Consider the following 50,240-nt stretch of genomic DNA (forward strand, 5'->3'; position numbering starts at 1 on the left):
CTCGCAGCGCGCGGCCCGGTCCGGCCCACCCGCCGTCGTGAGGACGCGAGCGCCCAGGGCGCGGCTCAGCTGGATGGCCGCGGAGCCCACCCCGCCGGAGCCGCCGTGGATGAGGACGGTCTGGCCGGCGGACAGGCCACCGACGTCGACGAGGTTGGACCATGCGGTGCACACGGCCTCGGGCAGGGCGGCGGCGTCGACGAGGTCGAGGCCGGCGGGTACGGGCAGCAGCTGCCCGGCGGGCACGGCCACCCGCTCGGCGTACCCGCCGCCCGCGAGCAGCGCGCACACGCGGTCGCCCACCTGCCAGCCGGTGACGCCCTCGCCGAGCTCCCGGACGGTCCCGGACACCTCGAGGCCGATGATGTCGCTGGCCCCCGGCGGCGGCGGGTAGTGACCCGCGCGCTGGAGGACGTCCGCGCGGTTGAGCCCGGCTGCCACCACGTCGAGGACCACCTCGCCGTGACCCGGTGAGGGGTCGGGCACCTCGGTGAGCTCGAGACGGGAGTCGGCGGAGACGGTGATGGCACGCATCCCTCATGCCTACCGCAAGACGTACGCCGCCGCTGCGTAGACTAGGCGCGCCGCGGCGCCGAGAGGCCGGCGGTGAGGAGGGCTGACAGAGCGGCCGAATGTGACGGTCTTGAAAACCGTTGTGCGGTAACCCCGCACCAAGGGTTCGAATCCCTTGCCCTCCGCCCGGTCGGGGCAGCTGTGTCGCCCTTCCCGATCGAGGGTCGCACCTTCCCGCACCCTGCCCGGAGCGGAAAGGGCGACCCGAGTGCGGTCCGGGCTAGAGCACCTCGCCGGTGCTCGCGTCGACGCGGACCTCGGTGGACGCGCCGTCGGTCGTCAGCAGCTCGACGTCCCACACGACGGTCCCGAGGTGCTCGTTGAGGTCGACCTCCTCGACGGCCGCGCCCACCTCGGTGGCGGCGGTCGTCGCTGCCTCCGAGGCCGAGATGGAGGCCGCCTCGAGGCGCTGGCGGTCCTCGTCCTCGAGCGGCTCGCGCTCACCCTCGTGGACGACCGCGTTCCCGTCGATGGACACGTGCACCTCGACGTCCTCGTCCCCGACGGCGACGGACACCTCCCACAGCTCCTCGCCGTCGTCGTCGCTGCGGTCGACGGCGAAGGCGAGCCCGCCGAGCTCCTCGGCGGCGGTGCTCAGGGCGTTGGCGGCGCCGTCCTCACCGGGGACCGGCTCGGGTGACTCCTCCTCGCCGGGGGAGAACTCGGGGTTGTCGGGCTCGCGGTCGGTGACGATGCCCTCGCCCGCCGTGCCGCTGTCCGTGGGCGGGTCGTCCTCGCTCGTGCAGCCGACGATGAAGCCGGTCGTCAGGGCCAGGACCGCGGTCACGTGCAGGGGGCGCCTCATACCCTCCAGCGTCCCAGCGCGGCCGCGGAGCCGCATGTGGGAAGAGGTCAGCGACGGTCGTCGCTCAGCCGGGAGCGCAGCGCGAGGTACAGGACGAGGGCGACGACCAGCACGACGACGAGCCGCACGAGGAACCACACCGCGCTGAACAGGACACCGACCAGCCACCACGCCAGCACGACGGCGGCGATGATGAGCAGGATCGTCAGGAGACTGTTGCGACGCATGCAGACAGTCTCCCACGCGGTCAGGTGGGCCCTGGGGCGGACGGCCCGGGGCGGTGCCGGCGTCCCCCGGCATGATGGTCCGGTGCAGGACGTTCCCGGACACTCCCTCGAGCGCAGGTCGGCAGCCGTCCTCCGGCTCGGCTCGATGCTGCTCGCCGCCGGCGCCGGCTCCTACCGCGTCAAGGACTCGATGCGGCGGGCGGCGGCCACCCTCGGGCTGCACCAGCACCGTGCGCAGGTGACGCTCACCGAGATCACCACCACCGCCCGCGACGGCGACCAGGTGCGCACCGAGGTCGTCGAGCAGCGCGAGGTGGGCGTCAACGCCGACCGGATCGACGCGCTCGCCGGGGTCGTCGAGCGACTGCGTCCGGGCAGGCCCGTGACCGAGCTCGAGGAGGCGCTGGAGCGGGTTGGGCGCACACCCCCGCGCTACGGCGCCGTCCTCAACGCACTCGCCGTCGCGCTCGCCTGCGCGGCCTTCGCCTTCCTCAACAACGGCGGACCGATCGTCTGCGCCGCGGTGCTCGTCGCCGCGGGGCTGGGGCAGGCGGTGCGCCGGCGCCTGCAGCACGCGCACCTCAACAAGTTCGCGATCACCGCGTTGTCGGCGGCACTGTCGAGCAGCGTGTACTTCGGGATCGTCCTCGGCCTCGAGCGGCTCGATGTCGCCGACGCCTCCCACGAGGCAGGCCTCATCTCCGCCGTGCTCTATCTCGTGCCCGGCTTCCCGCTCGTCACCGGCGTGCTCGACCTCGTCCGCATGGACCTGTCCGCCGGTGTCGCGCGGCTCGCGTACGTCACCGTCACGCTCCTGTCGGCCGGGATGAGCGTGTGGGCGGTGTCGTGGGTGGCCGCGCTCGAGCTCGACGGCGGAACGACGACGGCGCTCGCCGGGCCCGCCCTCCTCGCCCTGCGGGTCGTGGCCAGCGCCGTCGCCGCGGCCGGCTTCGCCATGCTCTTCAACTCGACCCCGCGGGCCGCGGGCGTCGCGGCGGTGATCGGCGGGATCGCCAACCCCGCGCGGATCTCCCTCGTCGAGGCGGGCGTCGCGCCGCAGGCCGCCTCGCTCGCCGCGGCCTGCCTCATCGGCCTCCTCGCGGCGCTCGCGGCCTCCCACGGGCGGGCCTCGCGGGTGACGCTCTCGGTGCCCGCCGTCGTCATCATGGTGCCCGGCGTGATGATCTACCGGTCCCTCGTCCACCTCAACGAGGGCGAGGTGGCGCAGGCGCTGGGCAACGGCGTCGAGGCGACGTTCGTCGTCATGGGACTGGGTGTGGGCCTCGCCGTGGCTCGCATGCTCACCGACCGGAACTGGGCCTTCGACCGGTGACGACGACGCGCTTTGGTCGTGCGCGCGTCTCCGGGTATCTTGGTGGGCGCATGACCCTTGGAGACGTCGCATAGTCAGGTCTAGTGCGCGGCCCTGCTAAGGCCGTGACGGGGCAACCCGTCCGTGGGTTCAAATCCCACCGTCTCCGCTCTTTCCCTGAGGCGCGACACCCGAGCGGTGTCGCGCCTCAGGACGTTCTCAGAGCATGGCGGTCAGGACCCCGCCGTCCGCGCGCACAGCCGCGCCGTTCGTCGCCGAGGAGAGCGGGCTCGCCAGGTAGGCCGCGAGACGGGCGATCTCCGCGGGCTCGATGAAGCGCTGCAGAAGGGAAGTCTGGTTCCCCGCGGCGATGGCTTCCTTGAGCGCGTGAGGCGGCACCTGCTGGGCCTCCGAAAGCTGAGCGACGGCATCCGCGACACCGTCGGAGTAGGTCGGGCCACCGAGGATCGTGTTGACCGTCACCGCCGTGCCTCGGGTGAGCTTGGCCAGGCCGTTGCCCAGCGCGAGCATGGCCGCCTTCGTCGCGCCGTAGTGCACCATGTCGGCAGGAACGTTGACACCTGACTCGCTGCCGATGAAGAGGATCCGGCCCCAGCCCTTGGCGAGCATCTCGGGCAGCAGGTGCCGCGAGAGCCGGACCCCGCTCATGACGTTGACGTCGAAGTAGCGCTGCCAGTCCGCGTCGGTGACCTGCGCGAAGGGCGCGACCTCGAAGAGGCCGACGTTGTTGACGAGGATGTCGACCTCGGTGAGAGCGGTCAGCAGGCCTTGGACGTGCTCCTGGTCCGCGAAGTCCGCGGCGATACCCGAGACGGACCCGTCCGGCACCGCCACCTGCAGCGCGGCCACCGCCGCCTGGACGCGATCGTCGTCGCGCCCGTTGATGACGACGGAGGCACCCTCCTCGAGGAGCGCCTCCGCGATCGCGTAACCGATCCCCTGTGTTGATCCGCTCACGAAGGCGGTCTTTCCGGACAGTTCGAGATCCATGTGGTTCCTCAGGTTCGCAGTGGGCTGCGCGGCGCCGTTCACTTGCGCAGGCAAGTGAACCGTAGGGACGAGCACTTGCCCGGTCAAGTCACCACCGCGCAGGCCGGGACTGCTGGCTCACGTACTCTGCTGTCATGTCGGAGCCCAGCACGCGCGCCCCGCTCAGCGGTGAGGACCTCGAGACGTGGGCGTCTCTCGCCACTGTTCTGGAGTGGCTGCCGACCGCGCTCGACGCCCAGCTGCAGAGCGCCGCCGGGCTGACGCACTTCGAGTACGGCGTGATGTACGCGCTCGCCCACGCCCCCGGCCGCACACTGCGGATGAGCGTCCTGGCGGGTTACGCCAACAGCACGCTGTCTCGCCTGTCGCGGGCAGCGTCGCGGCTGGAGTCCAAGGACTGGCTCAAGCGCACCACCGACCCCACCGATGGGCGCTACACCCTTGCGACCCTCACCGATCTCGGGGCGCAGAAGGTCGAGCAGGCCACCCCGGGGCACGTCGACACGGTGCGTCGACTGGTGCTCGAGCCGCTGACGCAGGCGCAGCGACGGAACCTGCGTGAGGTCAACCGGCGGATCCTGCGCTCGATCCGCGACGAGGGCGGCTGGCGCCCGCCGACGGGCGTCAGCGGCTGATGCCCGCATCCGGTGAGGTGCCCACGGGAGCGTAGGAAAGGGCCCACTGAAGGAGCGCGCCGCACACCGATCTGTTCATCCTTTGGTCAGACCGGGTCCATCAGCCGGTCGTCTCGCCGCGCGAGCATGCCACTCGGCAGGCATACGCCTGCCCTGCTCACGACCGAAAGGACGTCATGCTCCGTCGTCATGACCGGCCCTCCCGTGCCGGCCGCGCACTCATCGCGGCTGCTGCCGCCGGGGCGGTGACGCTGGGGGCGACGCTCCCGGCAGCCGCCTCCCTTCCCATGCGCTACGACATCGAGCCGGGCTCGCCCGTGCTCATCAGCGAGGTTGCCAACGGTGGCGCGGGCGCCACCACGCAGGCCAACCGCGACTCGGCGAAGAACTTCATCGAGCTCACGAACTACGGCTCGACCCCGATGGACATCTCCGGGTGGAAGGTCTTCCGCTGCGGCCAGACCGGGGGCGGCTACGGACCGCAGGCCGTCGTCGCCGACGGCACCGTGCTCCAGCCGGGGGACCAGTACACGACGGCGCGGGAGGGCTCCGGCTACGACGCCGACTCCTTCTACGGCACGAGCCTGCACGAGTTCGGCTTCGGCGCCTTCATCGAGGACGCGAGCGGCCAGCGGGTGGACGCCATCGGCTTCTACCACGAGGACATCGCCACCGACTGCGCCGACGTCGAGGGCCGGTGGCTGCAGCGCGGCCTCCAGCACCGCCTCGACGAGTCCCACCAGCGCGTGGGCAACACCGGCGACATCGAGCAGGACTGGGTCATCGCGCCCCGCACCGTCGACGCCCCCAACGTCACGGAGCACGACGTCGCCACCGTGGACAACGGGCTGCGCTTCTCGGAGCTCAACAGCAGCGGCTCCGAGAGCACCGCCGACCAGTACGTCGAGATCACGAACTACGGCGACGCCGCCGTCGACATGAGCGGGTACCAGCTGTTCCGCTGCGGCGAGAACGGCACCCAGTACCTCCAGGTCGGCGCGCTGCCCGACGGTTCGGTCCTCGAGCCCGGCGACAGCTTCCTCGCCGCGCGCAACGGCGGCGCCTACGCGGCCGACGCCGACGTCACCTACGGCACCTCGATGCACTGGCGCGACTTCGGCGCCATGCTCCTCACCGGCGACGACGAGATCGTCGACCGCGTCGGTGTCTACGACAACCGCAACAGCCCCTGCACCGCGGGCTCACCGATCGAGGAGAAGCTCAACCACTTCGACGGCACCACCTACCAGCGCGTCGCCGACACCGGGGACAACCTCACCGACTTCATCGTCACCGCCACCCGCACCCCCGGCGTCTTCGACCCCACCACCGACTACTCACCCGCCCCCGCCTTCGGAGGCCTCCGGGACGTGCGGCTGAGCGAGATCGCGCCCGCCGGACCGGCCGGCGGGGACGACGAGTTCTTCGAGCTCGGCAACTACGGCAGCGAGCCCGTCGACCTCTCCGGCTGGAGCGCCTACCGCTGCTACGGCACCGGCCAGCCCGGCATCGGCAGCAACGTCCAGATCGCCGACCTCGGCGTCACCCTGCAGCCGGGGGAGACCTACCTGGGTGTCCCGGCCGGTGCGCCGACTGCCCTCCGTGAGCGCGCCGACGGTGTCTACGACACCGGCCTCAACGCGGCCGAGGGCTACGGCATGTACCTCACCGATGCCGACGGCACCCTCGTCGACGCCATCGCCTCCTACGACGTCAACGTCAACCGGTACACCCCCTGCCGCCTCGGCGAGGAGACCCGGAACTGGACGAAGAACGACCTCGGCGAGAGCTACACCCGCGCCCAGTTCCTCAGCGACAACGAGCTCGACTTCGTCGTCTCCGCCGAGCGCACCCCCGGCGAGCTGCGCGACGCCGAGTACGTCGACCCCACCGAGCCGCTCCCGGGCGAGCTCGACCCGGTGAGCGTGGAGACCAACCACGTCCCCGGCACCCCCGCCGTCACCACCGACGACGGCGGCACCACCGTGACGACGGCGGACGCCGACGGTACGTCCCTCGAGCTGAGCGCCCGCGTGGCCGATCTGCGCGACTCCGCCGGCGTCGTCGTCCGCCAGGGCGTCAGCCCCGACGCCGTCCCCGCCACCCTCGCGGTCGACGGCGAGGACGTCGTCGAGGAGGCCGGTGAGGTCACCGGCACCGGCGGCTTCCCCTTCCAGCGCTTCGAGGTCCCCGCCGACGGGCCGGCCGAGGTCGTGTGGAGCGGCACCGCCACCCCGCGCAACGAGCTCCAGCTCCTGCTCTGGGCCGACGGTGCGTGGCAGGTCCTCGAGACGGCCGTCCCGTCCGCCGACGGTGACATCACCCTCGTCGGCGAGGTGCCGGCGTCGGCGGTCGACGACGGCGTCGCGCACGTCATGGTCATCGACGGCCCGCGCACCAGCGGCGGCCTGCTCGACGAGGTCGGCGTGCAGGACGGCGCCTTCGCCGACCCGGGCAGCTACGACGTCGCGATCAACCACATGACCGACACCCAGTTCCTCGCCGAGGGCTTCCGCGACGTCTTCCGTCAGATGGTCACCTGGGTGGTGGCCAACGCCGACGCCCGCAACATCGGCTACAACACCCTCACCGGCGACATCATCGAGAACTGGATGAACGGCAACCACGCCGAGGAGCGCGCCGACCGCGAGTTCCAGGCGGCGCAGGACATCATGAGCCTGCTCAACGACGCCGAGATCCCCAACGGCGTCCTGCCCGGCAACCACGACAACATGTGGGGCCACAACAACGACAAGTACAACGACTACTTCCCGGTGAGCATGTACGAGGGCCGGCCCTGGTACGGGGAGGCGTGGGCGGAGGGCGACAACTCCGCGCACACCGACTACTTCTCCGCCGTCGGCACGGACTTCCTCGTCGTCAGCCTGCCCTACCGCCCGTCGGACGAGCAGCTGGCCTGGGCGAGCGGGCAGGCCGCCGCGCACCCGAACCACAGCGTGGTCCTCGCCGCGCACTCCTACCTGCACACGAGCGGTGAGCGCGACGACGTCGACCTCCGCTACACGGCCACCGGCACCGACGTGTGGGAGACCGTCGTCGCGCCCAACGACAACGTGTTCCTGGTCCTGGGCGGTCACTACCACGGCGTCTCCACGATGTACGGGGACCCGGTGACCGGTGAGCAGACCGACGCGACGGAGGTGGCGCCCGACGTGGTCGCCGTCAGCAACGTCGGCGCGTCCGGGCGGACCGTCGTCGAGATGCTCGCCGACTACCAGGGCTACCGCTCGACCCTCGAGGAGGACCCGACCGTCACCCGGGACGACATGCTCGACCGCGACACCGGCTTCCAGCGGCTGCTCCAGCTCGACCTCGACGCCGGGCTCATGGCCGTCAACGCCTACTCCCCGACCCTCGACACCTTCGAGGCGTGGCGCTACGACGAGCCCGCGTTCCGCGGCCAGAACGCGCGCTACGACGCGACGGACGAGGAGTTCGTCGTCGCGGTCGACCTCGTGCGCACGACGACGCTGAGCCCGACCACCTTCGCGGTCACCGCTCCGTCCACGGAGGCTGCCGCCACCTCTGCAGCACCCGGCGAGGCCGTGGCGGTCCCGCTCGCGGCGAGCGACGTCGACCAGCTGTGGTTCGCCCGCGTGACCGACGACGACGGCAACGTCGTCACCTCCGTCCCGGCTGTGCTGCCGGCCGTGGCCGAGGAGCCGGAGCCCGAGCCCGAGCCGGAGCCGGAGCCGGAGCCGGCGGACCGGCGGACCGCGGAGTTCCACCTGTCCAACACGTGGCGGGGTTCGACCGACGTGCACTTTATGTTCGGCAGGTGGGCCGACGAGGTCTTCATCGGTGACTGGGACGCGGACGGCCGCGACACGGTCGCCGTCCGCCGCGGGAACGAGTTCCACGTGACCAACGCCGCCACCGGCGGCGCTCCGGACGAGGTGTTCCGCTACGGCCGCGAGGGCGACACGGTCCTCGTCGGTGACTGGAACGGTGACGGCACCGACACCTTCGCGGTGCGCCGCGGGGCGGAGTACCACGTGAAGAACACCCTGAACCCCGGGGACGCCGACGTCGTCCTCCGCTACGGCCGGGCCGACGACGAGGTGCTCGTCGGCAGCTGGAACGGCGCCGGTGGAGACACCTTCGCCGTGCGACGCGGGCAGGTCTATCACGTGCGCAACTCCCTGACCGGTGGCCCGGCCGACGTGGTCTTCCCCTACGGCAAGGCGGACGACGTCGTGCTGGCCGGCGACTGGGACGGCGACGGCAGGGACAGCTTCGCCGTGCAGCGGGGACGCACGTACCACGTGAACAACTCACTGCGCGGCGGGGACGCGGACACGGTCGTCACCTTCGGTCGCGAGGGCGACGAGGTCTACGTGGGTGACTGGGACGGCAACGGCAGCGACACCATCGGCGTCCGCCGGCCCCGCGGTGGGGCCCCGGCCCCGGCTGGCGGCTCCGCCAAGAACGTCATGGCCCTCACCAAGGTGAGCTGACCCCCACCCACCGCCTCCTCAGAAGCGCCGACAGCTGGGTTCCTCCGGTGAGGGATCCAGCTGTCGGCGCGGGAGGGGGCGCGTGGTGGAAGTCACGGCCCGCGGAGGGGGTCTGGGATTTTCTCCGGCGGCGTCGGGCGGCTATGCTCATTCTCGGTCCTCCGGGGCCATGCGCCCGTAGCTCAATGGATAGAGCATCTGACTACGGATCAGAAGGTTGGGGGTTCGAGTCCCTCCGGGCGCACTTCGTTTGAGACAGCGAACAGAACGGCCCCAGCACGGCGAGAGCCTGCTGGGGCCGTTCTCGTTCTCGGTTCAGCGGCGGATGCCGAGGGTGTCCTTGCCGTCCCCGTTCCAGTCGCCGACGAGCGTGGTGTCCTCGGCGCGGCCGTACTGGAGGACGACGTCCGCGTCCCCGCCCCGGATCGCGTTCTTCACGTAGTAGGTGCGCTCCCGGCGCACGGTGAGGGTGTCGCGGGTGTCGCCGTCCCAGTCGCCGACGTACACGTCGTCCTCGGCGCGGCCGTAGGTGACGACGTGGTCGGCGTCGCCGCCGCGGATCGCGTTCTTCACGTGGTACGTCGCGTCGCGGCGCACGGTGAGGGTGTCGCGGCCGTCGCCGTCCCAGTCGCCGACGAGGATGGTGTCCTCATCCCGGCCGTAGTGGATGACGCGGTCCGCGTCACCGCCCTGGACGGAGTTCTTCACGTGGTAGGTCTTGCCGCGGCGCACGGTGAAGGTGTCCACGCCGTCGCCGTCCCAGTCGCCCACGTGGACGACGTCCCCGGTGCGGCCGTAGTCGATCACCCGGGTGGGGGCGCCGGCGCTCGTGCTGTCACGGATGTAGAACGTCTTGCCCACGCGGTAGGCGATCGAGTCGCGGCCGTCCCCGTCCCAGTCGCCGACGTAGCTGCGGCCCCCGGTGTTGCCGTACTGGAAGACGTGCCTCGCCCTGCCCGAGAAGTCGTCGGCCAGGTGGTAGACGTTGCCCGTCCCCCCGATCCCGCCGTCGACGATGTCCCGGGTGCTCCCACCGTCCTCGACCGGGATCGTGCGTACCGTCGGCGTGCTCGGCCGGCTCGCCGCGCCCAGGTGCTGGGTGATCTCCCGGTCGACGATGCCGGCGAACTGGCCCCAGCGGTAGTGGTCCTCCCGGGCCACCCATGTCGCGTCGGTGATGAAGCCGTTGCGCGTGTACCAGTTGTAGCCGCCGCGGGCGCCCCACGGCTTGGTGGAGTAGCCGTCCGTGTCGGCGGTCCCGGTGTCGAAGGACACGACGGTCGAGGCCTGGTAGCCGGGCGAGAAGCGAGGGGTGCCCACCGGTGCTCCGCCGTAGGAGATGGCGACGGCGAGGTCGACGGAGTGGGCCTCGCCGTGGGCGGGCAGGAAGAAGCGGGTGGTCCACTGCGCGCCGGAGGAGTAGCCGCCGATGACGACGCGCTCGAGGTCGATGTCGTACTGCGACTTCACCCGGGCGACGAGGTCGGAGGACCAGCGCGCCTTGCCCGGGGCGTGCGCGACGTCGTACCAGCAGTTGTCGGAGTCGTCGCAGTCCGGGCCCGGAGCCTCCGGAGTCAGGAGGACCATGTTGTGCTTGCGCGCCACGGCGACCAGGCCCCTGATCCCGTCCGCGTCGAGGAGGAAGTCGCTGTTGGGCTCGTCCAGCCCCAGCCCCCCGGACCCGTCGGTGTAGACGAGCAGCCCCACGGGACGTGACCAGTCCAGGCCCGCGGCGAAGAGGTGGTAGCTCGACGAGTAGCCGCTCGAGGTGAAGGGCACGTCGAGCCGGTTGGTCCGCGGCCCGCCGGAGCCTCCGGTGGAGTCGGCCGACGCGGGCGCCGCGGCACCGGCCCCGACCAGCCCGAGGGCGGCAAGGACGACGACGGCGGTTCGGACGAGACGACGGTACACAGGCACTCCCCAGGTGGTGGAACGGCGACCCTGCTGAGCCGCCCCGTTCTCCGGAGTGATCGGCTCCCGCGCGCGCTCGCTGAGCGTCCTGACCGAAGTGTCACCCGTCCCACGAGCCGCTGCACCTGGCCATCTGGCGGAACCTGCGACCACATGTTTGTGAATTGCATTGCGGCTTTTGCTTGACAATCGACGTAAGTGGTTCGTACGGTCCAAGGCATGCCTGTTACGGGGGTCACAGCTGACCGCAGGCGCGAGGCGGCCAGTGTTGGCAGCTATCGCGCGGGAATCATCGGTGCCGGGTTCATGGGGAGCGTGCACGCGCGCGCCGTCCGGGTGAACGGCGGAGAGGTCGTCGGGGTGGTGGCGAGCAGCGCGGACCGGTCCGCGCAGGCGGCAGACGAGCTCCTTGCCACGCGCCTCTTCAGTGATGTCGAGGAGCTGCTCAGCTCCGACGACGTCGACGTCGTCCACATCTGCACGCCCAACTACCTGCACCACGAGCTGACCATGCGGGCGCTCGCCGCCGGCAAGCACGTCGTGTGCGAGAAGCCGCTCGCGACCACGCCGGAGGACGCTGCCCGGATGCACGAGGCGGCCGAGGCCGCCGGCCGCGTCGGTGCCGTGCCCTTCGTCTACCGCTTCCACCCGATGGTCCGTGAGGCGCGCGAGATGGTCCGACGCGGTGGGCTCGGCCGCATCGTCCTCGCCCACGGCTCCTACCTCCAGGACTGGCTCTCCGGCCCGCAGGACGACAACTGGCGCGTCGACGCCCGCCTCGGCGGCGCCACCCGCGCCTTCGGGGACATCGGCTCCCACTGGTGCGACCTCCTCGAGTTCGTCACCGGGGACCGCATCACGGCCGTCAGCGCGCGCAGCGCCACCGTGAACACCGAACGGGGCGCGAGCCGGTCCGCCGTCGACACCGAGGACCTCGTCGCGCTCCAGCTCGAGACGGCGGGAGGGGTGGTCGGCACCGCCACCATCTCCCAGGTCTCACCCGGCCGGAAGAACCGGCTCTTCCTCGAGGTCTCCGGCGCCACCTCGACCATCGCCTTCGACCAGGAGGAGTCGGAGAAGCTGTGGCTCGGTGCCCGTGACGGTTCCCGCCTGCTCGTCCGCGACCCCGATACTCTCTCCGCCCCGGCCGCGCGGTACGCGCGTGTCCCCGCCGGCCACCCGCAGGGGTACCAGGAGTGTTTCGCCAGCTTCGTCGCCGACACCGCGCGCGCCGTCGCCGGCCAGCCGGTCGACGGGCTGCCCACCTTCGCGGACGGGCTGCGCGCCACCCGCCTGGCCGACGCCGTCGTCCGCTCCGCCGCCTCCCGCACGTGGGTGGAGGTCCCGCAGTGACCGCGAGCGCACCGCTGCTCCGGATGAGCGGCATCACCAAGTCCTTCTTCGGCGTCCAGGTGCTCACCGGCATCGACCTCGAGGTCCGGGCGGGGGAGGTCCACGCGCTCGTCGGGGAGAACGGCGCGGGCAAGTCGACGCTCATGAAGATCCTCGCCGGGGTCCAGCCCGCCGACAGCGGGACCATCGAGCTCGACGGCGCACCCGTCACCTTCGCCCACCCGCTCGAGGCGCAGGCCGCCGGCGTCACGACCGTCTTCCAGGAGTTCAACCTCCTGCCGGAGCGCACCGTGGCCGAGAACGTCTACCTCGGCCGCGAGCCCCGCCGGCGGGGCCTGGTCGACCGCGCCCAGATGGTGCGGGACACCGCCGCCCTGCTCGCCGACCTCGGCGTCGAGGCCATCGCGCCGGACGTCAAGGTCCGCGCGCTGTCCGTGGCCGAGCAGCAGGTCGTCGAGATCGTCAAGGCGATGTCCTTCGACGCCCGGATCATCTCGATGGACGAGCCCACCGCCGCTCTCGCCGACCACGAGGTCGAGCTGCTCTACCGCCTCGTCCGCCGGCTCCAGGACCGCGGCGTCGCCGTCCTGTACGTCTCGCACCGGCTCAAGGAGATCTTCGACCTGTGCGACCGGATCACCGTCCTCAAGGACGGCAGCCTGGTGGACACGGTCGACACCGCGCGCATCACCTCCGACGAGCTCGTCCGGAAGATGGTCGGGCGCTCGATCAGCGCGCTGTTCCCCCAGCCACGGGAGGGCACCCGCACGGGTGACGTCCGCCTGGCCGTGCGCGGCGTCGGCAACCACATGGTCCGCGACATCAGCTTCGAGGTCCGCGCCGGGGAGATCGTCGCCCTCGCCGGGCTCCAGGGCAGCGGGCGCACCGAGATCGCCCACGGCCTGTTCGGCGTCGAGCGTTTCCGCACCGGTGAGGTGTACGTCGACGGCAGGCGGGTGGACCCCCGCTCACCGCGCGAGGCCGTGCGCTCGGGCCTGGCCCTCGTCACCGAGGACCGCAAGGTCGAGGGGCTGGCCCTCAACCAGTCCGTCGCCGCCAACGCCCGGCTCGTGCTCGACGCCGTCGTGCCTCGCCAGGCCGCGCGTCGCGCCCGCCGCGTCCCCGAGATCCTCTCCTCCCTCGAGCTCGCCGCCCGCAGCGGCAGCCACGAGGTCCGCTTCCTGTCCGGCGGCAACCAGCAGAAGGTCGTCCTGGCCAAGTGGCTCGTCACCGACCCCGGCGTCATCGTCATGGACGAGCCCACCCGCGGCATCGACGTCGGCGCCAAGCGGGCCGTCTACGAGCTCATGCGCGACCTCGCCGCCGAGGGCGTGGCCATCGTCCTCATCTCCTCCGAGCTGCCGGAGGTCATCGGCATGGCCGACCGGATCATCGTGCTCCACGACGGTGAGATCAGCGGTGAGCTGCCCGGCGGCAGCGACGAGGAGGCCGTCATGGCCCTGGCCACCCGCCACGACGCGTTGGAGGAGAGCGCATGATGACCGCCACCCCCGAGGTCGGTGCCGGGCCTGGCGGCCGCGCCCGCACCGCTCCCGGCCGGCGCTCGCCGCTGCGCTCGGTCCCGCTCATCTACGTCGCCCTGCTGATCCTCCTCGTCGTCGCCGGCGTGCTCCTCGCCGTGCGCGGGGACAACCTCTTCAGCGGCGGCTCGATCATCGACATCCTCACCCGTTCCAGCCTCCTCGGCTTCATCGCGATCGGGCAGACCCTCGTCATCCTGTGCCGCTCCCTCGACCTGTCGGTCGGGTACGTGGCCGCCCTGAGCAGCCTCGTCGCCGCCGTCGTCATGGACGGGGACGAGTCGCGCGTGCTGCTCGGCGTCGCCGCGGCACTGGGCGTCTCGGCCGCCGTCGGCCTGTTCAACGGCATCGTCACGACGAAGCTCGGCGTGCACGCCTTCATCACGACGCTCGGCTCCGGGCTCATCATCAAGGGCTTCCTCGACACCCGGTACCCCGGCCCGTCGGGCTCGGTCCCGGCGTCCTTCCAGGGGTTCGGCTACACGCGCATCGGGGTGCTGCCGCTCTCGGCGGTCATCATGCTCGTCATCGCGGGCGTCGGGGTGCTCATGCTCCACCGCACCCGGCTGGGCCACAGCATGTTCGCCGTCGGCGGCAACATCGACGTCGCGCGCCTCTCCGGCATCCGCACCGACCGCACCCTCATCGTCGCGCACGTCATGTGCTCGACGATGGCGGGCCTCGCCGGCCTCCTGCTGGCGGCCCGCTTCAGCACGGGTGTCGGCGCCCAGATCTACGGCGCGGGCTACGACCTCGACTCGATCGCGGCGGTCGTCCTCGGCGGCACGCTGCTCCTCGGCGGGCGCGGCGGCATCGGCGGCACGATCGCCGCCGTCCTCATCCTCGGCATCCTCGACAGCCTGTTCAACTCCCTGCAGATCAACCCGTTCTTCCGCGACGTGCTCCGCGGGACGATCATCATCGCGGCCGTCGCCCTGTACGCCCGCCGGCAGATCGACCCGAAGAAGGCCAGAGCCCGCTTCAGGGACGCGACCACCCGACGCGGGAGACCGGCACCGGCGACCGAAGGGGGCCGCTCATGACCACCCGTACCGGGGCGGTCCGCCCCGCGCGGCCCTCCGTCCTCACCCAGCTGCGGCACAACGGCAGCGGACCGGTGCTCGTCGTGCTGGCCGTGCTGGTCGCCGTCATGCTCGTGCTCAACCCCGGGTTCTACGAGCCGCCGTCGCTCATGGCCTTCCTGCGCAACGCCGCCCCGCTCGTCGTCCTCGCCATCGGGCAGTACTTCGTCATCGTGTCCGGGGAGTTCGACCTCTCCGTCGGCAGCCTCGTCGGCGCGCAGGTGGTCATCGCCGCCAAGCTCATCAACGGCGAGGAGGACCGCACCTGGCCGGTCATCGCGCTCATGATCGGCTTCGGGCTGGTCGTCGGCCTCGTCAACGGCCTCGTCACCACACTGCTGCGGGTCCCGTCCTTCATCACCACGCTCGGCACGATGCTCGTCCTGTACGGCGCGATCCGCCTGTGGACCGGTGGCGCACCCACCGGCGCGCTGTCGGAGAGCTTCCGCCAGTGGGGCCGCATGGGCATCGACATGCCCGTCCTGCGCCAGCTGCCCTACGCGCTCCTCATCATGGTGGCGCTCGCCGTCGTCGGGATCCTCATCATGCGCTCGTCCTACGGGCGGGTGCTCGTCGCGACGGGCGACAATGACACCGCCGCCACCTTCGCCGGCGGCCGCGTGTGGCTCGTCCGCACGGGCGCCTTCGTCCTCTCGGCGCTCTTCGCCACGGTGGCGGGCATCCTCGTCGGCGGGTTCGCCGGCGTCACCGCCCAGGTGGGCCAGGGCATGGAGTTCACGGCGATCACCGCCGTCGTCCTCGGTGGCGTGCTCCTCGGCGGAGGGCGGGGGTGGATCGTCGGCGCGATCGCCGGTGCGCTCACCTACCAGCTGCTCGAGCGGCTCCTCGTCCAGCTCGACATGCCCTCGACGCTCAACCCCACGATCCAGGGCGTCATCATCATCGCCGCCGTCGCCTTCGCGGCAAACCAGTCCCGCATGCGCCGGGGCGGTCGATCCACCGCCCCGCAGACCCCGGCGGAGCCCCAGCCCGTGGGAGCCGCATGAGCTGAGCCGCACGTCCGTCCGCCCGCCCGACCCACGACCTCACGACACCGACATCGCTACCAAGGAGGGTACTGATGAAGCGCACCGCGCTCCGCCTCACCGCAGGCATGCTCGGCCTGGGACTCGTCCTCACGGCCTGCACGACCGACACCCCGTCCGAGTCCGACGACCCCACGACCGCCGCCTCCCAGGACGCCGGCGACGACGCCGGTGACGGCACCGGGGAGGAGGGCGGCACCCCCGAGGGCGAGTTCTTCGTCCGCGCGGACTACGAGCGCGAGCTCGCCCAGCGCGACATGGAGCCCGAGGGCGACCCCGCCACCCCGTGGCTGCAGATGATCGAGCCCATCGAGATGGTCGACACCTCCGAGTTCGCCGCCGAGGGCCCGCAGACGCTCTGCTTCTCCAACGCCTCGATCTCCAACCCGTGGCGCGTCACGGGCTGGACGACGATGCAGCAGCAGGTCGAGGTCCTCCAGGAGGAGGGCGTCATCGGCGACTTCCGCGTCGCCGACGCCGGCGACGACGACAACAAGCAGATCTCCGACATCCAGTCCTTCGTCTCCGACGGCGACTGCGGCGCCATCATCATCTCCCCGTCGACGACGGCGACCCTCACCCCCGCCGTCGAGGCGGCCTGCGCGAGCGGTGCGCCCGTCATCGTCTTCGACCGCGGCGTCAACACCGACTGCGCGGTCACCTTCATCCACCCGATCGGCGGTTACGCCTACGGCGCGAGCGGCGCGGAGTTCCTCGTCGAGAACCTCGAGCCCGGCTCGAGCGTCCTGGCCCTGCGGATCCTCCCGGGCGTCGACGTCCTCGAGCACCGGTGGGGCGCGGCGAACGACATCTTCTCGCAGAACGACATCGAGGTGGTGGGCCAGGAGTTCACCGGTGGTGACGCCGCCCAGATCAAGGACATCGTCACCCAGTACCTCCAGCGCGGGGACGTCGACGGCATCTGGATGGACGCCGGCGACGGTGCCGTCGCCGCCGTCGAGGCCTTCGAGGACATGGGCGCGGACTACCCCGTCTTCGTCGGTGAGGACGAGCTGAGCTTCATGCGCAAGTGGGAGGAGACGGGGATGACGGCCATCGGCCTGAGCTACTCCAACTTCCAGTGGCGCACGCCCGTCCTGGCCGCCCAGATGATCTGGAACGGCGAGGAGGTCCCGGCCGAGTGGGTGCTCCCGCAGGAGCCGATCACCGACGCCGACCTCGACGAGTACCTCGAGCGGAACGCCGACATGCCCTCGCTGCACTACGCCAAGTTCGGCGGCGAGGACCTCCCCGGCTACCCCGAGGCCTGGCAGGGCAACTAGGACGACCCGCTGTGGGGCGCCGGCCGCCGGCGCCCCACAGCCGCCCGCCGGGCACGGTCGCCCGGCCCGACGACGAAGTGGATGGACGATGACGTCTCGCCAGATCGGCGTGAACACCTGGGTGTGGACCTCCCCGCTCACCGACGACTCCCTGCGCCGCCTCGCGCCGCAGGTCAAGGCCTGGGGCTTCGACCTCATCGAGCTGCCGGTCGAGCACCTCGGCGACTGGGACCCCGCCGCCGCCGCGACCCTGCTCGAGGACCTCGACCTCCGTGCCACGGTCACGCTCGTCATGGGCGAGGGCAGCGAGCTCGTCGCCACCGACGCGGCGACGGTCCGCGCCACCCAGGACTACCTCCGGGGCGTGATCGACGCGGCCCACGCCGTCGGCTCCCCGGTGATCGCCGGGCCGGCCTACGCCTCGGTGGGGCGCACGTGGCGGATGGACGACGACGAGCGGCGCCGCTGCTACGCCGAGCTCGCCGAGAACCTCGCACCCGTGGCCGAGCACGGCAGACAGGCCGGGGTGCGGATCGCGGTCGAGCCGCTCAACCGCTACGAGACCTCGCTGATCAACACGGTCGACCAGGCGCTGGAGGCGCTCGCCCCGGTGCCCGACGTCGGCCTGCTCCTCGACGTGTACCACCTCAACATCGAGGAGACGGACGTGCCGGCCGCCATCCGCCGGGCCGGCTCCCGCATCGCCCACGTGCAGGTGTGCGCGAACGACCGCGGCGCCCCCGGCGCCGACCACCTGCCCTGGCACGACATCCTCACCGCGCTCGACGACGCGGGCTACGAGGGACCGCTGTGCATCGAGTCCTTCACGGCCGAGAACGCGACCATCGCGACGGCCGCGTCCATCTGGCGGCCTCTCGCCGTCACCCAGGACGCCATCGCGGTCGACGGCCTGGCCCACCTGAAGGGGTTGATGCGCAGGAGCTGACGGGGGTGAGCCGTCCAGTGCCGGGCGGTGAGAAAGGCAAGCAGATGTGCGATCCAATGGAGGAATTCGTCTCATGAGCACCTCACGTCCCGGTTGGGGACGGACGGTGGCGTCGGTCGCGGTGAGTGCGTTGGGCCTGTCCCTGCTCACCGCGCTACCGGCGTCCGCCGCCATCGAGCCAGAGCACGACATCATCGACACGCGGGGAGGCGACCGGGCCAACGTCCTCGTCTTCACCGCGACCGCCGCCTGGCGTCACGGTGACACCATCGACCAGGGCACGCCGCTGCTCATGGACTCCTTCGAGGAGGCCGGCATCGGGTCCGTGTGGACCGAGGACTCCTCGATCTTCACCGACGAGGACCTCGCGCAGTTCGACGCGCTCGTCATGTTCCAGACGTCCGGCGACCCGTGGACCGCGGACGAGAAGGAGGCGCTGGAGTCCTACCAGCAGGCCGGTGGCGGCATCGTCGCCATCCACAACGCCACCGACATGCGCGGTGACTACGAGTGGTGGGACAACCTCATCGGCGCGCTCATGCCCGGCCACGCCGCCACGGGCACCGACCCGGGCCTGCCCGGCACCGTCCGCGTGGAGGACCGCGCCCACCCGTCCACCGAGCACCTGCCGCAGCGGTGGGAGCGCGCGGACGAGTGGTACAACTTCTCGGCCAACGTCCGCGGCGAGGCGCACGTCCTCGCCACGATGGACGAGACGACGTACGAGCCTGGCGGCAACGCCATGGGCTACGACCACCCGATCTCCTGGTGCAAGCTCTACGACGGCGGCCGCGCCTGGGCCACCGGCATGGGCCACTTCCCCTCGCACTTCGAGGAGCCCGCGCTTCTCGGTCACATCCTCGGGGGCGTCGAGTGGGCCGCGGGCCTGGCCGAGGGCGACTGCGGCGGTACCAACTGGGACATGTACGAGCGGGTCGCGCTCGACCAGAACACCTCCGCGCCCTTCGGGATGGACATCGCCGACGACGGCCGGGTCTTCTTCACCGAGCTCGTCCGCGGCCAGGTGCGGGTCTACGACCCGCAGACGCACACGACGACGACGGCGCTCGAGCTGGACGTCTACTCCGGCGGTGAGGACGGGCTGCTCGGCATCGCGCTGGACCCGGGCTTCGCCGAGAACGGGCACCTGTACCTGTACTACTCGCCCGCCAGCGAGGACGACACCGACCCCGCGAACTTCTTCAGCCTGCTCTCCCGGTTCACCATGGACCACGAGACGGGGATCATCGAGCCGGAGACCGAGCGCGTGCTGCTCGAGGTCCCGGCCCGGCGCCTGCCGGACGAGCCGGGCCACACGGGCGGCGTCGTCGAGATCGACGCGGATGGCAACCTCTTCCTCGGCGTCGGTGACGACGTGAACCCGCACTCGGAGCCCTCGGGCGGCTACGCGCCGATCTCCGAGCGCGACGGCCAGTTCCACGACGCCCGGGCGACCTCGGCCAACACCAACGACCTGCGCGGCAAGATCCTGCGGATCACGCCGCTGGAGGACATCCCGGCCGACGCGGAGCCGGGGATCGGCAGCACGTACACGGTCCCCGAGGGCAACATGTTCGACGAGTCCGAGGACACCGAGGACAAGACGCTGCCCGAGATCTACGCGATGGGCTTCCGCAACCCCTTCCAGTTCGCGATCGACGAGGAGACCGGCAACCTCTCGCTGGCCGACTACTCCCCGGACAACGGCAGTGACGCTCCGGCGACGCGAGGCCCGGCGGGCATCGCGGAGTGGATGCTCATCGAGGAGCCCGGCTTCTACGGCTGGCCCCTGTGCATGGGTGACAACGAGCCCTTCCGCGACGTCGACTACCGGACCAACCCGGTGACGGTCGGGGAGTTCTTCGACTGCGACGCACCGGTCAACGACTCGATCCACAACACCGGCCTCACCGAGCTGCCCCCCGCCAAGGCACCGGACATGTGGTACGGCTACCAGCGCGCCTCCCACCCGGAGATCGTCACGCAGGGCGGCGGCCTGGCCCCGATGGGTGGGCCGTTCTACCACTTCGACGCCGAGCTCGAGTCGGACACCAAGTTCCCCGAGTACTTCGACGGCCAGCCCTTCTTCTTCGAGTGGGCCCGCAACAAGATGTACTCCCTGCTCCTCAGCGAGGACGGCACGGAGCTGGAGAAGGTCAACGCCTTCCTCCCGTCCGAGCCCTTCATGGCCCCCATCGAGGCGAAGTTCGGGCCCGACGGCTCGATGTACGTCTTGGACTGGGGCGGCGGCTTCGGCCGGCACAACCCCGACTCGGGCCTGCACCGGATCGACTACGTGTCCGGCTCCCGCTCGCCGTCCGCCGTCGCCACCGCGACGCCGGACAGCGGTCAGGCGCCGCTCGAGGTGACCTTCGACGGGTCCGACAGCAGCGACCCGGAGAACGAGGAGCTCAGCTACGCGTGGGACTTCGACGGTGACGGCGAGACCGACTCCACCGAGGTCAGCCCCACGACCACCTACGAGGAGAACGGCGTCTACGACGCACGCCTCACGGTGACCGACCCCCACGGCAAGACGGGGACGACCACCGTGCCCGTCACGGTGGGCAACACCCGCCCGGAGATCAGCTTCAACCTCCCGCCCGACGGCGCCTTCTTCGACTTCGGCGACGAGATCAGCTGGGACATCGAGGCCTCCGACGCCGAGGAGGAGATCGCCGACGAGGACATCATCGTCCAGCCGGCCCTCGGCCACGACGCGCACTCCCACCCGGCCGAGCCGTTCCGCGGCCGCACCGGCACGGTCGCGACGAGCCTGGGCGGTGGGCACAGCGACGACATGAACGTCTTCTACGTGCTCGACGCCCGGTACACCGACTCCGGCGGCGACGGCGTCCCCGCCCTCACCGGGCAGGACACCTCGCTCCTCTTCGGCAAGATCCGCGAGGCGGAGTTCTACGCCGAGTCCGACGGCGTCACGGCCGCGGCCTCCCGCGACGTCGAGGGCCACGGCACCTCGATCAGCGGGCAGGGCGGCGCCTGGGCCTCCTACGACCCGGTCAACCTCATCAACATCGACCGCCTGCTCCTGCGGGTCGCCTCGGCGACCGGCGGGGAGATCGAGCTGCGGCGCGGCGCTCCCGACGGTGAGCTCCTCGCCACGGCCGAGATTCCCTCGACGGGGGGCCTGTCCCGCTACACGGACGTGGCCGTCGAGGTCACCGACCCGGGCGAGACCTTCGAGCTGTACGTCGTCTTCCCCGGTGAGGGCGAGCGCAGGCTCAACTTCATCGAGGCCGACGGCAAGGGCGTCTCCCCGACGACCAAGCCGCGGGTGAGCATCACCGCACCGACGGGTGCGGAGTCCCTCGAGCCCGGTGAGATCACCGTGACGGCCGAGGCGGCGGACGCGGAGAACGAGATCACCCAGGTCGAGTTCTTCGTCGGTGACGAGTCGATCGGCGTCGACGACGAGGCGCCCTACGGCGTCACGTGGGACGCCGCAGAGGAGTCGGTCTTCCAGCTCACCGCCGTCGCCACGAACGACAACGGCGTGTCGACGACGTCCCGCATCGTCCCGGTGACCGTCGGTGAGCCCTTCGGCGACTTCAGCCAGTTCACCAACGCCCGCGGGGAGTTCTCCCGCGGTGAGGACGGCTCCTTCGTCATCACCTCCGGCGGCGCCAACATGTGGAACGCGGTGGACGAGTACAGCTCGCTGTACCTGCCCGCCGGCGCCGACGAGAACTGGTCCGCCACGGTCAAGGTCGTCAGCCAGGGCAACTCCCACAACAGCGCCAAGGCCGGCCTCATCGTCCGCAACGACATCACCGCGCCGGGACAGTCGGCCGGCTACGCCGCCCTCGGCATCCGCCCCAGCGGCGGTTTCGAGTGGCTGCGCTCGGCCAACGGCAACGGCCAGCTCAACGCGTCCACGGGCGCCGGCTCCACCGCCTACCCGGCGTGGATGCGCATCGTGCGCGACGGTGACCAGTACACGGCCTTCCACAGCACCAACGGGGAGGACTTCGCGCAGATCGGCCAGCCGGTCACGCTGCCCGGGGCGGCGTCGGTCCAGGACCTGGGCCTGTTCGTCACCGCGCACCACGCGACCGCGACGAGCGAGGTCGTGTTCAGTGACTTCGTCTTCGACGACGACCCCGTCGTCCCGGACCCCGACCCGGACCCCGAGCCGGGGCCCGGGCCGGTCTGCCCGGTGCCGATGAGCGACGAGTTCGACGGCGAGAGCCTCGACGCCCACCGCTGGACCACCGTCCGGGGTGACGTCTCCGTCGCCGAGGGCGGGCTGCGCCTGCCGGTGACCACCGGTGACATCGACGGGGCCAACACGGGCCCGATCAGCTTCGTCGGCCAGCCGGTGCCTTCGGGTGAGTGGCAGGTCGACACGCACGTCACCCTGGCCCACGAGCGTCACTGGCAGTACAGCGGCCTCATGCTGCACTCCGGGGACGACGACTACACCAAGCTGACGTTCACCAGGCACCAGGACGGCAGCCGCTTCCTCGAGTACTGGACCGAGTCCGGCGGTTCGCGGACCCAGCACGCCGACAACGTCACCCTCCCGGACGACGCCCCGGCGTCCGTCCACCTGCGCCTGAGCAGCGACGGGGAGGACGTGACCGCGGCGTACTCGCTCGACGGCGAGGAGTTCACCACGCTCGACGGCTCCGCGACCCTCGACCCCGAGGCCACCGTGGGTGTCGTCGCCGCCGGTGACACCGGGGCGGGCGGCGGCGTGGCCGTCGTCGACCACGTCCGGGTCACGCCGGACCGTGAGGACGACGGCGGCGAGCGCGAGCCCAGCGACGAGTTCGAGGGCGACGCCCTCGACGGGTGCCGCTGGGACGCGACCGTCCGCTACAACGCCGAGAACGTCTCCGTCGCCGACGGGGAGCTCCACATCGTCACCGCCCCCGGCGACATCAACAACGACAACCCCGACTCGCCGGAGAACTTCATCCTGCAGTCGGCACCCGAGGGTGACTGGACGGTCGAGACGCGGTTCCACGCGCCGCTCCACCACCAGTGGCAGTACGCGGGTCTGCTCGCGTACGGCGACGACGACGAGTACGTCAAGCTCGACGTCGTGGCCCGCAACGCGCCCGGAGCGGCGCTCGACCTGGGCGCCGAGCTCGTCGCCGAGGTCGACGGCTCGTTCGGGGCCGGCGGGAACCGGTCGGTCGACCTGGCCACCGAGCCCGAGGGCGACTACTGGCACCTGCGGCTGAGCCGCACCGGTGACAGCTACGCCGGCTGGGTGAGCGAGGACGGGGAGACCTGGACCTCGCTCGGCGACCCGGTGACCCACGCCGGGGACCTCTCCTCCGTCGGCCTGGTCGCCATCGGCCCGGACCAGACCGAGCCGACGACCGTCAGCTTCGACTACTTCCGGGTGGTCGACGGTGACGTCGAGCCGCCGGTCGACGAGGACGCCCCGACGGTGTCGGGCAACGTGCTCGGCACGTCGTTCGGTGAGTTCACGCGGTCGGGTCACGGGGGAGGCACCCTCGACATCGGCGGGACGGCCACCTTCCGCAAGACCGCGACCGGGACCGCCGTCAGCGTCCGCGTCACCGGGCTGCTGCCCGGGCAGGAGTACGCCTCGCACCTGCACGACGGCTCGTGCATGGACCACGGGGGTCACTACATGCACGACCCGTCGGGTCCGGCGGCGCCGCCCAACGAGATCTGGGCGTCCTCGTCGAACGACGTGCGCGGCAACCTCGTGCCGAACCGCAACGGCATCGCCGTCGGGTCCGGCTCCGCGACCTGGGTCGCCCGGCAGGAGCCGCTGTCGATCATGGTCCACGACTCCGAGCCGCCCGGGTTGCCCATCGCCTGCGCCGACTTCGCGGCCTACGAGGCACCCGCCTCGCTCGTCGCGCAGGCCGACGACGGTGAGGGCTCCGGCGTCGAGACGATCGAGTACTCGCTCGACGGTGGCGAGTGGGTCACCTTCGACGGTGCGGTCCCGGTCAGCGAGCCCGGCGCGCACACCGCGGCCTTCCGGGCCACCGACGCGGCCGGCAACACGAGCGAGGTCCACGAGATCGAGTTCCGGGTCGCCGGTGAGGTCGCCGAGCCGGTGGAGGTCACTCCCGAGGCGGTGACCTTCACCGACGAGGACGGCACCGAGGACGACACGTTCACCGTTCCCGCGGTCGAGGGCGTCGAGTACGTCGTCGACGGCGAGGTCGTCCCCGCCGGCACCCACCCGGGCTCCGGCACGGTCACGGTGACGGCACGGGCGGTCGAGGGGTACGTGCTCGCCGACGGTGCCACGACCGAGTGGGAGCACACCTTCTCCACCGCGGGCGGCGAGCCCCCGGCCTGCGAGCCGGGAGAGGTCGAGGACGGCTACCGCGCGCTGTTCGACGGGACCGCCGAGAGCCTGGCGCAGTGGCGGATGGCGGGCCCCGGCAGCTTCGAGCTGCAGGAGGACTGCTCGATGCTCAGCGTCGGCGGCATGGGTCTGCTCTGGCACCCGGAGGAGCTGGGCTCCTACAGCCTCAAGCTCGACTGGATGATGGACGGGGACGACAACTCCGGTGTCTTCGTCGGCTTCCCCGACCCGGGTGACGACCCGTGGGTGGCCGTCAACGAGGGCTACGAGATCCAGATCGACGCGACGGACGAGGACGACCGCACCACCGGTGCGATCTACACCTTCCAGAGCGCCGACCTGGAGGCCCGCGACGAGGCCCTCAACCCGCCGGGGGAGTGGAACTCCTACGAGATCGTCGTCGAGGGGCAGAACATCAAGGTGTTCCTCAACGAGGTGCTGGTCAACGACTTCGACAGCACCCACCCCGACCGTGACCTCACGTCCGGCTTCATCGGGCTGCAGAACCACGGCGAGGGCGACGACGTCTACTTCCGCAACGTGCGCGTCGCGGACCTCGACGACACCGACCCCGAGCCGGTGGAGGTGACGCCCGCGGCGGTGACCTTCACCGACGAGGACGGCACCGAGGACGACACGTTCACGATCCCCGCGGTCGAGGGTGTGGAGTACCTGGTGGACGGTGAGGTCGTGCCGGCCGGGACCTACCCGGGTGTCGGGACCGTCGAGGTGACCGCGCGTGCGACGGAGGGCTTCGTGCTCGCCGAGGGCGCGGTGGCCGAGTGGTCCTTCACCTTCTCCACCGCCGGGCAGCCGCAGCCGGACCGTCGCACCGCGGAGTTCCACCTGTCCAACACGTGGCGCGGGTCGACGGACGTGTACTTCATGTACGGCCGCTGGGCCGATGAGGTGCTCATCGGTGACTGGGACGGGGACGGGGTCGACACGATCGCGGTCCGTCGCGGGAACGTGTTCCACGTGTCCAACGCCCAGCAGGGTGGGGACGCGGACGTGGTCCTCACCTACGGTCGGCCCGGTGACGTCATCCTCGTGGGTGACTGGAACGGGGACGGGACGGACACCTTCGCGGTGCGCCGTGGCAACGAGTACCACGTGAAGAACTCGCTGCGTGGCGGGGACGCGGACTCGGTGTTCCGTTACGGCCGGGCCGGTGACCAGGTGCTGGTCGGTGACTGGGACGGCAACGGCACGGACACCTTCGCGGTGCGCCGCGGGGCGACGTACCACGTGAAGAACTCCCTGCGCGGGGGTGACGCGGACGTGGTGTTCACCTACGGCCGGTCCGGTGACGTCGTGCTCGCCGGGGACTGGAACGCCGACGGCCGCGACACCTTCGCGGTCCGCCGCGGGGCGACCTACCACGTGAACAACTCCCTGCGTGGCGGGGACGCGGACCGCGTGGTGACCTTCGGTCGCGCCGGTGACGAGGTGCACGTGGGTGACTGGGACGGCAACGGCTCCGACACCCTCGGCGTCCGCCGGCCCGTCGGGGCGGCACCCGCCCCAGCGGCAGCCGGAGCGAAGGAGGTGCGCTCGGTCGCCAAGCTGAGCTGACCTGTCCGTGAGGGAGGGCCCGCAGCCGATCAGGCTGCGGGCCCTCTCCCGTGCCCGGGCATTCCCGACCTTTTGGTTGACGGGTACCCAAAAAGCGGCTTACGCTGCGTCTACGTAGGACCGCAGTACGCCTGCCGTCGACCGCGAGGCGATCCCTCGTGGACGGCGGGCCGCCACGGCCAGAGCCGGCCGTGGCCCGTGCACGACAGACACACAGTTTCGAGGAGGAAACGTGGTCAGACGACCCATGACCGGGCGGTGGTGGGCCCGGGGCGCGAGCACCGTGCTCGCCAGTGCCCTGGTGCTCCCGCTCGCGATGAGCGGCGCCAGCGCCGACACCACACCCCCGCCGGAGGACGACGCGGATTTCAGCGCGCTCGTCTTCAGCAAGACGGCGGGCTTCCGCCACGGCTCGATCCCCGCGGGGATCGCGGCGATCGAGGAGCTCGGGGAGGAGCACGGCTTCTCGGTGGACACCACCGAGGACGGCGCCGACTTCACCACCGAGAACCTCGCCCAGTACGACGTCGTCGTGTGGCTCTCCACCACCGGTGACGTCCTCAACGCCCAGCAGCAGACCGCCTTCGAGCAGTACATCCAGGACGGCGGCGGCTACGCCGGCATCCACGCCGCGAGCGACACCGAGTACGACTGGCCCTGGTACGGCGACCTCGTCGGCGCGTACTTCGCCAGCCACCCGCCCGGGACCCCGACGGCGACCGTCGTCGTCGAGGACCCCGCGCACCCCTCCACCGCGCACCTGCCCGCCCTCTGGGAGCGCACCGACGAGTGGTACAACTACCGGGAGAACCCGCGCGGCGACGTCCACGTCCTCGCCTCCCTCGACGAGTCGACGTACTCGCCCGGGAACAACGCGATGGGTGCGGACCACCCCATCGCCTGGTGCCACGACTACGACGGTGGCCGCTCCTGGTACACGGGAGGCGGGCACACCAACGAGTCCTTCAGCGAGCCCGAGTTCCGCCAGCACATCCTCGAGGGTCTGCGCACCGCGGCCGGCGTCGTCGACGCCGACTGCTCCGCCACCCTCGACGAGAGCTTCGACAAGGTCGCCCTCGACCTCAACACCCAGAACCCGATGGACCTGGCGCCCACGCCCGACGGTCGGACCATCTACCTCGAGCGCGACGGTCGCGTGCAGATCGTGGCGCCCAACGGTGGCACCACCACTGCGGGCACGCTCGCGGTGACGCAGGTGCAGGAGTTCGGACTGGTCGGCCTCGAGCTGGACCCGGACTTCGCCGAGAACGGCTGGATCTACCTCTACTACTCGCCCCAGGGCTCGCCGACTGACTACGTCTCCCGGTTCACCCTCGTGGGGAACACGCTCGACATGGACAGCGAGGAGGTCCTCCTCGAGGTGCCGGTCCAGCGTGACGAGTGCTGCCACGCCGGCGGTGCCCTCCAGTTCGACGGTCAGGGCAACCTCTACATCGCCACCGGCGACAACACCAACCCCTTCGCCTCCGGCGGCTACAGCCCGATCGACGAGCGCGCCGGCCGGTCGGCCTGGGACGCCCAGGGCACCTCGGCCAACACCAACGACCTGCGCGGCAAGATCCTGCGGATCACCCCGCAGGACGACGGCTCCTACACGATCCCCGAGGGCAACCTCTTCGAGGAGGGCACCGAGCTGACCAAGCCGGAGATCTTCGGCATGGGCTTCCGCAACCCCTTCAAGATCGGCATCGACCCCCGCAACGACACGCTCCTCGTGGCGGACTACGGTCCCGACGCCGGTTCGGCCAACCCGAACCGCGGCCCCGCGGGCATCGTCGAGTGGAACATCGTCGACGAGGCCGGCAACTACGGCTGGCCGCACTGCGTCGGCGGCAACCTCGCCTACAACCGGTGGGACTTCGCCACCAACACCGGCGGGGAGAAGTTCGACTGCGCCGGTGGCCCGGTCAACACCTCGCCCAACAACACCGGCCTCGAGCAGCTGCCGCCGGCCATCCCGGCGACGGTCTGGTACCAGAACAACGGCTCGACGGGCAACGCGCCCGAGATCGGCAACGGTGGTGCGCCGATGGCCGGTGGGGTCTACGTCTACGACGAGGACCTCGCCTCCGAGCGCAAGTGGCCCGCCTACTTCGACGGCAAGGCCGCCTTCGCCGAGTGGAACACCGGTCGGATGTACTCCTTCCAGATGTCCGACGACGGCACCGAGCTGATCGACATCAACCGGATCCTCTCCTCGATGTCCTTCGCCCGCCCGCACGCCCTCGAGTGGGGCGCCGACGGTGCGCTGTACATCATCGAGTGGGGCTCCGGCTTCGGCGGCAACAACGCCGACTCCGGCATCTACCGCATCGACTACATCTCCGGCCAGCGGGCGCCGATCGCGCGCGCCGAGGCCGACGTCACGAACGGCCCGCTCGACCTCGAGGTGAACTTCAGCTCCGCGGGGTCGCGCGACCCCGACGGCGGCGAGGTCACCTTCGCGTGGGACTTCGGTGACGGTGCGACGTCGACGGAGGCCAACCCCACCCACACGTACACGGAGGCGGGCAACTACACGGTCACGCTCACCGTGACGAACGCGGACGGGATCTCGTCCTCGGCCACGGTTCTCATCGCGGCGGGCAACACGGCGCCGACGATCACCGTCGACATGCCGGTGAACGGTGGCTTCTTCAACTTCGGTGACGTCATCGCATACGACGTCACGGTCACCGACCCCGAGGACGGGGAGGAGATCGACTGCCAGAACGTCATCGTCCAGCCGGCCCTCGGCCACGACGAGCACGCCCACCCGTACAACCAGTACCGGGGCTGCACGGGCGAGTTCCCGCTCCCCGGCGACGAGGGGCACATCGGCGCGAACATCTTCGGCGTCGTCACGGTCACCTACACCGACCAGGGCGCGGAGGGCGTCGACCCCCTCACCACGCAGGAGATCGTCATCCTGCAGCCCAAGCGCAAGGAGGCCGAGTACTTCGCCGAGACCGGTCGTCTCGAGGGCTCCACGAGCACCGGTGAGGCCGGCGTCCAGGTCGAGGAGACCACGGACACCGGCGGCGGCCAGAACGTCGGTTTCGCCGAGAAGGACGACTGGTTCTCCTTCGACCCGACGAACCTCACCGGCATCGACTCGATCCGCATCCGCGGTGCGTCGCAGCCCGGTGGCACCGTCGAGGTCCGGACCGGCTCGCCGGACGGGCCGGCGATCGGTTCCGTCACCGTCCCCGCGGGCGGCTGGCAGCAGTGGGCCAACTACGACTTCGACCTGCCCGACGACGTGACGACGGAGACGGGTTCGCTCTACTTCGTCATGACGAGCGGGCAGGTCAACGTCAACTGGGTCCAGTTCATCGGCCGGGGCGTCACGGACAACGAGAGCCCCGTCGTCGAGGTCACGACGACCGAGACCACGGGCACGGCACCGCTGGCGGTGAGCTTCACCGCCACGGCGACCGACCCCGACGGCGACACGCCGCTCACCTACGCGTGGGACTTCGGTGACGGGACCACGGCCGACACGGCTCAGGCCTCGCACACCTACACCGTTCCCGGCCGCTACACCGCGACCGTGACGGTGACCGACGCGCGCGGCGCCACGACGACCGAGTCCGTCCAGGTCTCCGTCAACGCACCGGGTCTGCAGTGCCTCGACGGCCGTTCCGACGGCTTCGACGGTGACGAGCTCGACACCGACCGCTGGGACCAGTCCATCCGGGTCAACCAGGACCTCCGTGTGGAGGACGGCGCGCTCGTCATCCCGACGTCCGCGACGGACATCTACGGGACGAACAACGGCAACGTGCCGAACCTCGTCCTGCAGGACCTGCCCGAGGGGCCGTTCACGGCGACCACCCGTCTCACGCTCAACGGGGCGGAGGCCTACCAGCAGGGCGGCCTCCTCATCTACGGCGACGCCGACAACTACGCCAAGATGGTGTTCTCCGGCCGCAGCACGTCGGGCTCGAACCCGGCCAGCCGGGTCTTCCAGTTCATCCGCGAGGAGGACGGGGCCCCCAACGAGGTCAGCGCCTCGATGAGCCCGGCGGTGGGTGCCGACTACCCGAGCACGGTCTGGGTGCGGTTCGTCAGCGACGGTGAGAGCCTCAACGCCTCCTACAGCTCGAACGGGACCGACTTCACCGACATGTCGGAGACGAAGTCCCTCGAGGGCATCGAGAACCCGAAGATCGGTCTGTTCGCCCTTCAGGGCGCGGGCCGCACGCAGGCGCCGGTCGACGTGGAGTTCGACTACTTCCACATCGCCCCCGACGACTCCGTGTCCTCGGCCGACCCGAGCGACGAGTTCGACGGCTCGGCCCTCGACGGCTGCCGCTGGGAGGTCGTCCGCCCCGACCCGACGCACATGCGGGTCGTGGACGGTCACCTCGAGCTGGACGCCACCACCGGTGACATCTACGGCCCCGACAACGGCGCGCCCAGCAACTTCGTCCTGCAGGACCTGGGCGATGGTGACTGGACGGTCGAGACCCTGGTCGACGGCTCGACGCTCACCCGCCAGTACGAGCAGGGCGGTCTGATCGCCTACGTCGACGACGACAACTACGTCAAGCTCGACATCTCCGCCCGCAACAGCCCCGGCAGCACGCTGGAGCTCGGCATGGAGATGCTGACCGAGACCGACGGTAACGTCGACACCCCGGCGAACCCCACGACCGTGGGCCAGGCCGTGTGGCACCTGCGCCTGGAGAAGTCCGGTGACGAGTTCATCGGCAGCTACTCCGCCGACGGCACCGAGTGGACGACCTTCGGGTCGGTCACCAACGCCGCGGTTGCTGCCGAGGGCCGGGTCGGTCTGTTCGCTCTCGGGACCGCCTCCGAGGACAACCAGACCGTCACCTTCGACTACTTCCGGGTGGACGGCGGCGACGTCGACCCCGAGCCGGTCGTCGTGACGCCCACCGCGGTGACCTTCACCGACGCTGCCGGGACCGACGCGGACACGCTGACGATCCCCGCGGTCGACGGGGTGGAGTACCTCGTCAACGGTGAGGTCACGGAGGCCGGGACCTACCCGGCGTCCGGGGCCGTGACGGTCACGGCACGTGCCCTGGAGGGCTTCGTGCTCGCCGAGGGCGCCACCGCCGAGTGGACCTTCACCTTCACCGACGACGAGGAGCCGCAGCCCGTGGAGGTGACGCCCGCACCGGTGACGTTCTCCGACGAGGACGGCACCGCGGACGACACGTACACGATCCCGGCCACGGCCGGTGTCGAGTACCTGGTCGACGGTGTGGTCACGGCTGCCGGGACCTACGACGGTTCCGGGACGGTCACGGTGACGGCACGTGCCCTGGAGGGCTTCGTGCTCGCCGAGGGCGCCACGGCCGAGTGGTCCTTCACGTTCTCCACCGAGGGCGGGGACCCGGAGCCCACGGAGGTGACGCCGCTCGCGGTGACCTTCACCGACCGGGCCGGCTTCGCGAACGACACGTTCACGATCCCCGCGGTCGAGGGCGTCGAGTACGTCGTCGACGGTGAGGTCGTGCCGGCCGGGACCTACCCGGGCGAGGGCACCATCGAGGTGACCGCGCGTGCGACGGAGGGCTTCGTGCTCGCCGACGGCGCGGTGGCCGAGTGGTCCTTCACCTTCTCCACCGCCGGTGGGCAGCAGCCGCAGCCGGACCGTCGCACCGCGGAGTTCCACCTGTCCAACAGCTGGACCGGGTCCACGGACGTGCGCTTCGCCTACGGCCGTTGGGCCGATGAGGTGCTCATCGGTGACTGGGACGGGGACGGCACGGACACGATCGCGGTGCGTCGCGGGAACGTGTTCCACGTGTCCAACGCCCAGCAGGGTGGGGACGCGGACGTGGTCCTCACCTACGGTCGGCCCGGTGACGTCATCCTCGTGGGTGACTGGAACGGGGACGGGACGGACACCTTCGCGGTGCGCCGTGGCAACGAGTACCACGTGAAGAACTCGCTGCGTGGCGGGGACGCGGACTCGGTGTTCCGTTACGGCCGGGCCGGTGACCAGGTGCTGGTCGGTGACTGGGACGGCAACGGCACGGACACCTTCGCGGTGCGCCGCGGGGCGACGTACCACGTGAAGAACTCCCTGCGCGGGGGTGACGCGGACGTGGTGTTCACCTACGGCCGGTCCGGTGACGTCGTGCTCGCCGGGGACTGGAACGCCGACGGCCGCGACACCTTCGCGGTCCGCCGCGGGGCGACCTACCACGTGAACAACTCCCTGCGTGGCGGGGACGCGGACCGCGTGGTGACCTTCGGTCGCGCCGGTGACGAGGTGCACGTGGGTGACTGGGACGGCAACGGCTCCGACACCCTCGGCGTCCGCCGGCCCGTCGGGGCGGCACCCGCCCCAGCGGCAGCCGCCAAGGAGGTGACGGTCACCGCCAAGGTCGCCTGACCCATCACCTGAACGCCGACAGCTGGGTTCCCTTCGGGGGGTCCAGCTGTCGGCGTTCTCAGCGGGACGCAGCAGGAGGGCTGGCAGACTCCCTGACATGCGGCAGTACCCGAGCATCTCCGAGAAGCACCGCTCCTTCATCGAGCGCCAGCACATGTACTTCGTCGGGACGGCGGCGCGTGACGGGCGCGTCAACGTCTCACCCAAGGGCCTGGACTCCCTGCGCGTCCTCGGTCCCGACAGGGTCGTGTGGCTCAACGGGACGGGCAGCGGCAACGAGACCGCGGCCCACATCCTCGACTCGCCGCGGATGACCCTGATGTTCTGCTCCTTCGAGGGCCAGCCGCTGATCATGCGGCTCTACGGCACCGCCCGCGCCATCCACGAGGGTGACCCCGACTGGGGGGAGCTCCTCGCCCTCTTCCCGCCGATGAGCGGTGCTCGCAACGTCTTCGAGCTCGCGGTCGACCTCGTCCAGACCTCGTGCGGCTTCGGGGTGCCGCTCTACGACTACGTCGAGCAGCGCACGCTCATGCCCGCCTGGGCGGACAGCCGTGGCCCCGACGCCATCCGGGACTACCAGCAGCAGAAGAACCGCGTGAGCATCGACGGTCTGCCCACGGGCCTGCCCCAGCCCGACCTCGCTGCCCCGCGGCCCACCTGACGTCGGTAGCGACCCGGCTCAGCGGGAGCCGAGCCTCCCGGTGGGTCGGGTGGCCCGTGGGCGCCGCTCAGCCCAGCGCGTCGCCCGACACCCGCGCGAACACCCAGGCGTGCAGGCCCTGCCACACCGCCCCCAGGCCCACGGCCGCAACGGCCGCGACCACCGCACAGCCCAGGACGAAGAGCGCCAGCAGCACGAGCGCGCGCCGCAGCCGCGCCTCTGCCTCCTCCAGCGGGACCGGGACGGGGACCATCACGACCTCCCCTCGGCCAGGACGCTGCGGAGCACCGCCTGTGACGTCGTGATCCCGAGGCGGACGAGACCGACCCCGCCGACGATGCTCGCGGCGACGACGAGGACGGAGGCCGGCGCGGTGACGACGGCGATGCCGACGAGCGGGAGCACGAGCGTGCCGGAGGCCGCCACCGAGATCGTCGTGACGACGAGCAGCGGCTTCATCACCGTGCGGCGCTGCGCCGTCACCATCGTCGCCTCCGGCATGCCGAGCCGGTCGAGGCTGCGGTAGAGGTCGGCGCGGTCGAGGACCTCGGCGGCCTGGGTGACCCCGGCCGAGGCAGCGACCATGAGGAAAGTCGCGACGAGCGTGACGACGATGCCCGTCTGGACGTCCACGAGGAGGAGCCGGTCGTCGCGGCTGCCCATGTCGTTCGTCATCCCCATGACCGCGACCCCGCTGCCGGCGACGACGGCGATGAAGCACGCCATGACGACACCGCTGACCTGGCGCCACACCGCCTTGGGTGACTGCGCCATGCTCCGCGCGGCGAGTAGCTCCGCCGGGCCCTGCGCGCGGCGCACCTGGCGTCGGGCGAGCACCCCCACGACCCACGGGCCGAGCAGGTTGAGCACGGCGAGCACCGCCCCGAAGCCGCCGAGGACGACGGCGACGAGGACGGCGAGGTCGGCGTAGCTGCCCTGCATGGTGACGGCGGCGACGGCGATGACTGCGACGCCGACGGCGGCGCGCAGCCACCCGACCTTCGGGGCGTCGGTCCGGCGCCGGACACCGAGCGGGGAGATGCTCACCTGCCGCAGCCCGACGACGGCGCTCCCGGCGGCGAGGAGGACGACGGCGGCGACCGCGAGGGCGACGACCCACGGTGTCAGCCAGAAGGCACTGCCGATCGGCTCGCCCCGGAAGTGGATGAGCTGGACGAAGGGGGCGAGCACGAGGTACCCGACGACACCGGCGACGGCGCCGGTGAGCGCGACGGCCGCCGCCTCGAGGACGGTCATGCGGGCGACGGTCGCCGTCGTCGCGCCGAGGAGCCGCAGTGTGGCGAGCCGGTCGTCCCGACGCCGGGCGGAGAGCCGGGCCGCCGCACCGCCGAGCGAGGCGAGGGGGACGACGAGGAGGACGACGGCGAGGGCCGCGAGGAGCTGGTAGGTGACTCCGTAGTCGTCCTCCCAGCGCAGGAAGGACAGGGCGCCGGCGAGGACGACGAGGAGCAGCGTCGTCGTCACGGCGAAGGCGACGACCGGGAGGAGGAGTACCGCGGAGCGGGCACTGCCCCGGCGGGCGAGCAGCAGGCTGATCGGCGTCACCGCGCGGCTGCTGCCGCCGGCCGGTGGTGGGGGAGGAGTCTGTGTGGCCGTGGGGGAGGGGCCCGTCGTCGTGCTCATGAGCGGGCGTCCCCGACGACGAGGCCGTCACGCAGCCGCAGCACCCGCGAGCACTGTGCCGCGACGGTCTCGTCGTGCGTGACGACGACGAGCGTGCGTCCACCGGCGACGGTCGCGTGGAGGAGCGCCTGCATGACCTCGCGGGAGGTGTCGCTGTCGAGAGCGCCGGTCGGCTCGTCGGCGAAGACGACCTCGGCGCCGGTCACCTGGGCCCGGGCGATCGCCACCCGCTGGGCCTGCCCGCCGGAGAGCTGCCCGATGCGGCGCTGCTCCATCCCGGCCAGGCCGAGGTACCGCAGCCACAGGGCGGCGTGGTGCTCGGCGGCGGGCCGTGCCACGCCCTGGAGCATGAGCGCGAGCGCGACGTTCTCCACGGCGGTGAGCTCGGGGATGAGCAGGCCCTCCTGGAAGACGAAACCGAGACGCTCGCGGCGCAGCCGGGAGCGCTCGGCGTCCGACAGCGAGCTGACGACGACGGGTCCGTGGCTCGTGGAGAGCAGGACGCGCCCGCTGCTCGGCCGCACGATCCCCGCGAGGCAGTGGAGCAGGGTCGTCTTGCCGGAGCCGGACGCGCCCATGATGGCGACCGACTCGCCGGCCCGGAGGTCGACGTCGACGCCGGCGAGCGCCGTCGTCATCCCGTAGGTCTTGGTGAGCCCGCGGGCGCTGAGGACCGGCGCCGCGACGGGGGTGGTCGGTGGCGGGGCGAAGGTGTGGGCGGTCATGGGTCCAGCCTCCGGCCGGTGGGGCCGGCGGCGCGTCGGGCGGCGGACTGATCCGCCGTCGTCGCCGTCCCCTCCCAGGTGGAGGACGAGTCCACCGAGGGGTGGACGCTGCGGATGCACGGCCGGCGGCCCCGGCGGATGCTGGGAGCCCCGACGAGAAGGAGGCGGCACATGCCCGGCAAGCAGGACCCCGGCCCCAGCGTCAAGGACGCCGAGCTCTACGAGTCCCTCCGGGACGAGGGGAACTCCAAGGAGAAGTCCGCCCGCATCGCCAACGCCGCGGCGAACAGCTCGCGCAGCGAGGTGGGGGAGAAGGGCGGGCAGTCGGGGTCGTACGAGGACTGGACGGTCGACGAGCTGCAGGACCGCGCCCGGGAGATCGGTATCGAGGGCCGCTCGAGCATGAACAAGGACGACCTCATCAAGGCCCTCCGCAGCCACTAGCACCGCCCACCTCCCACGGGCCCTCACCCCCGTGCCCCTCGCTCCCGGGGTGGTGCGGGCGGGGCTGGTGCGGGACCAGGGCGGGGGAACCTCGGACGTGGCTGACCTCACCGCGCTCCCGTATAGATGCATGCTGCATGTAAGGGTTACCGTGGGGCATCGTGACCGCTCCTCAGCACGACGCCCTCGAAGGGCTCATCGACGCCCTGGCCGACCTCACCCGCCGGCACCGCAACCTCACCGTGCGCCTCGCCCGTGAGTCCGGCCGGCCGGCCTCGCAGGTGGCCGTCCTCGCCGTCCTCGCCCGTCTCGGCGAGTGCCGTATCGCGGAGCTGGCCGAGGAGCTGCTCGTCGACCCCTCCGTGGTGAGCCGGCACGTCAACCCGCTCGAGCAGGACGGCAGTATCGAACGCCGGCAGGACCCCGCCGACGCGCGCGCCGCGCTCGTCCGGCTCACCCCCAAGGGTGAGGAGGCCCTCGGCGAGGTGCGCCGGCTGCGCCGCCGTCACCTGGAGTCCGCCCTCGGGGACTGGGAGGAGGACGACGTCGCCGGCCTCTCCGAGGTGCTCGGCACGGTGGCTCGCTTTCTCGACGCGACGCAGGAGGTGACGCGCTGATGGCGCTGCCCGACTGGGCCCCCGGCCGCCGTCGCTCGGTGGAGGAGGAGGCCAAGCACCGGGAGATCATGAAGGTCTTCACCGGCCTGCTGCTCGCGCTGTTCGTCGCCATGCTCTCCGGCACGATCGTCGGCAACGCGCTGCCGGTCATCATCGCCGACCTCGGTGGCACGCAGCTGCAGTACACGTGGATCGTCACCGCGGCCCTCCTCGCCTCCACGGCGAGCACCCCGATCTTCGGCAAGCTCGCCGACCTCTTCGACAAGAAGAAGCTCCTCCTGCTCGCGATCGGGCTGTTCAGCGTCGGGTCGCTGCTCGCCGGGTCGGCGCAGAGCGCGAACACCCTCATCGCCTACCGCGTCATCCAGGGCGTGGGCATGGGCGCGCAGATGGCCCTCGTCCAGACGACGATCGCCACGATCATCTCCCCGCGTGAGCGCGGGCGGTACAACGGCTACATGGGCGCCGTCATGGCGGTGGCCACCGTCTCCGGGCCGCTCATCGGCGGCGTCATCGTCGACACCCCGTGGCTGGGGTGGCGCTGGTGCTACTGGAGCGCGATCCCGTTCTCGCTCGTCGCGATCTGGGTCCTGCACCGGCGCCTCCACGTCCCGGCGAGCACGCGCCGCAAGCCCTCGATCGACTACTGGGGCTCGGCCCTCATCGTCCTGTCCGTCACCCTTCTCCTGCTGTGGCTGTCCTTCGTCGACACGAGCTTCGCGTGGGTGTCGTGGCAGTCCGCCGCCATGGTCGGTGGCGCGGTCCTCGGGACGGTCGCCTTCGTCCTCGTCGAGCTGAGGGCCGCCGAGCCCGTCGTGCCGATGTGGATCCTCACCGAGCGCACGACCGCCCTGAGCATCGTCGCGAGCTTCGCCGTCGGCACCGTGATGTTCGCGGCCCCGGTCTTCCTCGGCCAGTACTTCCAGATCGGTCGCGGCTACGGACCCACGGAGTCGGGCCTGCTCATGGTGCCGATGATGCTCGGGGTCTTCGTCTCCTCGACCATCGCCGGCCGGCTCGTCAGCTCGGGCGGCACGTGGAAGCGCTACGTCGTCGGCGGCATCGCGATCCAGGCCGTCGGCGTCATGCTCATGGCGACGATCGGGGTGTCGACGCCCCTGTGGGTGCTGGGCATCTACCTCGCGCTCATAGGGATCGGCCAGGGCGCCTCGATGCAGAACCTCGTCCTGGCGGTCCAGAACACGGTCGCGCTCAAGGACATGGGCGCGGCGAGCTCCGCCGTCGCCTTCTTCCGCTCGCTCGGCGGCGCGATCGGGGTCCAGGTGCTCGGCGCGGTGCTCTCCGCGCACATCTCCACCCTGCTCGTGTCCCGGCTCGCCGCGGCGGGCATCCCGGCCGACGCCATGGCCGGCGGGGGCGGCAACCTCGACGTCGCGGCGCTGCCGGACGAGGTCGAGTCGGTCGTCCGCAGCGCCTACGGCGACGGCATGGACCTCATCTTCCTCATCATGGGCGTCCTCGCCGTCATCGCTCTCGTCGCGGCGGTCCTCATGCGCGGTTCGACGCTGCGCGACACGGTCGACCTCGAGGTCAAGCGTGCCGTCGAGGACGTCAGGAGCGAGCTGTCCGCCGACGACGCCGGGACCGGCGAGGACGAGGGACCGGCCCGCAAGGCGAGCTAGCGGTCCCGGGCGGCTGCGAGCTGCGCCGTCGCCCACTCGACGGCGGTGCGCTCGTAGGTCGCGCGCGCCGGTTCCGGGGACAGCGCGAGGTCGTGGACCCCGCCGTCGACCTGGACGACGCTCACGTCCGGGCCCAGGCGGGGGGCGCGGTCGACCATGTGCCGCACGTCGAGGACGCAGTCGGCGCTCCGCAGCTCCTCCTCGGACGGGGAGGACGGCGAGCCGGACCGGGTCGAGCAGCACAGCAGGACCGGCACGTCGACCGCCAGCCCCCGCGCCACGCGGGCGTGCTCGCGGCGCACGCTGGCGGCCGTCCCGGCGCGCATCGGGAAGCCCTCGACGGGCTTCCACGCGAGGTCGTAGTCCCACCCCTGCTCACGCAACCACCGCCCGTACGGCTCGTCGAGATGGCTGACGACGACGCTCGGCAACCACCGGGCGAGCAGGCGGATGAGCCGGGTGAGGAGGACCCGCTCCGCCCACGGCCCGTTGTGCTCCAGCCACGGGCTGTTGAGGACGATCGCGTCCACCTGTCCGGGGTGGCGGTCGGCCCAGCCCACGGCGATGAGGCCGCCGGTGGAGTGGCCGAGGAGGACGACCTGGTCGTGCCCGTCGGCGCGGATCGCGTCGAGCGCGACGGCGATCTCCTCGTCGTGGTCGCGCAGGTCACGCACATCCCCCGGCCGGGTGCGCTCGCCGAGGGCGCGCCCGTTCATTCGCAGGTCCAGGGCGTAGAAGTCGAGACCGCCCGCCACCCAGCGCTCGGCGTGGGCGGCCTGGAAGAAGTAGTCGGTGAAGCCGTGGAGGTAGAGCACGGCCTGCCGGCTCGTCGTCTCGCGCCGGTGGACGAGCACGGCCTCGGGCTGCCCGTCGTAGCCGGGGGAGGGGCGCAGGGCGATGCGGCGCTGCACCCACCGCTCACCGAGGACGTCGGGGGCGGGCGGGGAGAGGCGGGTCGACATGGCCGCATCCTCCCAGGCGGGAGGCCGACGTCTGGGAGGATCGTGCCCATGCCGCGGGGGAGACGACAGGTCGGGGCGGTGGCGTTCGTGTCGCTGCTGCTCATCGGTGCGTGCAGCGAGGCGCAGGAGCCGCAGGACGCGCCGCCGTCGTCCACGTCGCCTACGCCCGCCGCGGAGGTGAGCCTCGCCGACGGCGTGACCCTGCCGGACACCCGGGCGGGCCAGGCCGCGGCGTGGGTGCTCGAGCAGATCGCCGCCGACGTGGGGCCGAGCGCTGAGGAGGCGCAGGAGCGCTTCGGGGACACCTTCCTCGCGGAGGTGCCCGCGGAGCAGGTCGGGGCCGTCTTCGCCCAGCTGCGGGCGGGCGGGCCCTACACCGTCGAGGGGTACGACGGGACCGAGGACGCCGCCCGGCTGCCCCTGGCCGCGGCGGATGGCCGCTCCCTCCTCCACATCGCCACCGAGCCGGACGGTCGGATGGCCACGCTGTTCTTCGAGGCGACCCGCGCCGTCCCGGACGTCACGTCCCTCACGGACCTCGACGCCGCGCTCGCCGGCCTCGACGCCGAGACCTCCGTCCTCGTCGCCGACGGCGCCACGTGCGAGCCGCTGCTCGAGCGGGAGTCCGACGCCGCGCGCCCGATCGGCTCGATCGTCAAGCTCTACGTCCTCGACGCCGTCCGCCAGGCCGTCGCGGACGGCGCGCTGACCTGGGAGGACAACCTCACCCTCACCGACGACCTGCGCTCGCTGCCCTCCGGCGTCCTCCAGGGGGAGCCCGCCGGTCACGAGGTGAGTGTCCGTGAGGCCGCCGAGCTCATGATCTCGATCAGCGACAACACGGCCACCGACCTCCTCGTCGACGCCGTCGGGCGTGAGTCCGTGCTCGCCGCGGCCGAGCGGCTGGGCCACCACGACCCCGCGCTGCTCACCCCGTTCGTCACCACCCGCGAGCTGTTCCAGCTCGCCTTCACCGACGCCGGCGTGCGTGAGAGGTGGGCCGCGGCCGACACCGCTGGGCGCGAGGAGATCCTCGCCGGGCTCCCGGACGGCGAGGTGGCCCTCGACCCTGCGCTCGCCCAGGACGTCGTGTGGCCCGACGACCTCGACTGGTTCGCCACGGCGCAGGACCTGTGCCGGGCGCACGCGGCCCTGCAGGAGACCGGCGACGAGACGGTGACCGGCATCCTCGCCCTCAACCCCGGGATCGACGTCCCCCAGGGGTGGGACTACGTCGGCTTCAAGGGCGGCAGCGCGCCCGGGGAGATGGCAGGCTCGTGGTACCTGGGGTCGGCGGACGGCGAGGGTTACGCCGTCGTCGTCCAGATCGCGGCGACGGACGTGGCCGCGGTACCCGACGCCGGGTGGATGGTCGGCGTCGTCGGCCAGACCGCCGAGGTGCTTGCCGAGGAGGAGTGAGATGCGGCGCTGCTACGTGACCGTCACCGGCCGGGTCCAGGGCGTGGGATTCCGGATGGCCTGCGCCGCGCAGGCCGAGCGTGCCGGTGTGGCCGGCTGGGTGCGCAACCTGCCCGACGGGCGGCTCGAGGCGACGCTCGAGGGTGAGGACGCCGCCGTCGACCAGGTGCTGCGCTGGCTGCACCAGGGCCCGCCCGCTGCGCGGGTCGAGGACGTCGACGTGCGCGTCGAGGAGCCCCAGGGCGAGCAGGACTTCCAGGTGCGCTAGTGGCTCAGGGCTGCTTGCCGAGGATGGTGACGGCGTAGGGGACGCCGGTGGTGCTGTAGGTGAAGCCGTAGCCGACGTGGGTGTACTCCCGGTCGAGCATCCACGGGCGGTGTCCGTCGGAGTTCGTCCACCACGTGTGCATCCAGGTGAAGAGCGTGGCGCACTCCATGGACGCGCCGCCGGTGTTGCGCACGACGAGCTCGCTCGCGCGGGGCCAGCCCACCTGGGCGCGGTAGTTCGGGTTGTGCTGCACCGCGTTGATCGTGCGCAGCCGGTCGGCCCAGCCCTGCGCGACGTTCTGCAGGTGGGTGCTGTACTCCAGCGGCCCGAGCCCGTTCGCGGCTCGGAAGGTGTTGATGAGCGAGAAGAGGGAGCTGCGCGCCGACGAGACCGAGCACGTGCCGGCCGGCTCCGTCGGCGCGGGGGTCGGGGTCGGGGTCGGCGTGGGCCGCGGGGTCGGGGTGGGCGTGGGGGTCGGCGTGGGCCGCGGCGTCGGGGTCGGGGTGGGCCTCGGCGTCGCGGACGCCGAGGGCGTCGGCGTCGGCGTCGGGCTGGCCGAAGGGCTCGGTGCCGGGCTGGCTGACGGGGTCGGGCTCGGCGACGGGCTCGCCGACGGGCTCGGGCTCGGCGTGGCGCTCTGCTCCGGCGTGGGCTCCTCGGCCGATGCCTCCGGCGCGGGCGCCGGCTCGGCCGCGGCCGGCACCTCGACGGTGGGCTCCTCGACGGGCTCGGGCTCGACCGGCTCGGGCGCCGGCTCCGTGAGCTCGTCGACCGGCTCGGGCTCCGGCTCCTCGGTCACCTCGGGCTCGGGCGCCGGGGCGGTGGTCGGCTCCGGCTCGGGGAGGGTCTCCTCACCGGCGTCGGGCACGAGGACGGGGCTGTCCCCGCCGGGCGTCGAGACCGGGCTCTCGTTCATGACGACCGCGGGCGCGGCCTTCTCGGGCCGCTGCGCGCGGGAGGCGAGGGACCCGGTGCGGGCCTTGGTGACATCGGCGGCCGCGGCCAGCGCGGCCTCGGCGACGCGCTCCTGGGCGGCGTGGTCGGCGAGGGAGATCGTGATGTCCGCGCGCTCCGGCGTCGTCGTCACGATGGTGCCGCCGGTCATGTGCGCCGGCATGCCGCTGGCCTCGAGCGGGAGGAGGACCCAGGCGGGCAGCATCGGTGCGGCGGTCACGGTGCTCGCGAGCACCGTGAGGGTGAGGACGAAGGACGCGGCGACGGCAGCCGCACGTGGGGCGGTGCGCCGCGAACGGCGTGCGCCGGTCGGTGCCTGGGCGTCAGGTGCCACGAGGGATCCTCCACCGCCTGCGCACGACCACGCCCCTGCCCACCACTAGCCGAGGCGTCGACGGCGGGAGGGTGCAGCGGGCCGTCGAGCCATGTGTCCTCGCACAGGCTAGACCCGCCGACCACATATGTCACATCAGTCACAGCGGCAACAGGGGTCACACGGGCGTCGCGCCCGCTCTGGTCCGCACAGTCGAGAAGGCAGGAGGAAGCGGCTCAGACCACGCCGTAGAGGCGGTCGCCCGCGTCACCGAGGCCGGGAACGATGTAGGCGTTCTCGTCCAGACGCTCGTCGACGGCGGCGGTGACGATCTTGACCTCACCGCGCGAGCCGACCGCCTGCTCGACCGTGCGCAGGCCCTCGGGCGCGACGAGCAGGCAGATGGCCGTCACGTCGCGGGCGCCCCGCGCCAGGAGGTACTCGATCGCGGCGATGAGTGTGCTGCCGGTCGCGAGCATGGGGTCGAGGACGAAGACCTGGCGGCCACTGAGGTCCTCGGGCAGCCGGTTGGCGTAGGTGATCGCCTCGAGGGTCGTCTCGTCGCGCTGCATGCCGAGGAAGCCCACCTCGGCGGTGGGCAGCAGGCGGGTCATACCGTCGAGCATCCCGAGGCCCGCGCGCAGGATCGGCACCACGAGCGGCCGCGGCGCCGCGAGGTGCGTGCCGGTGGTCCGCGCGACCGGCGTGCTGATCTCCACCTGCTCGGTCGCCACCTCACGGGTCGCCTCGTAGGCAAGGAGGGTAACGAGCTCGTCGACGAGCAGCCGGAAGGTCGGCGACTCCGTGCGCTCGTCACGCAGGACGGTGAGCTTGTGGGCGATGAGCGGGTGGTCCGCGACGTGCAGGCGCATGGGTAGAACGTACCGGTGCGCGAGCGACGACGTGCAGGATGGGACCCGTGGCACCGTGGACCGTGGCGATGAACACCGCCCTCGAGCTCGCCGAACAGGCGCTCGCGGGCGGTGACGTGCCGGTCGGCGCCGTCGTCCTCGACCGGGACGGCCGTGTCCTCGCGACGGCGCACAACCGCTGCGAGGTCGACCGCGACCCCACCGCCCACGCCGAGATCGTCGCGCTGCGTGCGGCGGCTGCTGCCACCGGTGACGTCCGCCTCGAGGGGTGCACGCTCGTCGTCACCCTCGAGCCGTGCACGATGTGCGCCGGCGCTGTCGTGCTCTCACGTGTCGAGCGGGTCGTGTTCGGGGCCTGGGACCCCAAGGCCGGCGCGTGCGGCTCGGTCCGTGACGTCGTGCGGGACTCGCGGCTCAACCACCGCGCGGAGGTGGTCGGTGGCGTCGAGGAGGAGCGCTCAGCCCGGCTCCTGCGCGACTTCTTCGCCGCCCGCCGCTGATCGTCCGCCCTCCCAGCCTCCCAGCCTCCCCTCCGCCGACAGCCGACTTGCCGCCGAGAGCCGACTTATCGCCGACAGCCGACTTACCGACACGGCCTCTCGCCCCCGGTGCCCGCGCAGCTTCCCTGAACCCGCCCCGCAGGTGATAGCCGTCTCGGCGTGCGGCACCGTCAGTAACTCGGCTGTCGGCGACAACTCGGCTGTGGGCGACAACTCGGCAACTCGGCTGTGGGCGGTAAGTCGGCTGTCGGTGGGGTGGGGGGTGGGGGAGGAGGAGGTCAGCGGGGGCGGAGGGCCTGGGCGAGGTAGGGCAGCGCGACGGTGGTGCTGACCTCGACCTTCGTGGTCGCCAGGTCGTCGCCGCGCGTCTCGCCGCGGGTGAGGATGACCACCGGCTTGCCCGCCTTGGCGGCCTGGCGCACGAACCGCAGCCCGGACATCACCGCCAGTGACGACCCGGCGACGAGCAGCGCATCGGCCTCCTCGACGATGGACCGGGCGTGCTCCACCCGCTCCCGCGGCGTCGTGCCGCCGAAGAAGACGACGTCGGGCATGAGCGTGCCGCCGCAGCGGGGGCAGGGCGCCACCCGAAAGTCGGACGTGCTCTCGAGGGCGGCGTCGGCGTCCGGCGCCACCTCGACGTCGTCGACGTGCCGTTCCCGCCAGCCCGGGTTGAGGGCGGAGAGCGCCTGGTCGTGCGCCTCGCGGGAGAAGGTGCGCCCGCAGTCGCGGCACACGACCTGGTCGAAGCGACCGTGGAGGTGGACGACGTTGCGGGAGCCCGCCTTGAGGTGGAGGAGATCGATGTTCTGGGTGATGACCCCGTTGACGATGCCCGCGTACTCCAGGAGTGCCAGCGCCGCGTGGCCGGCGTTGGGCGTGACGTCGCGCAGGAAGCGCCACCCGAGGTGGTTGCGCGCCCAGTAGTGGCGGCGGTGGGCGTCGGTGGCGAGGAACTCCTGCAGCGTCATCGGCCGCCGCGGCGGGGAGCCCGGACTGCGGTAGTCGGGCACGCCCGAGTCGGTCGACAGGCCCGCCCCGGTGAGGGCCGCGACCCTCGCCCCGGCCAGCAGCTCGACGACGGGCGCCAGCGCGGCCGGGACGTCCTCCGGCTCGGGGCGCGCGGCGTCGGCCGGCGGGGCGACGATGAGCGGGCGTTGCGGGTCCACCCGGCCGAGGCTAACCCCGGCCCCGCCGGTGCGCCCTGCCTGAGGCGAGGCCCACAGGGCGCCGGGGCGCCGGGGATTGGGTGCTCGGCGGCCCGGCCGGTACACTCGGTCGCCGAGGTAGCGTGTCCGAGCGGCCGAAGGTGCAGCACTCGAAATGCTGTGTGGTGCAAGCCACCGTGGGTTCAAATCCCACCGCTACCGCCAGCGCGGCCCGGGTCCCCTGCGGGGAACCCGGGCCGTTGCCGTTCCTCAGTGCCCGTAGCGCTGGACGAAGTTCGTCAGCACCCGGCCGGCCGCGGAGACGTCGGCGGCCGCGACCTCGCGGTGCACGGCGTCGAAGTCGTCGGGGTCGAAGTAACCGGCGTGCCGGTAGACGGTCATCCGCTCGACGAGCGCCTCGAGGGTAAGCTCGGGGTGGAACTGGGTGCCGTAGAGGTTGGTGCCCACCCGGAACATCTGCACCGGGCAGTGCTCGGACGTCGCGAGGATGACGGCGCTCTCCGGCAGGTGCGTGCACGCCTCCTTGTGGCCGACGAAGGCCTGGAACGACGTCGGCAGGCCGGCGAGGACGGGGTCGGACCGGCCCTCGTCGGTCAGCGAGATGACCGGGGCGCTGATCGGCTCGGCGTAGGTGCCGTCGAGCACCCCACCGATGTGCCGGGCCAGGGTGCCGATGCCGTAACAGGCGCCGAAGAACGGGAAGTCGCGCTCGACGAGCACGTCCAGCAGCCCGCTGAGCTCGGCCTCCACGCGGCGCTGGGTGTCGCTCTTGTGCTCGTCGGGGACCGAGCTGGTGAAGGGGCTGCCGCCGAGGATGATGCCCGAGTAGGCGTCGAGGTCGATGTCCGGCAGCGGCTCCGCCTCGAGCCGCAGCCGCTCGAGCTCGCTCTCCGCGAGCCCGCCCAGCGCGAGCATCGACGCGTACTCCGAGTCGGCGGCGTCGTCCTCGGAGCGGGTGGAGATCAGCAGGAAGGGCTTCACGTCCGCAGGCTACCTGCGCGCCGCGGCTCGCTCAGAGCAGTGTCCGCGCCGACAGGAAGAGCAGGAGCAGCCCTGTCCACACTGCGGTCATCGCGTACCCCAGGGCGAGGCCGGCCACCGCAAGCCCGCGGCCGCCGTCGTAGGACGCCCGCAGCCGGTGCAGGCCCAGGTGCCCGAGGGCGATCGCGGCCAGGCACAGCCCCGGCACGACGACCCCGAGAACGCCGAGCACCATCGCGCTGACCGCGACGGGGTCGTTGCGGTAGGCGGGGCTGTCGTACCCCGCCCCGCCGAGCACCCGGTCGCGGTGCCGGTCGGTCGTCCCGAACGCGGACGACGACGGCGTCACGCCCGGTGACGACGTCGGTGCGCCCCCGTAGGGCGCGCCCGTCGGTGCGGGGCCTCGGGCGTGGGGCTCGGGGGCGGGCGCCCGGTCGTCCCGCCCCGGTGCGCGCCACTGACCGTCGTCCACGCGTCAAGGATTGCACGCTGGGACACGAGCGGGGCGGGGGCTGCGGTGGCGCTACTCTGCCCGGCGGCGTACACACCTGCGGCGAAGGGCACGGACATGGCGATCTGGACAGTTCACGGGGACGGGGTCCGCGTCGGACCGGGCGAGGTGGTCGGCCCTCGCGAGCGGCTCAGCTGGCCGCGCACCATCGGGATCGGCTCCCAGCACGTCGTCGCGATGTTCGGCGCGACGTTCCTCGTCCCGCTCATCACGGGCTTCCCGCCCTCGACGACGCTCTTCTTCTCCGCCGTCGGCACTGTCCTGTTCCTCGTCATCACCCGCAACCGCGTCCCCAGCTACCTCGGGTCGAGCTTCGCGTTCATCGCCCCCATCGGCGCGGCGACACAGGTGGGCGGCATGTCCGCCGCGCTCGGCGGCATCCTCGTCGTCGGCGTGCTCCTCGCCCTCGTCGGGCTGCTCGTCCACTTCGCCGGCTCGCGCTGGATCGACGTCGTCATGCCCCCGATCGTCACGGGAACGGTCGTCGCCCTCATCGGCTTCAACCTCGCGCCGAGCGCCTGGAGCAACGTGGCGACGGCACCGGCGACGGCGCTGGTGACCATCGCCGTCGTCGTCCTCGTGACGGTGCTGTTCCGCGGGATCCTCGGCCGGCTCGCCATCCTCGTCGGCGTCCTCGCCGGCTACGTCGTCGCCGTGCTGCGCGACGAGGTCGACTTCACGCGCGTCGGTGAGGCGGACCTGTTCGGGCTGCCGACCTTCACCGCGCCGAGCTTCGACCTGTCCCTCCTGGGCCTGTTCGTCCCCGTCGTCATCGTCCTCGTCGCCGAGAACATCGGCCACGTGAAGTCGGTGGCCGCGATGACCGGGGAGAACCTCGACGACGTCACCGGCCGTGCGCTCCTCGCCGACGGCCTCGCCACGACGCTCGCCGGCGCCGGCGGCGGCTCCGGCACGACGACGTACGCCGAGAACATCGGTGTCATGGCCGCGACCCGCGTCTACTCGACCGCCGCCTACGGGGTCGCCGCCGCCGTCGCCCTCCTGCTGAGCATGTCCCCGAAGTTCGGCGAGCTCATCAACACCGTCCCCGCGGGCGTCCTCGGCGGCGCCGCGACCGTCCTGTACGGGATGATCGGCGTCCTCGGCGCGCGCATCTGGGTGCAGGCCAAGGTCGACTTCTCCGACCCGGTCAACCTCACGACGGCTGCCATCGCGCTCATCGTCGGCATCGCGAACTACACGTGGGTGGCCGGCGACCTGCGTTTCGAGGGGATCGCGCTCGGCACCGCGGCGGCGCTCGGCGTCTACCACGTCATGCGGGCGCTGGCCCGGTGGCGCGGGACGAGCGCGGAGCCGGCGAGCCCGGCCTCGGTGCCGGACGCCGCACGCGAGGCCTGAGCCCGCAGAGCGGCGGCGGAGCGGCTCAGCCCTCCGCCGCCTCCTCGTCCTCGGCCGGGTCGCTCGGGACGGTGACGGGCGTGCAGCCCGGCGGCGGGGCGAGCGGCTGCTCGGGGTCCACGGCCGTCTCCTCGGGGGAGGGCACCTCGCTGAACGCGCCGCCGAGGACGACGTCGATGGTGGCGTCGTCGCGGCCGTCGAGCGACACCGTGGAGCCGGGCACGATCTGGGCGACGGTGTAGGCGGCCTGGAGCCCGCGCGGCCCGCTGACGATGTTGGCGACGCCCTCGAGGTTGCCGCCGTAGTTCGCCTCCTGGGAGATGACGACGCCGTACTGGGCGAGACCGCTGGCCGTGCGGGCGGCGAGGCCGGTCTCGTCCGTCGCGTTGTACACGTTCGCGGTGATCTCACCGTAGGGGGCCGGCAGCGCGTCGGCGGGTGGGCACGGGACGCTCGCGCTCGCGGCCTCGGTCGGCTCCGGGGCGCTGAAGGGACGCGTGAACGGGGAGGGGATCACGTTGCCCCACATCGCGGCGGCCAGCAGCGCCACCGCGAGCATCGCGGTGATGAGGATCCCGAAGATCAGGGTCTGGCGCTGCTGGAGATGGCGGCGACGGGCGGCACGACGGCGCGCGGCCTCGGCTGGGTCAGTCGTCACAGAGGCCAAGGTAGTGCGTAGGCGCCGTCGGGCGTGAACCCGTCACGGGGGCGGGGCCGCTCGAGCTGGTGTCAGCCGGCGGACAGGACCGTCCCGTCGACGTCCAGCTCGAGGACCCGGGCGTGGACGTGGAGGCGCTGCTGGAGTGCCGCACGCAGCGCCCGGTGCAGGCCGTCCTCGAGGTAGAGGACACCGCGCCAGGAGACGACGTGGGCGAAGAGGTCGCCGTAGAAGGTGGAGTCCTCCGCCAGGAGATGGCGCAGGTCGAGCTCGCTCTTGGTGGTGACGAGCTCGTCCAGCCGGACCTGTCGCGGTGCCACCGCGGCCCAGTCGCGGGTGGTCTCCACTCCGTGGTCGGGGTAGGGACGGCCGTCGCCGACTGCCTTGAAGATCACCCGTCGATACTAGGCCGCGAGCGCGCCGACGGGGAGATGCGAACGGGCCCGCCGGTTGTCGGCGGGCCCGTTGCTGCTGCGGAGGATGGGGGATTCGAACCCCCGAGGGCGTTAACCCAACACGCTTTCCAAGCGTGCGCCATAGGCCACTAGGCGAATCCTCCTGGCGCGTCGAGAGTACCCGAGGACCCGCCCTGGATCGAACCGCCGGTGCTCAGGTGTGCGCCATCCCTCACTCGCGGCCCGCTCGCGGCGGCGGGCTGGACCGTCCCTCGCCGTCCGTTAGACTCGGTGGTGACCCCTCGTGCGGCGTCACCTCACTGAACTCCCCCAGGGCCGGAAGGCAGCAAGGGCAGGTGAGCTCTGGCGGGTGCACGGGGGGTCCTTGCATCTCCTCACAGGGGGGCGCGGGGAGGGGGCCGGGGCGCCTAGAGTCGTCGGGTGAGCACCGCCCTGTACCGCCGCTACCGCCCCGAGACCTTTGCGGACGTCATCGGGCAGGAACACGTCACCGACCCGCTGCGGGCCGCGCTGCAGTCGGACCGCATCACCCACGCGTACCTCTTCTCCGGGCCCCGCGGCTGCGGCAAGACGACGTCGGCGCGCATCTTCGCGCGCTGCCTCAACTGCGCCGAGGGGCCGACGGACACCCCGTGCGGTGTCTGCCCCAGCTGTGTCGACCTCGCCCGCGGAGGGTCCGGCTCGCTCGACGTCGTCGAGATGGACGCCGCCTCGCACGGTGGCGTCGACGACGCCCGCGAGCTGCGGGAGCGGGCGGCCTTCGCCCCCGCCCGCGACCGCTACAAGGTCTTCATCATCGACGAGGCCCACATGGTGACGAGCCAGGGCTTCAACGCCCTGCTCAAGCTCGTCGAGGAGCCCCCCGCGCACGTGAAGTTCGTCTTCGCGACGACCGAGCCCGAGAAGGTCATCGGGACCATCCGCTCCCGCACCCACCACTACCCCTTCCGGCTCGTGCCGCCGGAGCGGCTGCAGTCCTACCTCGAGGAGCTGTGCACGGCCGAGGGCGTGCGGGTGGCCACGGGCGTGCTCCCGCTCGTCGTCCGGGCGGGTGGCGGCTCGGTGCGTGACTCCCTGTCGGTGCTCGACCAGCTCATCGCCGGTGCCCAGGACGGCGAGGTCAGCTACGAGCGCGCCGTCGCCCTGCTCGGCTACACCCACGCGACGCTCCTCGACGACGTCGTGGACGCCCTGGCCGCACGCGACGGTGCGAGCCTCTTCCGCGTCGTCGACCGCGTCATCGACTCCGGCCACGACCCGCGGCGCTTCGCCGAGGACCTCCTCGAGCGGATCCGCGACCTCGTCGTCATCGCCGTGTCGGGGGAGCACGCCGTCTCCGTGCTGCGCTCGCTGTCCGAGGACCAGTTCCAGCGCATGCAGATCCAGTCCCAGCAGCTCGGGCCCGCCGAGCTCACCCGCGCGGGTGACCTCGTCAACGACGCCCTCACCGAGATGAGCGGCGCCACCTCCCCGCGCCTCCAGCTCGAGCTCATGTGCGCGCGCCTGCTCCTGCCCGGCGCGGACGACGCCGCCCGCGGCCACGCCGCCCGCCTCGACCGCATCGAGCGTCACCTGTCCGCCGGCGGGGGAGCGCCGGCCACGCCGGCGCCCGCTCGGCCGGCGCCCGCCCCGGCGGCGCCCG

Annotated in this window: 36 protein-coding genes, 5 tRNA genes and 1 other RNA gene (1 of these 42 cut by a window edge); 25 read left to right on the forward strand and 17 right to left on the reverse strand. The window is 71.9% G+C overall.

The genetic code is table 11. The annotated features are described in order from the left end of the window. On the reverse strand, window positions 1-534 hold the 5' portion of the coding sequence (locus GD632_RS04630; protein ID WP_152189200.1) for an NAD(P)H-quinone oxidoreductase. It extends 438 nt beyond the left edge of the window; 534 of the gene's 972 nt are visible here — the first part of the coding sequence; the start codon lies at window positions 532-534; its stop codon lies beyond the left edge, outside the window. Window positions 535-610: 76 nt separating this feature from the next. Between GD632_RS04630 and GD632_RS04635 the strand changes: the two genes are divergently transcribed. After that, window positions 611-698, forward strand: a tRNA-Ser gene (locus GD632_RS04635). Between the two features lie 95 nt (window positions 699-793). Here the strand turns inward: GD632_RS04635 and GD632_RS04640 are convergent. Next, the gene (locus GD632_RS04640) at window positions 794-1,378 is read right to left on the reverse strand and encodes a PepSY domain-containing protein (RefSeq protein ID WP_193311338.1); all 585 of its coding nucleotides are present in this window, start codon (window positions 1,376-1,378) and stop codon (window positions 794-796) included. Between the two features lie 47 nt (window positions 1,379-1,425). Continuing rightward, window positions 1,426-1,605, reverse strand: coding sequence for a hypothetical protein (locus tag GD632_RS04645; RefSeq protein ID WP_152189205.1), 180 nt, complete (start codon window positions 1,603-1,605; stop codon window positions 1,426-1,428). Window positions 1,606-1,687: 82 nt separating this feature from the next. On the opposite strand from GD632_RS04645, the gene GD632_RS04650 reads away from it, so the two are divergent. Together GD632_RS04650 and GD632_RS04655 are read left to right on the forward strand one after the other, a co-directional pair. After that, entirely contained in the window at window positions 1,688-2,938 is a 1,251-nt protein-coding gene (locus tag GD632_RS04650; protein ID WP_226924562.1) for a threonine/serine exporter family protein, read from the forward strand. Between the two features lie 59 nt (window positions 2,939-2,997). Further along, window positions 2,998-3,086, forward strand: a tRNA-Ser gene (locus tag GD632_RS04655). A 50-nt stretch (window positions 3,087-3,136) separates the two neighbouring features. Here GD632_RS04655 and GD632_RS04660 read toward each other — a convergent pair. Next, window positions 3,137-3,928, reverse strand: coding sequence for an SDR family NAD(P)-dependent oxidoreductase (locus GD632_RS04660; RefSeq protein ID WP_152189210.1), 792 nt, complete (start codon window positions 3,926-3,928; stop codon window positions 3,137-3,139). 134 nt (window positions 3,929-4,062) lie between these two features. On the opposite strand from GD632_RS04660, the gene GD632_RS04665 reads away from it, so the two are divergent. The 3 genes from GD632_RS04665 (at window position 4,063) to GD632_RS04675 (ending at window position 9,285) form a co-directional block, all read left to right on the forward strand. Continuing rightward, a complete protein-coding gene (locus GD632_RS04665) occupies window positions 4,063-4,563 on the forward strand; it encodes a MarR family winged helix-turn-helix transcriptional regulator (RefSeq protein ID WP_152189212.1) in 501 nt (166 codons plus the stop codon). Window positions 4,564-4,739: 176 nt separating this feature from the next. Continuing rightward, window positions 4,740-9,041 (forward strand): lamin tail domain-containing protein, encoded by a 4,302-nt coding sequence (locus GD632_RS04670; protein WP_152189214.1) that lies wholly within the window; start codon window positions 4,740-4,742, stop codon window positions 9,039-9,041. 171 nt (window positions 9,042-9,212) lie between these two features. Beyond that, a tRNA-Arg gene (locus GD632_RS04675) sits at window positions 9,213-9,285 on the forward strand. A 71-nt stretch (window positions 9,286-9,356) separates the two neighbouring features. Here GD632_RS04675 and GD632_RS04680 read toward each other — a convergent pair. Continuing rightward, a complete protein-coding gene (locus GD632_RS04680; protein ID WP_152189216.1) occupies window positions 9,357-10,952 on the reverse strand; it encodes an alpha/beta hydrolase family protein in 1,596 nt (531 codons plus the stop codon). Between the two features lie 219 nt (window positions 10,953-11,171). Here GD632_RS04680 and GD632_RS04685 point away from each other — a divergent pair, with 219 nt between their 5' ends. The 9 genes from GD632_RS04685 (at window position 11,172) to GD632_RS04725 (ending at window position 33,143) form a co-directional block, all read left to right on the forward strand. Continuing rightward, window positions 11,172-12,305: a Gfo/Idh/MocA family protein gene (locus GD632_RS04685; protein ID WP_152189219.1), complete on the forward strand. Its 1,134-nt coding sequence runs from the start codon at window positions 11,172-11,174 to the stop codon at window positions 12,303-12,305. 23 nt (window positions 12,306-12,328) lie between these two features. Next, window positions 12,329-13,804, forward strand: a complete 1,476-nt coding sequence (locus GD632_RS04690; protein ID WP_152189364.1) for a sugar ABC transporter ATP-binding protein — start codon at window positions 12,329-12,331, stop codon at window positions 13,802-13,804. Further along, window positions 13,801-14,889, forward strand: coding sequence for an ABC transporter permease (locus GD632_RS04695; RefSeq protein ID WP_226924564.1), 1,089 nt, complete (start codon window positions 13,801-13,803; stop codon window positions 14,887-14,889). Before GD632_RS04690 ends, GD632_RS04695 begins: the two co-directional genes overlap by 4 nt. Further along, window positions 14,886-15,935 (forward strand): ABC transporter permease, encoded by a 1,050-nt coding sequence (locus GD632_RS04700; protein ID WP_152189221.1) that lies wholly within the window; start codon window positions 14,886-14,888, stop codon window positions 15,933-15,935. Before GD632_RS04695 ends, GD632_RS04700 begins: the two co-directional genes overlap by 4 nt. A 74-nt stretch (window positions 15,936-16,009) precedes the next feature. Further along, complete coding sequence (locus GD632_RS04705) at window positions 16,010-17,257, forward strand: substrate-binding domain-containing protein (RefSeq protein WP_152189224.1); 1,248 nt, start codon at window positions 16,010-16,012, stop codon at window positions 17,255-17,257. An 88-nt stretch (window positions 17,258-17,345) separates the two neighbouring features. Continuing rightward, window positions 17,346-18,203, forward strand: coding sequence for a sugar phosphate isomerase/epimerase family protein (locus GD632_RS04710; RefSeq protein ID WP_152189226.1), 858 nt, complete (start codon window positions 17,346-17,348; stop codon window positions 18,201-18,203). Window positions 18,204-18,276: 73 nt separating this feature from the next. Then, window positions 18,277-26,103, forward strand: coding sequence for a ThuA domain-containing protein (locus tag GD632_RS04715; RefSeq protein ID WP_152189228.1), 7,827 nt, complete (start codon window positions 18,277-18,279; stop codon window positions 26,101-26,103). 247 nt (window positions 26,104-26,350) lie between these two features. After that, window positions 26,351-32,479 carry a ThuA domain-containing protein gene (locus tag GD632_RS04720; RefSeq protein WP_452176640.1) on the forward strand — a complete coding sequence of 2,043 codons (6,129 nt, stop codon included), beginning with the start codon at window positions 26,351-26,353 and terminating at the stop codon, window positions 32,477-32,479. A 97-nt stretch (window positions 32,480-32,576) separates the two neighbouring features. Then, a complete protein-coding gene (locus GD632_RS04725) occupies window positions 32,577-33,143 on the forward strand; it encodes a pyridoxamine 5'-phosphate oxidase family protein (RefSeq protein WP_152189230.1) in 567 nt (188 codons plus the stop codon). 67 nt (window positions 33,144-33,210) lie between these two features. Here the strand turns inward: GD632_RS04725 and GD632_RS04730 are convergent, their stop codons facing one another. From GD632_RS04730 to GD632_RS04740, 3 genes are all read right to left on the reverse strand, one after another. Beyond that, window positions 33,211-33,396 carry a hypothetical protein gene (locus GD632_RS04730; RefSeq protein WP_152189232.1) on the reverse strand — a complete coding sequence of 62 codons (186 nt, stop codon included), beginning with the start codon at window positions 33,394-33,396 and terminating at the stop codon, window positions 33,211-33,213. Further along, on the reverse strand, window positions 33,396-34,709 hold the full coding sequence (locus GD632_RS04735; protein WP_226924581.1) for an FtsX-like permease family protein: 1,314 nt from the start codon (window positions 34,707-34,709) through the stop codon (window positions 33,396-33,398). Before GD632_RS04735 ends, GD632_RS04730 begins: the two co-directional genes overlap by 1 nt. 74 nt (window positions 34,710-34,783) lie before the next feature. Next, window positions 34,784-35,512 (reverse strand): ABC transporter ATP-binding protein, encoded by a 729-nt coding sequence (locus GD632_RS04740; RefSeq protein ID WP_152189236.1) that lies wholly within the window; start codon window positions 35,510-35,512, stop codon window positions 34,784-34,786. A 171-nt stretch (window positions 35,513-35,683) separates the two neighbouring features. Between GD632_RS04740 and GD632_RS04745 the strand changes: the two genes are divergently transcribed. The 3 genes from GD632_RS04745 (at window position 35,684) to GD632_RS04755 (ending at window position 38,216) form a co-directional block, all read left to right on the forward strand. After that, window positions 35,684-35,956: a DUF7218 family protein gene (locus GD632_RS04745; RefSeq protein ID WP_152189238.1), complete on the forward strand. Its 273-nt coding sequence runs from the start codon at window positions 35,684-35,686 to the stop codon at window positions 35,954-35,956. A 161-nt stretch (window positions 35,957-36,117) separates the two neighbouring features. After that, window positions 36,118-36,573 (forward strand): MarR family winged helix-turn-helix transcriptional regulator, encoded by a 456-nt coding sequence (locus GD632_RS04750; protein WP_193311341.1) that lies wholly within the window; start codon window positions 36,118-36,120, stop codon window positions 36,571-36,573. Next, window positions 36,573-38,216, forward strand: a complete 1,644-nt coding sequence (locus GD632_RS04755) for an MDR family MFS transporter (protein WP_152189242.1) — start codon at window positions 36,573-36,575, stop codon at window positions 38,214-38,216. Before GD632_RS04750 ends, GD632_RS04755 begins: the two co-directional genes overlap by 1 nt. On the opposite strand, the gene GD632_RS04760 is transcribed toward GD632_RS04755, so the two are convergent. Then, a complete protein-coding gene (locus tag GD632_RS04760; RefSeq protein WP_152189244.1) occupies window positions 38,213-39,178 on the reverse strand; it encodes an alpha/beta hydrolase in 966 nt (321 codons plus the stop codon). The genes GD632_RS04755 and GD632_RS04760 overlap by 4 nt on opposite strands. A gap of 78 nt (window positions 39,179-39,256) precedes the next feature. On the opposite strand from GD632_RS04760, the gene GD632_RS04765 reads away from it, so the two are divergent. Both GD632_RS04765 and GD632_RS04770 read left to right on the forward strand, forming a co-directional pair. Next, entirely contained in the window at window positions 39,257-40,597 is a 1,341-nt protein-coding gene (locus GD632_RS04765; RefSeq protein WP_193311342.1) for a serine hydrolase, read from the forward strand. A 1-nt stretch (window position 40,598) separates the two neighbouring features. Continuing rightward, the gene (locus tag GD632_RS04770; RefSeq protein WP_152189249.1) at window positions 40,599-40,865 is read left to right on the forward strand and encodes an acylphosphatase; all 267 of its coding nucleotides are present in this window, start codon (window positions 40,599-40,601) and stop codon (window positions 40,863-40,865) included. A gap of 4 nt (window positions 40,866-40,869) precedes the next feature. Here the strand turns inward: GD632_RS04770 and GD632_RS15905 are convergent, their stop codons facing one another. Further along, a complete protein-coding gene (locus GD632_RS15905) occupies window positions 40,870-42,153 on the reverse strand; it encodes a CAP domain-containing protein (RefSeq protein WP_193311343.1) in 1,284 nt (427 codons plus the stop codon). A 215-nt stretch (window positions 42,154-42,368) separates the two neighbouring features. Further along, window positions 42,369-43,004, reverse strand: a complete 636-nt coding sequence (gene upp / locus GD632_RS04790; protein WP_152189251.1) for a uracil phosphoribosyltransferase — start codon at window positions 43,002-43,004, stop codon at window positions 42,369-42,371. A gap of 38 nt (window positions 43,005-43,042) precedes the next feature. On the opposite strand from upp, the gene GD632_RS04795 reads away from it, so the two are divergent. Beyond that, window positions 43,043-43,504 (forward strand): nucleoside deaminase, encoded by a 462-nt coding sequence (locus GD632_RS04795; RefSeq protein ID WP_405002519.1) that lies wholly within the window; start codon window positions 43,043-43,045, stop codon window positions 43,502-43,504. A gap of 278 nt (window positions 43,505-43,782) precedes the next feature. On the opposite strand, the gene GD632_RS04800 is transcribed toward GD632_RS04795, so the two are convergent. Next, on the reverse strand, window positions 43,783-44,673 hold the full coding sequence (locus GD632_RS04800) for a Sir2 family NAD-dependent protein deacetylase (RefSeq protein WP_152189253.1): 891 nt from the start codon (window positions 44,671-44,673) through the stop codon (window positions 43,783-43,785). A gap of 116 nt (window positions 44,674-44,789) precedes the next feature. On the opposite strand from GD632_RS04800, the gene GD632_RS04805 reads away from it, so the two are divergent. Then, window positions 44,790-44,877 (forward strand) — tRNA-Ser (locus GD632_RS04805). 45 nt (window positions 44,878-44,922) lie between these two features. Here the strand turns inward: GD632_RS04805 and GD632_RS04810 are convergent. After that, on the reverse strand, window positions 44,923-45,654 hold the full coding sequence (locus GD632_RS04810) for a glutamine amidotransferase (protein ID WP_152189254.1): 732 nt from the start codon (window positions 45,652-45,654) through the stop codon (window positions 44,923-44,925). Between the two features lie 31 nt (window positions 45,655-45,685). Continuing rightward, window positions 45,686-46,126, reverse strand: a complete 441-nt coding sequence (locus tag GD632_RS04815) for a DUF4190 domain-containing protein (RefSeq protein WP_152189256.1) — start codon at window positions 46,124-46,126, stop codon at window positions 45,686-45,688. A gap of 96 nt (window positions 46,127-46,222) precedes the next feature. On the opposite strand from GD632_RS04815, the gene GD632_RS04820 reads away from it, so the two are divergent. Further along, the gene (locus GD632_RS04820) at window positions 46,223-47,524 is read left to right on the forward strand and encodes a uracil-xanthine permease family protein (RefSeq protein ID WP_152189258.1); all 1,302 of its coding nucleotides are present in this window, start codon (window positions 46,223-46,225) and stop codon (window positions 47,522-47,524) included. Window positions 47,525-47,549: 25 nt separating this feature from the next. Here GD632_RS04820 and GD632_RS04825 read toward each other — a convergent pair whose 3' ends face one another. The 3 genes from GD632_RS04825 to GD632_RS04835 all read right to left on the reverse strand — a co-directional run bounded on the left by GD632_RS04825 (window position 47,550) and on the right by GD632_RS04835 (window position 48,741). Further along, complete coding sequence (locus GD632_RS04825; protein WP_152189260.1) at window positions 47,550-48,182, reverse strand: LytR C-terminal domain-containing protein; 633 nt, start codon at window positions 48,180-48,182, stop codon at window positions 47,550-47,552. Between the two features lie 71 nt (window positions 48,183-48,253). Then, the gene (locus GD632_RS04830; RefSeq protein WP_152189262.1) at window positions 48,254-48,577 is read right to left on the reverse strand and encodes a type II toxin-antitoxin system VapB family antitoxin; all 324 of its coding nucleotides are present in this window, start codon (window positions 48,575-48,577) and stop codon (window positions 48,254-48,256) included. 79 nt (window positions 48,578-48,656) lie between these two features. Next, window positions 48,657-48,741, reverse strand: a tRNA-Ser gene (locus tag GD632_RS04835). 129 nt (window positions 48,742-48,870) lie between these two features. On the opposite strand from GD632_RS04835, the gene ffs reads away from it, so the two are divergent. After that, window positions 48,871-48,967: signal recognition particle sRNA small type (gene ffs, locus GD632_RS04840), an RNA gene on the forward strand. A 51-nt stretch (window positions 48,968-49,018) separates the two neighbouring features. Then, on the forward strand, window positions 49,019-50,240 hold a 1,222-nt coding region (locus GD632_RS04845), incomplete at its 3' end, for a DNA polymerase III subunit gamma and tau (protein WP_152189264.1).

This window comes from Georgenia satyanarayanai (assembly GCF_009193135.1).
GTDB lineage: Bacteria > Actinomycetota > Actinomycetes > Actinomycetales > Actinomycetaceae > Oceanitalea > Oceanitalea satyanarayanai.

Bases quoted from the DNA above. Each gene is read 5' to 3' on its own strand.
- GD632_RS04640 (WP_193311338.1), bottom strand. From the start codon at position 1,378: ATGAGGCGCCCCCTGCACGTGACCGCGGTCCTGGCCCTGACGACCGGC.
- GD632_RS04645 (WP_152189205.1), bottom strand. From the start codon at position 1,605: ATGCGTCGCAACAGTCTCCTGACGATCCTGCTCATCATCGCCGCCGTC.
- GD632_RS04660 (WP_152189210.1), bottom strand. From the start codon at position 3,928: ATGGATCTCGAACTGTCCGGAAAGACCGCCTTCGTGAGCGGATCAACA.
- GD632_RS04665 (WP_152189212.1), top strand. From the start codon at position 4,063: ATGTCGGAGCCCAGCACGCGCGCCCCGCTCAGCGGTGAGGACCTCGAG.
- GD632_RS04670 (WP_152189214.1), top strand. From the start codon at position 4,740: ATGCTCCGTCGTCATGACCGGCCCTCCCGTGCCGGCCGCGCACTCATC.
- GD632_RS04685 (WP_152189219.1), top strand. From the start codon at position 11,172: ATGCCTGTTACGGGGGTCACAGCTGACCGCAGGCGCGAGGCGGCCAGT.
- GD632_RS04690 (WP_152189364.1), top strand. From the start codon at position 12,329: ATGAGCGGCATCACCAAGTCCTTCTTCGGCGTCCAGGTGCTCACCGGC.
- GD632_RS04695 (WP_226924564.1), top strand. From the start codon at position 13,801: ATGATGACCGCCACCCCCGAGGTCGGTGCCGGGCCTGGCGGCCGCGCC.
- GD632_RS04700 (WP_152189221.1), top strand. From the start codon at position 14,886: ATGACCACCCGTACCGGGGCGGTCCGCCCCGCGCGGCCCTCCGTCCTC.
- GD632_RS04705 (WP_152189224.1), top strand. From the start codon at position 16,010: ATGAAGCGCACCGCGCTCCGCCTCACCGCAGGCATGCTCGGCCTGGGA.
- GD632_RS04710 (WP_152189226.1), top strand. From the start codon at position 17,346: ATGACGTCTCGCCAGATCGGCGTGAACACCTGGGTGTGGACCTCCCCG.
- GD632_RS04715 (WP_152189228.1), top strand. From the start codon at position 18,277: ATGAGCACCTCACGTCCCGGTTGGGGACGGACGGTGGCGTCGGTCGCG.
- GD632_RS04720 (WP_452176640.1), top strand. From the start codon at position 26,351: ATGACCGGGCGGTGGTGGGCCCGGGGCGCGAGCACCGTGCTCGCCAGT.
- GD632_RS04725 (WP_152189230.1), top strand. From the start codon at position 32,577: ATGCGGCAGTACCCGAGCATCTCCGAGAAGCACCGCTCCTTCATCGAG.
- GD632_RS04730 (WP_152189232.1), bottom strand. From the start codon at position 33,396: ATGGTCCCCGTCCCGGTCCCGCTGGAGGAGGCAGAGGCGCGGCTGCGG.
- GD632_RS04740 (WP_152189236.1), bottom strand. From the start codon at position 35,512: ATGACCGCCCACACCTTCGCCCCGCCACCGACCACCCCCGTCGCGGCG.
- GD632_RS04745 (WP_152189238.1), top strand. From the start codon at position 35,684: ATGCCCGGCAAGCAGGACCCCGGCCCCAGCGTCAAGGACGCCGAGCTC.
- GD632_RS04755 (WP_152189242.1), top strand. From the start codon at position 36,573: ATGGCGCTGCCCGACTGGGCCCCCGGCCGCCGTCGCTCGGTGGAGGAG.
- GD632_RS04760 (WP_152189244.1), bottom strand. From the start codon at position 39,178: ATGTCGACCCGCCTCTCCCCGCCCGCCCCCGACGTCCTCGGTGAGCGG.
- GD632_RS04770 (WP_152189249.1), top strand. From the start codon at position 40,599: ATGCGGCGCTGCTACGTGACCGTCACCGGCCGGGTCCAGGGCGTGGGA.
- upp (WP_152189251.1), bottom strand. From the start codon at position 43,004: ATGCGCCTGCACGTCGCGGACCACCCGCTCATCGCCCACAAGCTCACC.
- GD632_RS04795 (WP_405002519.1), top strand. From the start codon at position 43,043: ATGGGACCCGTGGCACCGTGGACCGTGGCGATGAACACCGCCCTCGAG.
- GD632_RS04820 (WP_152189258.1), top strand. From the start codon at position 46,223: ATGGCGATCTGGACAGTTCACGGGGACGGGGTCCGCGTCGGACCGGGC.